Origin of the sequence: Microbacterium meiriae (genome assembly GCF_040686935.1) — a bacterium.
Classification (GTDB): Bacteria; Actinomycetota; Actinomycetes; order Actinomycetales; family Microbacteriaceae; genus Microbacterium; species Microbacterium meiriae.
The window spans coordinates 107,586-162,838 of record NZ_JBFBMF010000003.1; the positions used below are offsets into that span (position 1 = coordinate 107,586).

The following is a 55,253-nucleotide window of genomic DNA, read 5'->3' on the forward strand; positions in this document are numbered from 1 at the left end:
GCGCTCCTGGATCAGATGCAGGGCATGGCCGGGTGCTGACGACGAGCAGCGGCCGCCGTTCCCGCACATGCACGTCGCACGCTCACGCACCTCGAGGGGCGGACGGCGGTGCAGCGGCGTGGACACGGGGACTCCTTCGGATCGGCGTCCGGCCAGAGTACGTCGACCGGGTCGGGATCCCGCAGCGCCCCCGACACGCGACGAAACAAACGGGTGTAGGCTCGCCGGGTGCTGTCGTCGATGAGCGCCCTCGGGGCGCGGAGCGGAGCTGCAGGCGCGTTCAGCGCCGCAGGCAGAGGCTGAGGACCGGCCGGAGGCGGAATCCCGTCCCCGGTGCTGCGTCGTACCCCGGCACCGTCCGGGTGATCCTCCGATCCGTCTCGCCGTTCCGGCGATCACACCGAAAGCTCTTCCCCATGCGTCCCATCGACGAGCGCGCTCTGCGCGCCTCCTTCCGCAACGCCTCCCGCAAGGAGATCTCCGACATCACCCTGCCGCCCGGCTTCGCCGAGACGGACTTCGACCGGCTCGACTACCTCGGCTGGGTCGACCCGAAGCTGCCTCGTCGCTCCTACGTCGTCACGTGGATCGACGACGAGCCGGTCGGTGTCGTGCTGCAGCGCGCCGAGCAGCGCGTGCTCGCCCGCGCGCAGTGCTCCTGGTGCGAGGACGTGACGCTCCGCAACGACGTGCAGCTGTACGTCGCCCGCCGCGCCGGGGCCGCCGGTCGCAAGGGCGACACCGTCGGCGTGCTCGCATGCGCGGAGTTCGGGTGCAATGTCGCGGTGCGCAGGCTCCCGCCGCTGGCCTATCCGGGGTACGACCGCGAGCTCGCGCGCGAGATGCGGATCCTGCGGCTGCAGGAGCACGTGACCGGGTTCGTCCGCGAGGTCGCCGGTCTGACCCTCTAGGCCGTCACGGCGCGCACGTGGGCGAAGGCGGGTGCCTCCCACGCCGCCGACAGCCGGGCGAACGCCTCGAAGCTGCGTCCGCCCGGCCAGTCGGCCGGCAGCATTGCCGGGGGCAGCCCGGGATCCGTGTAGGGCAGCACCCGCCACCGGTCGATGAGGTGCACGTAGGCCGGGAACGGCGCGTCGGGCAGGGCCGGGAGCGACGCCTGGAAGGACTCGTGCTCGGCGCGCAGCCCGTCCAGGTCCCACCACGTGGCGGCGGCCTCGGCCAGCGTGCCGGCCGGGGCGGGGGCCGACGCGTCGAACAGCGTCGCCCAGCGGCGGGCACCGAGTTCGTCGAGGATCTGCTCCGCCTCCGCCCTGAGGTGCCCGGGACAGATCCACAGGGCGGGGGAGACGACGCCGGCGCCGATCCAGTGCAGTCGGCGGCGCAGTTGATGGCGCACGCTGCGCGCGCTCTCCGGGATCGAGAACGACACCAGGCACCACGGATCGTCGTCGGCCATCTCCTGCATCCGGAAGATCCGGCGGTCGCCGCGCTCCAGCATCGGCACGGCCGCCGGGCTCAGCCGGTAGCCGACGGCGTCGCGGCGCTCCGGCAGGAGCAGGCCCTTCTGCTTGAGACGGGCGATGCCCGTCCGGGCGGGAGCGGCGGGGATGCCGAGGTCGGCGGACAGAGCCACGAGATCGGCGGCCGAGATCCAGCCTCCGAGCGGGCGCAGATACAGGCCGAGCAGGGTGCGCAGGAGCGAGGCGGTGCTGCCGGGGCGCGCGTCGATGTCATCGAGCACGACCGGCGCCGCGGGGTCAGGAGACACCGGACTCCAACGCATCCCTGACCGCGAGCACCCCGGCGACGGTCTCGGCGTGCGAGGTGCTCAGCGGCGACAGCCCGAGCCGGATCCCGTCCGGGAAGCGGAAGTCGGGGATGACGCCGTCGGCCCAGAGCCTCCGGGTGACCTCCCGGAAGTCGGGGTGGCCGATCGTGATGTGTCCGCCGCGTCGCGCCGGGTCGCGAGGGCTCAGCAGGCGCACGTCCAGGGGCGCGAGCAGCTCGTCGTACGCTCGGACCGCGAGCGCGGTGAGCGACTCCGACTTCGCGCGCACGCCGTCGATGCCCGACTGCTCGATGAGGTCGATCATGCCCTGCATCGCGAGCATCGAGGTCACCGGCGGCGTGCCGCTGAGGAGCTGACGGATGCCGTCGGCGGGGACGTACTCCGGGCCCATGGCGAAGATGTCGGCCGCGCTCCACCACCCCTGGATCGGCTGCCGCAGCAGGCCCTGCAGGTCGTGGCGGAGGTAGGCGAAGGCGGGCGATCCCGGGCCGCCGTTGAGGTACTTGTAGGTGCAGCCGACGGCCATGTCGACGCCCCAGTCGTCGAGCTGCATCGGCACGACGCCCGCCGAGTGGCAGAGGTCCCACATCATCAGGGCCCCGGCCTCGTGCACGACGGCGGTGATGCCGGGCATGTCGGCGAGGGCGCCGGAGCGGTAGTCGACGTGGCTGAGCGAGACGAGCGCCGTCCGCTCGGAGACCACCGCCGCGACGTCGTCGATCGTGACGCCGTGTACCGGATCGGGCGTGATCCAGCGCAGCGTGGCCCCCATCTCCGCCGCGACGCCCTCGGCGAGGAACCGGTCGGTGGGGAAGTTCCCCTCCTCGATCACGAGCTCCGTCCGCCCCGCGGGTCCCTGAGCCGCACCCGTGGGCCCCTGAGCCGCACCCGTGGGTCCCTGAGCCTGTCGAAGGGCACCCCGCATGAGCTTGTAGATGAGGACGCTCGTGGAGTCGGAGACGACCGTCTGTCCCGGACCCGCCCCGAGGGTGACGGCGCCGATGCGGTCGCCGAGTTCCATCGGCAGGGCCATCCACTGCTCGTCCCAGGAGCGGATGAGACGGGTGCCCCAGTCCTCGCGCACGAACGCGGCGAGCTTCTCCGGCACTTCGCGCAGCGGGCGGCCGAGCGAGTTGCCGTCGAGATAGGCCGTGACGCCCGGGGCCTCGACGAAGGCGTCGAGGTGGGCCGCGAGGGGGTCGGACGCGTCCAGGGCGCGGGCGGCATCGAGGAGGGAGGTGTCGGCGGAGCGGTCGGTCATGTCACACCTTCAGGTCGGCGGGGGTGAGGGGGCGGGCGGCCAGAGGATCGGCGGATCCGGGTGGCAGCAGGAGGAGGAGAGAGCGGGGATCGAGCGGGTCGACGGGCGCGAGGGCGCGGAGGAGGGCGTCGTCGTCGAGGCCGGCGGTGCGGAGGGCGGCGACCTCAGCCGGGTTCAGGTCGACGGGGGTCGGGCCGTTGCCCATGTCGGTGCCGTAGCGGACGATGCCGCCGGCGGCGTGGAAGCGGGCGACGTTGTCGATCACGATGGCCCGCGCGTGGGAGTCGTGGATGGCGAGGGTGCTGATCCAGGAGGTGCGGGCGGCCTGCTCCGCGATCTCCTCGTCGTCCAGGCGCTCGGAGAACGGGGCGTGGGCCAGCTGCGTCGCTCCGAGGCGGACGACGCGCTGCGCTTCGCCGGAGCCCTCCGCATGGGCGATCACCGGGAGGCCTCGGGCTGCGGCGAGGTCGGCGATCGTGCGGAAGAGGGCGTCGGAGAAGACCGGGCCGGCGGTGCTGTTGCTCGCGACCTTGACGCAGGAGACACCGGCCGCTGCCATCTCCTCGACCGCGGTCGCCGCTGCCGCGGTGTCGGCGATCTCCCGCACCGAACCCGCCGGCGCCCAGGCGCGGTCCGAGGGGTATCCACCGGGAGGCGTGAGGAACGCGCCGGCGAAGTCGACGGTTCGCAACTCAGGAGAATCCGGCCCGGGCGCACCCGGAACCGCCTCGGAAGCGCGTCCGCCGATCGAAACTCCTGAGTTGTGAACGGCGATCCGCGCCACCGTGGACGGGTCGCCGCCGAGGTCGACCACTCGTCCGAGGCGGGACGAGGCCAGGAGCGCGTGGTCGACGAGCTGCAGGTGCACGTGGTGGTCCGTGAAGCCCCCGACGATGCGGCCGGAGAGGAACGGACCCCCCGGCGCGGGCGTCTCCTCACGGAGCCGGGGGCGCCCGTCCTCGCCGAGTCCGACGACGCCGTCCCGCCAGCGCTCGCCGTCGAAGAACGTCGCCGTGAGCATCAGGAACCGATCTCGGTGCGGACGGTGTAGAGCTCGGGGAAGAAGGTCAGGTCGAGGGCGCGCTGCAGGAAGCCGACGCCGCTCGACCCGCCGGTGCCGACCTTCATCCCGATGGTGCGGGACACGGTCTTGAGGTGACGGAAGCGCCAGAACTGGAAGTTGTCCTCGAGATCGACGAGGTCCTCGCAGGCCTCGTAGAGGTCCCAGTGGGTGCGCGGGTCCTGGTAGATCGCACGGATGGCAGGTACGAGGTCCGGGGTCTCGCGGTAGGGCTCCCGCACGTCGCGGTCCAGGATCTCGCGGGGGATCGGGAGGCCGCGGCGAGAGGCGTAGCGGAGGAACTCGTCGTACAGCGTGGGCTTCTCCCACTCGGCCGTGAGGAGCGCGAGGTTCGCCGGGTGGTCGCGGAAGACGCTCAGCATCTTCTCGTTCTTGTTTCCCAGCGCGAACTCGACGGCCCGGTACTGCACCGACTGGAAGCCGGACGAGTTGCCGAGGGCGCCGCGGAACTGGGCGTACTCCGTCGGGGTCAGCGTCGCGAGCACCGACCACTGCTGCGTCATCACGTCCTGGATCCGCTTGACCCTGGCGATGCGCTTGAGGGCTTCGCGCAGGTCGTCCGCCGCGAGCAGCTCCCGCGCCGAGCTGAGCTCATGCAGCAGCTGCTTCAGCCAGAGCTCCGTCGTCTGGTGCTGGATGATGAACAGCATCTCGTCGTGGTGCTGCGGGTCGCTCACCGGATGCTGTGCCGTGAGGAGCTGGTCGAGCGCGAGGTACGAGCCGTAGGTCATACGCCCGGAGAGATCCGTGACGATCCCCGACTCGAGTGCGCGTTCGTTCTCCGTGTGCATCCCGTGAACATATCACTTCCGTGCCGATCGTCACAGGGATGTTATGTCCAGATCCCGCCCCGCTTGCACGACCCGGCGCCAGCGGCACGGGTATCTCCCGGATTCGGTCGTGCACCCGTGCCCGGGTCGTGCACCCGTGCCCGGGTCGTGCACCCGTGCCGAGGTCCGCCTGCACGACCGGGGAACGGATGAACAGACGTCCGGCCGAACGAGTCGTGCCGTCGTGTCGGGATCGTGCAACCGTGGCAGCCCGCCGGACGAAAGCGGCCGGGTCAGCGGGTGTGCGCGTCGAGGAAGGCGATGGTGTCTGCCAGAGCCTTCCGAGCCTCGGGCAGATCGAGGTGGAACTGGTACTCGTGCGGGAGGGCGGGCTCGTGCAGCGCGGGCCAGAACACCGGCGTCACATCGACGCCGAGCTCCTGCAGCCGCTTCGCCATCGGGATCGACTGGAGCCAGGTGAGTCCGTCACCGTTGCCGCCCGAGATGTACGTCGCGGGGAAGTCGGAGGTGACCCAGTCCACGGTCGACATCGTGGCGCCGGTCGAGTCCTCCGCCCAGGTCTTCGTCCCGGAGTACGCCCACATCGCCGACTTGAAGCCCCACCCCGGGACTCCGTCGAGCTCGGCCAGTGCGGCGAGGTCGTAGACGCCGCAGTTCAGCACGGTCGCAACGAGCTGGTCGGCGCGGATCGACGGGCGGATACCGAGGATCTCGGCGTAGTCCGGATTCGTGATGAGCGTGGCCATCTGGCTGGCGAGCTGAGCGCCCGCGGAGTCTCCCGCCAGCACGATGCGGCGCGGGTCGACGCCCAGTTCCGCCCCGTGCGCGTCGATGTAGGCGAGGGCCTCGTCGAGCTGGTGGACGGCGAGCGGGTACACGCCCTCGGGTCCGCGGGTGTAGTTCACGCCGATGGTCGTGTAGCCCTCCGCGGCGAGGATGCGGAGGTAGGGGTCGACGTCCTCCTTCGAGCCCGAGATCCAGGCACCTCCGTGGATCCACACGACAGTCGGCAACGGGCTGTCGGCGGAGGCGGGGCGGAAGACGTCCATCGTCGTGTCCGCGCCGGCATCCCCGTAGGCGATGTCCTTCCGTTCGTCGAGAGGCGTGTCCGGGACGTGCTTCGTCATCTCCGCTGCGGTCTCGTCGCCGCCCTTCGTGAACACCGAGCGGATGATCATCGCGGATGGCCACGGCGTGAGCGCCCCGATGATCGCGACGACGGCGGCGACCGCGGCGGGGACGCCCACGGCGATCTTCGTGCGACGCCAGCGCGACCGGCCGGTCTTGGCGGCCACGGTACCGGCGGTGCTGCGGGAGTCTTCCACGGCCTCAGTGTGCCAGTATCCGCCGTCGTGGACAGGGAATGGCCAGCGTCGTCAATCGGCGAGGCTCGCGATGAGGCGCCGGAGGCCGTAGTCGAATGCGCGGTCGACGTCACCGCCGAGTCGGAACGCCCCGGACAGCTCCATCTGCAGGAATCCTGTGGCCCAGGCGGTGAAGAGGCGTGCGGCGTCGAGGGCGTCCGCCTCGCCGACCGCGGTGGTGCAGGCGCGGATGACGGGGGCGGCGGAGCGTTCCAGGGTCTCGTGGGAGACCGCGGCGTTGAACATGAGGCGGAAGCCCTCCGGGTGCGCGTGGGCGAAGGTGCGATAGGTCCGGGCGAGGGCGGAGAGGTCGTCGCCCGCCGCCTCCAGCTGGGTCGCGAGGGCATCGACGGAGGCCGTGGCGACCGCGACACGCAAGGCTTCACGATCCCGCACGCGCTTGTAGAGGGAGGGGGCACGCACGCCCACACGCTCCGCGACCGCCTGCATCGTGAGTCCCGCAGGGCCGTTGGCCTCGAGGATCTCCTGGCCGGCCGCGACGATGGCATCGATCGATGTGCGTTCGGGGGTGGGCACGAATCCTCCTCGATGGCTATTGACAGTAGCCATGATAGCTACGTAACGTAGCCATCGCAACCGCCCGAGAGGATCATCATGAAGCTCGCCCCCCACCTCCACCGCCTCGGCAACGACATCGTCGCCTCGTATCTCATCGATCTGCCCGAGGGCATCACCCTCGTCGACGCCGGGTTGCCCGGGCACTGGAACGACCTTCAGCGAGAGCTCGCCGTGATCGGCCGACCGCTGTCCGACATCCGCGGACTCGTGCTGACCCACGGCGACAGCGACCACATCGGTTTCGCGGAACGGCTGCGCCGCGAGGCCGGCGTTCCGGTCTACATCCACGGCGCCGATGCTCACCGCGTGCGTACAGGGGAGAAGCCGAAGACCCCGATGGGCCCTGCACGGCCCGGTCCGATGCTCGGCTTCCTCGCCTACGGCCTCCGCAAGAGCGCCCTCCGCACGCGCCACGTCACCGAGGTCTCCGAGGTCGCCGACGGTGATGTGCTCGACCTCCCCGGGGCTCCGGTCGTCGTGGGGCTTCCGGGGCACTCGCCGGGGAGCATCGCGGTGCATGTCCCGGCGGTCGGCGCGGTATTCGTCGGCGATGCCCTGACCACGCGGCATGTGCTCACGGGGGAGGAGGGTGCGCAACCCGCCCCGTTCACCGACGAGCCCACGGAAGCCCTGGCTTCGCTCGACCGCCTCGCGGCACTTGACGCCGCGTGGGTCCTTCCCGGTCATGGTGCTCCCTGGCGCGGAACTCCCGCCGACATCGCCGCCGCGGTCCGCGCCCGCGCCTGACCCGCTGCCCCTGCCGAGCTCAAGAACGCTCCTCCCCGCTGCTGCCGAGGTGCGTTTTCCGTCCCGCGACGGACACTCCGCGCGGGATCGAAACCGTGCCCGATGAACCCTCGCGAGGAGTGGAATCCGTCCCGCTGGGAGGGCTCGCCGGCGTGCGGGGTCGAAAACGGGCGGGGAACGGTGTGCGGAGGTGCGATTTCCGTCCCGCACGGGCGGGGAGGGGGAGGGGAGAGGGTCAGGGGGAGAGGAGAGTGGCGGTGTCGGTCACGGTGATCTGCGGGGGATACAGGCTCATGACCTGCACGGCGGCGGCGTGGTTCTCGGCCGTGGAGCCGGCGCAGGCGTCGGCGGTGAGCGTCACCCGTGCTCCGGCATCGGCGGCGGCGAGAGCGGTGGACACGACGCAGCAGTCCGTCGACACCCCCGCCAGCACGATACGGCCACCGTGCCCGACGATCGCCTCGAGCTCCGGGTCCCATTTGCCGAACGTGGGCAGGTCGACGGTCGGATGAGGAGACAGGCCTTCCGCCTCGGGGACCAGTGCATAGAGCGGGTCGTCGGCGGACCGGTCGGCGAACGGCCACGCCGCGAAGTACTCGCCCCAGGAGGTGGAGCGGTCGGCCGTCGGAAGCCACCGGGTCACGAGCACGCGCTCGCCGAAGGCCTCTGCGAGCCGACGGATGTTCGCCATCGCCTCGGAGAAGAACGGCGAGCCCCAGGCGGAGTCGGGCGACGCGAAGATCACCTGCGGATCGATCACCACGAGCCAGCTCTCGGTCCCTGAGCCTGCCGCCTCCTGGGTCCCTGAGCCTGCCGCCTCCTGGGTCCCTGAGCCTGCCGCCTCCTGGGTTCCTGAGCCTGTCGAAGGGCTCACGACTCCTGCCGCCGGATCTTCCCCGCCCGGGCGAACCAGGTCACGAGGAACGACAGCACCAGCGCCACGAACACCCCGAGGTTCGCGTACGCCCAGTCCCCGTCCGTCCCGCCGACGAGGAACAGGAGGTACCCCTGCCAGTTGTTCCACGGCGCGGCGTCCGCGAAGCCGTTGAGGACGAGACCCCAGCCGATCACGCTCGCGACGACCATGGTGCCGATCGACGTCCAGTCCCAGGCACCGTAGCGTCCGCGGCTGTCGAAGAGGGCCTCGTCGTCATAGTCCTTGCGACGGCGCAGGATGTCGGCGATGAGGATGCCGGCCCAGGAGGCCAGCGGCACGCCGAGGGTGATGAGGAAGCTCTGGAACGGGCCGAGGAAGTCGGTCGCGAAGAACACCACGAAGATGGTGCCCGCCGTGAGGATCGCGCCGTCGATCGCCGCCGCCGACGGCCGCGGGATGCGGATGCCGAGGCTGAGCAGGGTCAGGCCGGAGGAGTAGATGCCGAGCACCGCGCCGGAGACGAGCGCGAGCACGGCCGTGAACAGGAACGGCACGAGGACCCACACCGGCAGGATGCTCGCCAGCGCGCCGATCGGGTCCGCGGCGATCGCGTCCATGAGCTCGGCGTCCGATCCCGCGAGGAGCAGACCGAAGACGACGAGGATGACCGGTGCCACCGAGCCGCCGATCGTGTTCCAGGCGACGATCGCCTTGTCGGACGCGGTGCGCTTCTGGTAGCGCGACCAGTCCGCGGCGATGTTGATCCACCCCAAGCCGAACCCGGTCATCACCATCACGAGCGCGCCGACGACCTGGCCGATGCCGCCGTCGGGACGGGCCATCACCGCAGCGAGGTCGATACTCGGCGCCGCGAGGATGATGTACACCACCGTCACGACGCCCGTGATCCAGGTCAGCACCGACTGGAGCCGCATGATCGTGTGGTAGCCGAGCACCGAGGCGGCGACGATGAGTGCCGCGACGATCACGGTCGCGAGGATCTTCAGCCAGAGGCTGTCCCCGTCGCCGCCGAGCTGCGTGATGACCGTCGCCGTCGCCAGCACCGCCATGATCGCGAGGAAGGTCTCCCAGCCGATCGACGTGAGCCAGGACACGATCCCGGGGACCTTCTGCCCCTGGACGCCGAACGCGGCCCGGGAGAGCACCATCGTCGGAGCCGACCCTCGCTTGCCCGCGATCGCGATGAGTCCGCACAGCAGGAACGACACGACGATGCCGACGACCGAGACCACCGTTGCCTGCCAGAAGGAGATGCCGAAGCCGAGCACGAACGAGCCGTAGGACATCCCGAACACCGAGACGTTCGCCGCGAACCACGGCCAGAACAGGTCGCGGGGCTGGGCGGTCCGCTCGGACTCGGGGATGATCTCGATGCCTGCGCGCTCGATGAGAGCCGGCCTGATGTCGGTCATCCTCACATCCTGGCACTCCGCGAGCGCGCTCGTGACGCGGATCAAGACACCGCGGCGGGCGCCCGGCTCAGCCGGCGAAGAAAGCCCCAGCCACGCGGGTCAGGTCGTGCAGGTCCGAGACCCCGGCGAGCTCGCGCGCGGAGTGCATCGAGAGGATGGGGATGCCCACGTCGACCGTGCGGATGCCGAGCCGTGTCGCGGTGATCGGTCCGATGGTCGAGCCGCACGGCACGCTGTTGTTCGAGACGAACTCCTGCGTCATCACCCCGGCCCGATCGCACCAGTTCCGCCAGGACGCGGCGCCGACCGCATCGGTCGCGTAGCGCTGGTTGGCGTTGAGCTTGAGGATGGGCCCGGAGCCGAGCACGGGCTGCACGACGGGGTCGTGTCGGCCGACGTAGTTCGGGTGCACGGAGTGCCCGACGTCGCTGGACAGGCACCACGACGACGCGTACGCCTGGCGGCGGGCGGAGCCGTCGGCCCCGAGCCCTGCGTAGAGCCGCTCCAGCACATCCTCGAGGAAGGGGCCCGCGGCGCCGGAGCGCGACTCGGAGCCGAGCTCTTCGTGGTCGAACGCGGCGAGGATCGCGACGGGGGCTCCCGCCTCGGGTTCATGGGCCGCGAGGGCCACCACGCCCGCGTGCACGGAGGCGAGGTCGTCGAGCCGGCCGGAGGCGAAGAACGCGTCGTCCTTGCCGAACACCGCGCCCCGCGCGGCATCGGCGACGACGACGTCGTAGCCGCGGATCTCTGCGGCGTCCACGGCGGCGGATGCCGCGAGCTCGGCCAGCACGTCGGCCTCGGTCGGGTCGCCGAGACCCCACACCGGCTGCGTCTCGGTCTGCTTGTCGAGCGCGAGGCCGTTGTTGACCCCCCGATCGAGGTGGATGGCGAGCTGGGGGAGGCGCAGCAGGGCTCCGGTGTCGGCGAGGACGACCCGGCCGTCGGCGAGGGCCAGCCTGCCGGCGAGGCGCAGCTCCCGGTCGAGCCAGGAGTTCAGCAGCGGACCGCCGTACACCTCGACGGCGGCCTGCAGCCAGCCGCGGGCTCCGGTGGTCGGCTGCGGCTTGAGCTTGAAGCCGGGGGAGTCGGTGTGCGCCCCGAACACCTGCACGGGCGTCGTGGCGGTCGCCCCCTCAGGCACCACCCACGCGATCGTCGCGCCGTCGCGGACCACGAGGTACCGGCCGCCTGGCTGCGCGGGCCAGGCGTCCTCCTCCTGCAGCCGCGTGAAGCCGGCCTCCTCCAGGCGGCGGGCCGTCTCGGCGGCTGCGTGATAGCTCGACGGGGAGGCGGCGACGAAGTCGGCGAGGTCCTCGGCGTGGGCGAGGGCGTCCGGGGTGACGGGCATGGCATGACCTTCCTGCGCGGGGTGTCCTTCGAGCGTAGTCGCGCCCCGTCACGCACCCCGTCTCGCGGCCTTCCCGGTCGGGGATAGGGTGGTGGCGATAGCGCCTAGGGTTCCGGGGTCTGTGCCCGTCTGGTCCGAGCGGCGCCACGGTCCTCCTCCGCAGGAGGACCGTCATCTGACAGGACAAAAGCCCGGAGGACCCGATTCGTCGCGCCCGCGGCGGAGGGAAGGGTCTGCCGTGTCCGCCGTCGCTCTCGTCCTCGTCCTCGCCGCCGCGATCGCCCACGCCTCCTGGAACGTCATCGCGCACGGCATCAGCCGCGCCGGCTCGCCGTTCCTGTGGTGGGGTGCCGTCGCCAGCACGGTCGTCTGGATCGGGGCCGTGCCGTTCACGGGCGGGCTCGGTGCGGCCGACCTCACCTCGTTCGCGCTCGGGGTCTCGGTATCCGCGGTCCTGCACGTCGCCTACATGGCCGTGCTGCAGCGCGGCTATCGGGAGGGCAGTCTGTCGACGGTCTACGCGACGGCGCGGGGCACCGGGCCTTTCCTCTCGGTCATCGTCGCCGTGCTCCTGCTCGGGGAACGCCCCTCGGCCCTGGCGCTCGTCGGCGTCGCCGCGGTGATCGTCGGGGTCGTCGCGATCGGGTTCGTCGACCGCCGGCCGGCAGGGAGCGGGCGCCGCATCGACCCCGGTCTGCTGTTCGGCGCCCTCACCGGCGTGGCGATCGCGGTCTACACGATCTGGGACGCCCACGCGGTGCGCGAGTGGGAGCTGTCACCCGTGGCGTTCATGGTCGGCACCACGCTGCTGCAGGTGCCGTTCTACTCCGTGGCGGTTCGTGGACGATGGGGTGCGGTCGTGGCGCTGGGGCGCACGCAGTGGCGCCGCATCCTGGCCTTCGGCATCCTGTCGCCGCTGTCCTACATCCTCGTGCTGACCGCCATCCAGATCGCTCCCGTGGCCCTCGTCGCACCGCTGCGGGAGGTCAGCGTCGTGCTCGTGAGCCTGTTCGGCGCCTTCGTCCTGCGCGAGTCCCGGCCGGGATGGCGGATCGGTGCCTCGCTGATCGTCCTCGTCGGGATCGTGCTGCTCGCACTCTGAGGCCGCGGCTCAGCGGAAGGTGACGAGTCCGGCGTGGGCGGCCGTGACGAGGATCTGCACGCGGTCGCGCAGGTGCCACTTCGACATCATGCGGCCGAGGTGGGCCTTTACCGTCCCCTCCGAGACGATGAGCGCCTTCGCGATCTCGGCATTGGACATGCCCTTCGCGAGGCACTGGAGCACCTCCTCCTCGCGCTCGGTGAGCGGTTCGAGGGTCTCCGCCGCCGCAGCGGGCGTGGAGGCGCGCACGTGGCGGATCAACATCGACGCGATGCGGGGCGACAGCGAGCTCGCTCCGGCGAACACTTCCCGCACACCCGTGACGATCTCCTCCGCGCTGGAATCCTTCAGCAGGTAGCCGGAGGCGCCGGCGCTCAGCATGGGCAGCACGGTGTCGCTGCCGTCGAGCGTGGTGACGGCGAGGATGCGGACGTCCGGCCATCGTTCGGCGATCGCCGCGGTCGCCTCGATGCCGTTCATCTCCGGCATCTGGACGTCCATCATCACGACGTCCGGCTTCTCGCGCTCGACCGTCGTGAGGGCCTCCAGGCCGTCCTCCGCCTGCGCCACGACCGTGATCTCGGGCGCGCGCGACACGAAGTGCGACAGCGCGGAGCGGACCAGAGGATCGTCATCGACGATCACGACGCGGATTTCCTGCATGGAGGAAGCCTAACGGCGTGAAGCGGGCGCTCTGAGGATGTAGACCTTTGGCTATCGAGGTCTGGACGAAGGCCAGATGTGCGCTCCGCGCGCCGCCGAGAAGATGAATACAGACATCGACAAACGGCACTAGAACGGAGGTGAATGTAATGACTTTCTGGCAGCAGGTTGGCAAGCTTTTCGGTTTCACTCGCTAGGATAGCTGGCGAATAGGAGACAGTGCACCATGGCCTTAGACCAGTCAAAACGGGCGGTGCCTGATATTTTCCGACTCGCACGCGGCGAACGCCTCACACGCGTGGAGAGCATCGTCATCCTCGCGATCATCAGCGTGATGGTTGCGATCGACGTCTTCACTCTTTTCACGGACCCCACCGTGAATCCCCTCGCCTCCGCGGTGAGCATCGCCTCGACTCTCGCTACCGCTCTGTTCCTCTGGTCGCCTCTGATCGCCACCTGTGCGATCGGCATCGTTCTGGTGGCCTCGTTCTTCACGGGGACCGAATCGCAGGTCCTCATCACCGCCGCCCTGGCGTCTGCGCTGGTCATGCGCCTGGGGTGGACCCCTCTTGTCCTCTCCTACACGGGAGTCTTTCTCGTCGCTGCGTCCGTCATGGCGTACGGCGACTCGGACGTCCCGGTCAACGTCGGCATCTACCTGATCGCGGCCACCGTCGCCGGGGCCATCGGCCTCGGACTCCGGCTGGCCTTCGACCGCGGACGTCGCCTCGAGCACGAGCTGGAGGCTGCGGCTGAGCAGGAACGGGAAGCCGTCCTCGCCGAGCGACGATGGATCGCCGGCGAGCTCCACGACAGCATCGCGCACCACCTCACCGTGGTGTCGCTCCACGTGCAGATGCTCGAAGACCCCGAAGCCAGCGATGGCTCCCGGGAGGCGATCCGTGTCGCCGCCCGCAAGGCCATGACAGACCTCCGTTTCGTGATCGACCTCGCCGACGACGGCCCGCGCGCTGCGGGCATGCCGACCGGTGACCTCGTCGCCGCGGTCGAGGAAGCGCGGACCGAATTCGAAGCGGCCGGGCACGACGTCATCCTTGACGGCGACCCCGGCGACGAACGCATTCCCCGCGCGGTCGAGATCGTGCTCGCGCGCATCGTGCGCGAGTCGGCCACGAACGTCCTGAAGTATGCCGGCCCCGGAACCGTCGAGATCCGTCTCGCGGTGGACGACGACAAGGCGCACCTCTCACTGCGCAGCCCGCTCCCCACGACGCCGCGTCGGGAGCTCTCCTCCAGTCGGACCGGCCTGGGGCGGATGGCCGAACGCGTGATGGGCGCCAGCGGCGAGTTCAGCGCCGGGGAGGTGGACGGACACTGGCTCGTGTCCGCCGTGTTGCCGGTGGTCTGAGCCCCGCGTATCCTGAGACGACGCCCGTGATTCCGCCCCCGAGGCCGTAGACGAAAGTCTACGAGTGTCTCGACATTCGGCACTTCAGAGGCTTCGCGGCGCCGACATATCCTGAAGGCTCCCCAGATAAAGCGTCCCCAGCGCTGCGATCGCGGGCGCGATCTTTCTGGCTTCTTACACCCCCGCGCCCGCGGTCGCGAATCTGTCTCCGGCCTCAGCCGCCCACTGCTCTCATGTAGTGTCCGTCCGTCGATATCCCGGACGCCGCCACCGTGAAGCGCACCACCTCGCTGAGGTAGCGATCCTCCGATGCCTCGAAGATGCGCCCCTCGGCGTCCCGTGACGTGCGCGTCAGCCGCAGGATGGGCGTTCCTCGCGGCACGCGGAGAAGCGCGGCGTCCTGATCGTCGGCGGCGACCGCGTCGATGACGTGCTGCAGTGCGACGATCGGATGCCCGACCGACGCGAGGTACTCGGTGATCGACACCGCGTCGAGGTCGATCTCGAACAGCCGACGGCCGACGTCCTCGGTGTACGCGAGGCGCTCCAGCATCGTGGGACGGCCGTCGAGCAGCCGCAGGCGCACCACGCTCACGATGGTGTCGTCGCGTCCGACACCCAGCGCCGGGCCGAGATCGCCCGCGCGCCGCAGACTCAGCTCCTGCGTCTGCGCGCCAGGGGTGACGCCGAGGTCGCGCGCCCATCGGGTGAACGGGACGGAGACGTCCACGGCCTGATTCGCCTTGCGCGCCACCACGCGCGCCGGCCGGCCGCGGGTCGTCTCGATGAGGCCTTCCGCGCGAAGGGCCGCCAGCGCGTTGCGGATCGGACCGCGCGACGTGCGCCAGTGCTCCGCGAGCTCGGCTTCCGTGGGCACGTCATCGCCGGGGCGGAGCGTGCCGTCCGCGATCCGCGAACGGAGGTCGTCGGCGATCTGGGTGTACACAGCTTCGGCCACATAGGTACATTACTTCGTTCGGCGTCACGAAGGGCGGTGTGTTGCGAGGGTGTTCACCCAGGCGAATGGCGGGTGAACGCCGCCTGAACTCTTCTGAGATAGGTATACATCTCAGCGAGGCTGCTGGGAGAGTCGTCCGTGGATCACTCCTCCCACCCTGAAAGGTCCTCATGAAGCTCCGCGCTCTCCCCGCCCTCGCCGGCGCTGCGATCCTCGCGTTCGGCCTCGCCGCCTGCTCCGGATCGGCCGATGCCACCGACGCCCCCGGCGACGCACAGTCGGCCGGTGGATTCGCCGTCGACGAGAACACCCTCGTCTTCGGCGTCGTCCCCGACTCGGTGGACACCGAGACGAACTACCAGCCGCTCATGGACTACATCGCCGAGGTCACCGGCAAGACCGTCGAGTACCACGAGTCCACCGACTACGCCGCGCTCATCGAGGCCGCCGTCGCCGGGAAGGTCGACGTCGCCTCGTTCTCCGGATTCACCTACGTCACCGCGACCAACAACGGCGCGAAGCTCACCCCGATCTCGTCCATCGTCACCGAGGAGGGCCAGGAGCCCGGCTACTACTCGCAGGCGATCGTCCCGGCGGACAGCGACATCTCCAGCCTCGAGGACTTCGCGGGCAAGAAGGTGTGCTTCGTGGACCCCTCGTCCACCTCCGGCTACCTCTTCCCGTCGTACAACCTCATCGAGGCGGGCGTGGACCCGAAGTCCGACATCACGCCCGTGTTCGCGGGCAAGCACGATGTGAGCGTGCAGAAGGTCGGCGAGGGCGTCGAGTGCGAGGCCGGTTTCGCCGAGGACTCCGAGGTCGAGAAGTCCGACAAGGTGAAGGTCATCGCCGAGACCATGGTCCCGGGTGCTCCGCTCGTCTACTCCTCGTCCCTGCCGGATGACGTGGCGAAGCAGCTCGTCGACGCCCTCGGCGAGGTCACGATCGACGACATCATCGCGGCGGGCATCGACAGCGCGGACTCCGACGCGTTCCGCAGCGTGTTCTTCGCCACCAAGCCGGTGGACGACGCCTACTACGACCTCATCCGCGACATCTGCGCCGAGACCGAAGCCGAGCAGTGCCAGGGCTGACGCCCCGCGCCTGACGACAGGAGAAGCCATGACCGCGGCATCCGACACCCTCATCCGCCTCGCCGGCGTCACCAAGACCTTCGGCAGCACCACCGCCCTGAAGGACGTCACGCTCGAGGTGGCGCGGGGAGAGATCGTCGTGCTGCTCGGGCTCTCCGGTTCCGGCAAGTCCACGCTGCTGCGCCATCTCGACGGCCTGGAGCTCCCCAGCTCCGGGTCGGTCGAGGTGCTCGGCGCATCCGTTCCCTCGACGAAAGGTCGGGCGCTGCGACAGCTCCGCAGCAGCGTGGGCTTCATCTTCCAGCAGTTCGAGCTCGTGCCCTCCCTGACCGTTCTGGAGAACGTGCTGACCGGATCGCTGTCGCGGATGCGCGGCCCGCGGCTCGGGCTGTGGAGCTACCCCCGCGCCGCGAAGCTGACCGCGCTGGAGCACCTCGACCGCGTCGGCCTCCTCGACCGTGCCTATCAGCGCAGCGACACCCTGTCCGGGGGTCAGCAGCAGCGGGTGGCGATCGCCCGGGCGCTCATGCAGAAGCCGGCGATCCTCCTCGCCGACGAGCCCGTCGCCTCGCTCGATCCGGAGTCGAGCGAGCAGGTGATGGCCCTCATCCGCGAGATCGCCGCCGACGAGGGACTCACCGTCGTGTGCAGCCTCCACCAGGTCGACCTCGCGATCAGCTGGGCCGACCGGATCGTCGGTCTCCGACACGGCGAGGTCGTCCTGGACACCCCGACGGACGGACTCTCCAAAGCCGAGGTGATGGAGATCTACGGCCGCGTCGCGACGACGACGGCGGAGATCCGTGCCGTGCAGGTGGAGCTCGTCGACGCCGTGACCGCGGTGGGGGCGTCATGACGGCGGTGGGGGCGTCGACACGGGGCGCTTCGACAGGCTCAGCGACCCAGGGCGGCGGCTCGGCGACCCAGGGCGGCGGCTCAGCGACCCGGGGTGGCGGGAGCGTCGCGGAGCGGGCGCCGAAGCGGCCGCTGTCCGCGGAGCGCATCGCAGCGGGACTCACTCTCCTCGTCCTCGTCGTGCTCGGCATCCTGGCGGTACGCGACGTCGGCATCTCGATCCCCGCGATGGTGCAGAGCTGGGGCAACGCGGAGAACTTCCTCGCCCGGGTCGGCGGACTCTCCTTTCCCGCGCCGGCCGACCTCGCCTGGCTCATCGCGCTGACCGTCGGCCTCGTGCTCGTCGGCACGCTGCTCGCGGCCGTGCTCTCCGTGCCCATCGCCTACCTCGCCGCCGCCAACACCACCCCGGGCGCGGGCTGGCGCGCGGCCGCCCGCTTCATCGGCGTCCTCACCCGCGCGCTGCCGGACGTGGTGCTGGCCATGGCGTTCGTGCTCATGTTCTCGCTCGGCACGCTGCCCGGCATCCTCGCCATCGGCATCCACTCGATCGGCATGATCTCCAAGATGTTCGCGGACGCCATCGAGCAGATCGACGAAGGGCCGCGCCTCGCGATCCGCGCTGCCGGGGGCTCGAAGCTGCAGGAGTTCACGGCGGGCATCCTCCCGCAGGTGCTGCCGAGCTGGGTGGCCACAGTGCTGCACCGCAACGACATCAATCTGCGCGGGAGCGTCGTGCTCGGCTACGTGGGCGTCGCCGGCCTCGGGCTCGAGATGTCCTACGCCTTCAAGTCGCTGAACTACGGCAAGGGCCTCGGGATCGCGCTCGTGATCTTCGTGCTCTGCATCGTGATGGAGATCGTCTCGAGCACGGTGCGCGGCGCGATGCTCGGCGAGCAGAAGCAGACGCGGTCCTGGATGGACCGGATCGTGCATCCGCGCATGCGCCGGCGGTCGTCCGCCTCCGCCGCCGATCGCCCCGCGTGGGCGGAGAGCCCGCAGACCGCGGTGCGCCGTCCGTGGACCGCGCAGCGGGTGCGTCACACGGCCGCCGGGATCGTCGCGGTCCTCGTCGTGGTCGGCAGCGTCGTCGTGAGCCAGATCACCTGGTCCGACCTGTTCACCTTCTGGGCGAAGCTGCCCGACGTCGCCGCCCGGTTCTGGCCGCCGTCGTTCGGCAGCTACGACACGGTCGCGATGCTGGAGGCCATGCGGGAGACCGTCGCGATCGCGCTCGCGGCCACCGTCCTCACCCTCCTGCCCTCGCTGCTTCTCGGATCGTTCGCCGCGCGCAACGTGGCGCCGCATGCCGCAGGGCGCGGCACCGCCCGTCTGCTCCTCGTGGGCATCCGCGGCATCCCCGAGCTCATCCTCGCCATCGTCCTCGTCGTCATCACGGGTCTCGGCGCGCAGGCCGGCGTCATCGCGCTCGCGATCGGCGGGATCGGACTGCTCGGCAAGCTCATCGCCGACTCCTTCGAGGAGGTCGACCGCGGGCCCGAGCGCGCTCTGCGGGCGGTGGGCGCCACCCGGATGCAGACGTACACGTCGGCCACGCTGACGCAGGGCACCCGCGCGCTCATCGGGCACAGCTTCTACATGCTCGACACCAACATCCGCGCAGCCACGATCCTCGGCATCGTCGGCGGCGGCGGGGTCGGCTACTACCTGCTGAACGCCAGCCAGGGCTCGCGCTACGAGACGGTGACCGCGATCGTGCTGATGATCCTCGTGACCGTGCTCGCCGTCGAGGGGCTCGCGATGTGGATGAGGAAGGTGTTCCGATGAACGGGGCGAAGCAGAACCCCGACGTCGTCGTCGTCGGTGCAGGCATCGTCGGCCTCGGGGCCGCGTATGCGGCCGTGCGCCGGGGGCTCCGCGTCGTCGTGGTCGACCGCAGCGCGGCCCCGACCGGCGCCACGATCCGGAACTTCGGCCACCTCTGCATCGGCGCGCAGGGCGGGCAGGCACGGCGATACGCGGATGCCTCGCGCGATCTCTGGCTGCAGCTCGCCAGGGACGCGGGCTTCTGGATCCGCGAGTCGGGCACGCTCGTGGCGGCCCGGCATGAGGACGAGCTCGCCGTGATGACCGCGGCGGCGCAGGACGGCGGCATCCGGATGCTGGAGGCCGATGAGCTCCTCCGCCGCGCCCCGCTGCGTCGGCACGGCCTCGTCGGCGGCGCCCTCATCGAGGCCGACCTGCAGACGGACCCGCGGACCACGGCGACGGCCATCGTGCGGCATCTGACGGCCCGGGGCGTCGAGTTCCGCTTCCGCACCGGGGTGACGGCGCTCGGCGCAGGGCGGGTGCAGACCACGCGCGGTGCGATCGACGCCGGGGCCGTCGTGGTGGCGGTCAACCACGACATCGATCAGCTCCTGCCCGAGGTCGCCGAACGCCACAGCGTGATGCGCTGTGCGCTCGACATGATGCGGGCGGCGGTCTCGTTCCCGCGACCGCTGACCGCGCCCCTGCTGACCGGCTGGTCCCTCATCCGGTACGGGCGGTTCGCCGATGGACCGGAGGCCCGAGTCCTGCGCGAGCGTCTGCACGCCGAGCGCCCCGACCTCGCGGCCCTCGACCTCAACCAGATGTACACGCAGCTTCCCGACGGCACGCTCATCCTGGGTGACTCGCATGCCACCGCCGCCGCCCCCTCGCCGTTCCAGCCCGAGGCCGCGTTCACCGCGTTCCTCGGCGAGGCCGAGGCCCTGTTCGAGTGGGGTGCACCGCGGGTCATCGAGCGGTGGCAGGGCGTGTACGCGAAAGCCCCCGGCGAGTTCCTCGTCGACCGCGGAGACGACGGTGCGCTCGTGCTCGCCGCCACCACCGGCATCGGCATGACCTGCGGCCTCGGGCTCGCCGACCTGCACCTCACCGCCGCCCTCGGCGGCACCCCTGCTCTGGAAGGAACCCCATGACCACTCCCATCGAACTCGTCGTCCTCGACATGGCCGGCACCACCGTCGTGGACGACGGCGTGGTGGAGCAGGCGTTCCAGCGCGCCGCCGAACGCACCGGCGTCGCCGCACGGCTGCCCTGGGACGATGCCCTCGGCTATGTCAGGAAGACCATGGGACAGTCCAAGCTCGATGTCTTCCTGCACCTGGCCGCCGGCGATGCGGTCGCTGCACGGCAGGCCACCGCGGCGTTCGAGGCCGCGTACGCCGAGATCGTCGCCGAAGACGGCGTCGCGGAGATCCCCGGGGCGGCGGACGCGATCCAGGGCTTGAAGGACGCCGGGCTCACCGTCGCACTGACCACCGGGTTCGCGCCGGTCACCCGACAGGCGATCCTCGACGGCCTGGGGTGGGGAGGGCTTATCGACCTCGCGCTCTCCCCGGTCGACGCCGGCCGCGGACGCCCCGCGCCCGACCTCGTCCTCACCGCCCTTCTGCGCACGGGAGCGTCCGCGGTGCAGGCTGTGGCCGTCGCCGGCGACACCGTGAGCGACGTCGAGTCGGGCCGCCGCGCGGGTGCCGGTTTCGTCGCGGGAGTGCTCACCGGCGCCCACGATCGCGCGGCTCTGAGCGGAGCGGGCGCCCACGCCGTGCTCTCCGACGTCACGGCGCTGCGGGGAGCTCTGGCCCAGCGAGAGCTCCTTCCCGCTGCCGTCGCCTCCGTCTGAGAGTCGAGTCATGGGAACGCTGCTGATCCGCCCGCCCGGACACCGGAGGGACGTCGCGCTGCGCCCCGCGGCCACCGCGATGGTCTGGGTCGGCGAAGGGCACCCGCACGAGACGATCGCGGTCCCGGGGGTCGCGCTCGGCGATCAGGACGCGCTCGTCGCCGTGGAGATGTCCACGATCTGCGGGTCGGACGTGCACACCGTGCAGGGGCGCCGGTCCGCGCCGGCGCCGCTCGTCCTCGGGCACGAGAGCGTCGGACGCGTCATCGCGATGGGCGACGACGGTGCGGACGCGGTGGACGGCACGCCGCTGCGGATCGGTGACCGTGTGGTGTGGTCGGTGACGGTGTCCTGTGGCACCTGCGACCGTTGTCGGCGCGGCCTCACGCAGAAGTGCCGAGACCTCGGCAAGTACGGCCATGACCGCGTCGGCGCCCACGGCGACCTGACCGGGGCGTTCGCCAGCCACGTGCAGCTGCGGGCCGGCACCGCGATCGTGCGCGTGCCGGAGGCGCTGCCCGCTGCGGTGCTGGCGCCGGCCGCCTGCGCGACAGCCACCGCGTGGGCCGCGGTGGCGCGTGCCGCCCGTGACATCGACCTCGACGGCGCCGCGGTGCGCATCCACGGCGCGGGTCTCGTGGGGATCAGTGCCGCCGCGATCGCCGCCGAGCACGGCGCCGTCGTCGAGGTCCGGGACCCGGATGACGATCGCCGGGCCTTCGCCTCGCGCTTCGGGGCCACCACGCTCGACCGTGACCCGGACGTGGTGATCGAAGCCTCCGGGCATGCCGTGGGGGAGGCGCTCGCCGACGTCGCCGTCGGCGGGACGGTCGTCCTCGTCGGGAGCGTCTTCCCTGCGGCGCCGATCCCGCTGGACGCGGAGGATCTCGTCCGCCGACTCATCACGGTCGCGGGGGTGCACAACTACGGAGCGGACGACCTCGCGGCGGCGGCGTCGTTCCTCGCGGGTCGCGGGCGCGCGTATCCGTTCAGCGAGGCCGTGGGTGCGGTGCGATCGCTCCTCGACATCGACGCCGCCCTCACCGAGGCGACTGCGCCGGGAGCCCCGCTGCGGGTCGGCCTCGTGCCGGGGCGCTGAGACCTCAGTCGGACCCGGTGCGCCGGGGCCCCGCAGGGTGCAGCCCCTCGGCGTGGAAGGCGAGCAGTCGCACTGCGGCGTCGACGCTCGCCGACAGGATCTCGTCCGGATCGCCGGTCAGGGCCAGCCTCCGGTGCCCCGCATCGTCGGCGGTCGCCCAGCCCAGGTAGACCGTGCCCGCGGGGTGACCGCCCTCCGGACCCGGCCCGCCCACGCCGGTGGTGGAGACGCAGATGTCGGCGTCGAAGAGCTCCCGCGCTCCCGTGGCGAGCTGCTCGGCGCAGGCCGCGGAGGTGGGGTCCGTCCCCGGGGTCAGCCCCAGCACCCGCTCCTTCACCTCCGTGAAGTACGCGACGATGCCGCCGGCGAACCAGCCGGAGGCCCCCTCGCCGGCGCCGATCGTGTTCGCGAGGCGTCCGGACGTGAGTGACTCCGCAACGCTCACGCGCAGGCCTCGGCTGCGGGCGAGCTCGCCGAGGCGTTCGAGGTCGGGGGTCTCGTTCGGTGCGGTCATCGGGCGCTCCTCTCATCGGTTCCGCCAGGCTACGGGTGCCGCGGAGCCCTGATGGAGGGGATTGACAACCGTGTCCGCGTCAAGCCCCTGGAGGGCACTCATCCTGCGCGTCATCGTCGGACCGTGGTCACACCGACGAAGGAGGCGGACATGGTAGAGGATGCGCGCGACACCGCGGGAATGCGGGCGGTCTTCTGGATCTGGGCGGGGATCATCGGCGTCGGGCTCGCCGTGATGATCGGCCTGCCGCTGGGAGGGCGATGACGATGCGCTCGCGGATCAAGGACCACGCCCTCAGCCTCTTCTTCCTCGCGCTGTTCGCGCTCGCGCTCGCGGGCCAGGCGCTCGCGGGCTACCTCCGCAACAACGAGGAGCTCCTCGACCACGGGCAGCGGGCGATCGGCTTCGGGGACTTCCTCTGGTCGTCCGACTTCGCCGTCGACGTCGCTGAGAACTGGCAGTCGGAGTTCCTGCAGTTCTTCCTCTTCATCGCTGCGACGATCTGGTTCGTGCAGAAGGGGTCACCGGAGTCGAAGAAGCCCGGCGATGAGGGGCCGGGCAGCGATGCGGATCAGCTCGTCGGCCCGCACGCCCGCCCGGACTCTCCGCGGTGGGCCCGGGCGGGCGGATGGCGAGCCGCCGTGTTCGGCAACTCGCTGCTGATCGTGATGGGGGCGGTGTTCGTGCTGTCTTGGTTCGCGCAGTCGCTCGCCGGCACGGTCGTCATGAACGAGGAGAACGCGATGCACGGCGTCGCCGCGATCACCTGGGTCGACTACGTGACCAGCTCGGACTTCTGGGACCGCACGCTGCAGAACTGGCAGTCCGAGTTCCTCGCAGTCGGGACGATGGTCGCGTTCGCGATCTACCTCCGGCAGCGGGGGTCAGCGGAGTCCAAGCCCGTCGGCACCCCGCACCATCAGTCGGCCTTGGAGTCCGACTGAGAGAGCTCGTCGTTGACGTCGGCCTGCGAGAGCCGCTCGTCGTCGGCGTCGTAGCCCGGACGCGCCTCCTGCAGCGGCTGGTCGGAGAACTCACCGCCGAGGCGTCCGCCGAAGGGCCGGCCGTGGTCGGCGAACTCCTCGCGGGCGAAGACCAGCTCCCACGGGCCCACCGTGAAGCGGGATCCGGTGCGCAGCGTCTCGGTGCGCTCGCCGGGGTGGGTCGCGTCGGAGTCGGGGTTGGAGTTCATCTCGCCGTCGGCGTGCAGGGTCACCACGTATTCGTCACGGTCGTCGTGCACGACCGTCGCATGCACGGGCTCGGTGTCGGCGAGGCGCAGCTCATTCCCGGCGGCGGAACCGATGCGCACCTCCTCCATGTCGAGCGCGAACTCCGTGCGCTCGTCGTCGCGCCGCACGCGCAGTCGCGGGTTGCCCGCGCCGCGCTCGGCGTGGGTGGTGCCAGGCGTGTAGCCCTCCTCGGGACGGTCGTCGATGTGGCGGTCAGTCATGGCGGTGCCCTCCTCGGGTGTCGATGATTCGAGGCTAACCCCCGCGTGGATCGTGCGCAGGGCCTTGACTTCGACGCCTGCGTCGCCCTCCGAGGCCGATTTGCCGCGCGCCCCGTCCGAGGGCTTACCCTCTACCCATAGGCCGATCCCGGCAGTGTCCGCCGGGCTGAGGACCACCCGACCGAGGAGCATCACCCGATGGGCAAGTTCATCTACGAAGGCAGCGTGAAGACCGAGATCGAGGATCGGGCGCTCACGCACCTGCAGCTCGTGATCACGGCCAAGCTGCGCCGCGGCGAGCCGTTCCCGTTCAGCTGGCGTGAGGACGCCAGCGTGGGCGGCGGCCGGACCACCGTCTGGATCCAGCCGGGCAGCTCGCTCGTCTTCAAGTACTTCGGCAGTCGGCAGCCCGCCGTCAACCGGGCCTGGATCGAGGCGCTCGCCTTCACCGCCAACGCTCCCACCGGGCTCTACCTCGTTCCCGAGCCCGCCGAGAACGCCGAGCCCCCGCACGGCGACGCCCCATCCGCCGGCTGAGGCGGGTTTCCCGGAGACCGCCCGGGGCTGTCAACCCCCTGCCGTCCGCCCTCCGAAGCCGCGAGGCTCGATCACGACCTGATCGTCAGCCCCATGACAGGAGGAGCGGAAATGACCGACACCACCCGCGACGGCGGCCTCACCGACCCCCGACACGCGCACCACGAGGACGGGTTCCCGGCGCAGAGCCAGGACCAGCCGGGCCTCACCGAGAAGACCACCCCGGAGCCCGACCACGGCGAGCAGTCCTACGTCGGCCACGGGCGGCTCGAGGGGCGGCGTGCCCTCATCACCGGCGGCGACTCGGGGATCGGGCGTGCCGTCGCGATCGCCTTCGCCCGCGAGGGCGCAGACGTGGCCATCGTGCACATGCCCGAGGAGCAGGAGGATGCGGAGGAGACGCTCGCGCTCGTCCGTGAGGCCGGTCGCACCGGCGTCAGCATCCCCGGCGACGTCCGCGAGGAGGCCTTCGCGACCGACGCCGTGCACCGCGCGCGCCGCGAACTCGGCGGACTCGACGTGCTCGTCCTCAACGCGGCCTACCAGCACGACATCGACGGCTTCGAGAACCTCGACACCGAGAAGATGCGTCGAGTGTTCGACACGAACCTCGCCGGTCTCGTCTTCTCGGCACGTGCCGCCTTCCCTGACCTCGAGCCCGGATCCAGCATCATCGTGACCTCGTCGGTGCAGTCGGCGCAGCCGTCACCGGGTCTCATCGACTACGCCATGACGAAGGCAGCACAGGTCGCGTTCGTCAAGGCGCTCGCAGAGGAGGCAGGGCCGCGCGGCGTGCGCGTCAACGCCGTCGCGCCCGGTCCGATCTGGACGCCGCTGATCCCCGCGACCGGATGGGGGCCGGAGCGCCTGGAGACGTTCGGGCAGGACACGCCGCTGGGGCGCGCCGGCCAGCCCGCGGAACTCGCCGGAGCCTACGTGTACCTCGCCTCGGCGGAGTCGTCGTACGTGTCCGGAGCAGTCCTCGCGGTGACGGGCGGCAAGCCGCTCTGATCCGCGTGAGGAGGGCGCAGGCGGCGGGGAGGCAGGACCCCGCCGCCTAAGCTTGTCTGGTGCAGAGACCCGCGACATCCGGACCCCTCGTGGGCGTCGCCCTCGTCATCGGATCCTGCCTCTCCCTGCCGTTCGGCGCCGCCGTCGCCGCGCAGCTCTTCCCCGTCCTCGGGCCGTGGGGCGTGACGTCGCTCCGCGTCGCGATCGCCGCCCTGCTGCTGGTCGTCATCGTGCGACCGCGGCCCCGCGCCTGGACCCGGACGCAGTGGCTCGCCGCCGTGCTGTTCGGGGTGTCGCTCGCGGCGATGAACGGCTTCTTCTACGCGGCCATCGACCGCATCCCCCTGGGGCCGGCCGTGGCGATCGAGTTCCTCGGGCCGCTCGTGCTCGCCGCCGTGCTGACCCGTCGTCTCCGGGATGCGGTGTGGGTGGGTGTGGCCCTGCTCGGCATGGCGCTGCTCGGCGTGGACGGCCTCGTCGGCGCCGAGCCCCTCGACCCGCTCGGCGTGGTCTTCATCCTCATCGCGGCCGGATTCTGGGTCATGTACATCCGGATGAGCGCGCGCGTCGGCGCCCTCATCCCCGGCAGCAGTGGGCTCGCGATGGGACTCGTCGTCGCGGCCGCGCTCCTCATCCCCGTGGGTGTGCCCGCGGCGGCGACCGTGGCACCGGACCCGCAGCTCCTCCTGCTCGCGGCGGTCACCGCGGTGCTCTCGTCCGTCATCCCGTACAGCTTCGAGCTCGCGGCGCTCCGTCGGCTCCCGCAGCGGGTGTTCGGGGTGCTGCTGAGCCTCGAGCCGGCGTTCGCGACCCTCGCCGGGTGGCTCATCCTCGGACAGGACGCCACGCCGCTGCGGCTGCTCGCGGTGGCGCTCGTGATCGCGGCGAGCGTCGGGACCACTCTCGGCGTGCGCCGCGACCGGAGGGGCGACGGTGCCGCGGGACCGTTCACCGCTCCGATCCCGCTTCCGGACTGACCCCTCCGGCCGAGCGGCTCTCACGCGCGGACGACGGCCGGCTGCGGCAGCGGGTAGCGGCGGCGCAGGATCACCCGCTGCACGAGGGTCCACACCACCGTGACCGTGAGATAGAGCGCGGCGGCCAGGGGGACGAAGGCCGCGAACACCGCGGTGAGATAGTGCAGCGCCGACATCATCCGCAGCATGCCGGGGGAGCTCAGCGGGGAGTCGTCGCTTTCGACGGGGACCGGCCGGAACACCCGCCGGGTGACCTCGGCGACGGCGATCATCACGGCCAGCAGCACGCCGAAGACCGCGAACGTCGCCGGGGTCGCTGTGCCGCCGAACAGGGCCGACACCAGGCTCGTGCCGAGCGGGGCACCGAAGAGGTCGTGGGTGAGCAACTCGTTCGAATGTCCGGCGATCTCCGGTCGCAGGAACAGGGTGTACAACAGCCCGACGACGGGTGCCTGCGCCAGCACGGGCAGCATCCCCGCGAAGGGCGAGGTGTTCTCGGCCCGGTAGAGCGCCATCATCTCCTGCTGCAGGCGCTCCGGGTTCTTCCGGTGGCGCTGCTGCAGCGCGCGCAGTTTCGGGGCGAGGCGGGCTCTGGTCTGCTCGGCTCGGGCCTGGGAGATGCCGACAGGGATGAGGAGGGCGCGCACGAGGAGGGTCACCAGGACCACAGCGAGGGCGGCGGCGGAGGGGCCGGCGAGGGGTTCGAGAAGGGTGGAGAGGCCGTTCAGGGCACCGTAGGCGGTGTCCAGGAGCGCGGCGAGGGGAGGGAAGGCGAAGATGTCCACGGGAAGGTCCGTTCGATGAGGTCGGGAAGGGTCGGCGAAGGCCGCGCGGTCCCGGTCGGACGGACTACGCGGCGGTCGCGACTCCCGGCGCTCGCGGACGAGGGTGCCCGGCGGCATCCGGATCGCTCTGCGGGAGGAGCGTTCCGACATCGATCGCCCGCAGCGGGTGCGGGGCATCGGCGGAGGCCTGGTGGCGCACGCTCAGCACGAGCGCGAGCGTGAGGACGGTGACGGCGAGCAGCGCGATCGCGAGCCCGAGCGCGGCGGCATCCGGCATCGTCACAAGGCCGATCGCGGCCGCGACGAAGCCGAGCATCTGCCCGAACCACTCGCTCATGCCGCGAGCTTACCCCGTTCGAATCGCCTGAATCGCTGTATCCGGGCCGCCGATGGAGCCATTCAGGCGATTCGAAGGCGTACCGTCGGGGTATGGCGACAGAAGAACTTCTGGGAGTGGAGAATCCGATCGTGCTGGGGGCGTTCGGGGGGACCTCGTCGGTGGAGCTGACGGCGGCGGTGAGCGCGGCCGGCGGGCTGGGGTCGTACGGGCTGTACGGCTACGACGGGGACCGGATCCGGGAGGTCGGGGCCGAGCTGCACCGCGCCACCGACCGCCCCTTCGCGCTGAACATCTGGCTGCCCCTGGGTGACGAGGCCGTGCCGAACCCGCAGCACACGGTCTTCGCGCAGGCGCTGGAGCCGTTCTACGAGGCCGTCGGGGTTCCGGTGCCGGCACGCCCCGAGCGCTACATGCCCGACCTCGACGAGCAGCTCGACGCGGTCTGGGAGGTCGCCCCCGCCGTGCTGAGCGTGGTGTTCGGGGTGCCGTCGCCCGCCGTCGTCGCCGAGGCCCGCGACCGCGGCATCCGGGTCGTCGGCACCGCCACCACGGTCGCCGAAGCGGTCGCGCTCGCCGAAGCCGGAGTCGATGCCGTCGTCGCGTGCGGAGCTGAGGCGGCCGGGCACCGCGTGTCGTTCCTGCGCCCCGCGACCGAGTCGCTCGTCGGCACCATCGCGCTCGTGCCCCAGGTCGTGGACGCGGTCGACGTGCCCGTCATCGCCGCCGGCGGGATCGCCGACCGCCGCGGGGTCGCGGCGGCCTTCGCCCTCGGTGCCTCCGGCGTGCAAGTGGGGACGGCGTTCCTCGCGACCGCCGAATCCGCCGCGACCGCAGCGCACCGCGACGCCATCCGGACCACTGCCGCCGACGAGACCGTGCTGACGAAGGCGATGAGCGGACGCCTCGCCCGCGGAGCCCGCAATCGCGCGGTGCGGGCGATCGAGGCGAGCGGCACGATCGCCCCGTTCCCGATGCAGAACTGGCTCACCGGACGCTTCCGCGCGGCGGCAGGAGAGCAGAACCTGGGCGAGCTGCAGTCGCTGTGGATGGGGCAGGCCGCCCCGCTCGCGCGTGGGACGACCGCCGCCGAGGTCTTCGCAGAGCTCGCCGCCGGAGTCCCCGGCCGTTGAGAACGCCGACCGCTGAGCGGCGGAGCGCTACAGGATGACGGTCGAGCGGCCGTGCACGATCACCCGGTCCTCGGCGTGCCACTGCACAGCCCGGGCCAGGACGAGACGCTCGACGTCGGCGCCCCGGCTCTGCAGCTCGGCCGCGGACTCGGAGTGCGTGACCCGCGTGACGTCCTGCTCGATGATCGGCCCCTCGTCGAGGTCGGCCGTGGCGTAGTGCGCCGTGGCACCGATCAGCTTCACGCCGCGCTCCTTCGCCCTGGCGTAGGGGTTCGCGCCGATGAAGGCGGGCAGGAACGAGTGGTGGATGTTGATGACCGGGGCCTCGAGGCGCGTGATGAAGTCGTCGCTGAGGATCTGCATGTACCGGGCGAGCACGACGAGATCGACGTTGCCGCGGAGGAGGTCGAGCTGACGCTCCTCCATCGCCTGCTTGTCCGTCGAGGGGATGTGCACGAACGGCACGCCGAAGGAGCGGACCGCCTCGGCGAGGTCGGGGTGGTTCGAGACGACCATGGTGATGTCGATGTCGAGCTGCCCCCGCTGCGTGCGCCAGAGCAGCTCCATGAGGCAGTGGTCGTACTTCGAGACGAAGATCGCCACGCGCTTGCGCCGGGCGACGTCGTGCAGCGACCACTCCATGCCGAAGCGCTCCGCGACCGCCGCGATGTCGGCCTCCAGGGCGGGGCGCGCGGCGGACAGACCGTCGAGGTGGATGACCGTCCGCTGGAAGAATCGGCCACCCTCGGAGTCGGTCGAGTGCTGGTCGAGCGAGATGATGTTCGCCCCGTGCCGGGCGAGCACGCCGGCGACCGCGGCGACGATGCCGGGCTGGTCGTCGCAGGCGATCAGCAGTCGGGCGGTATCGGGCTGGGTCATGGCTGCTCCTCGGGGTGTGCATCGATTCTGCCGTGTCGCGCCGGCGGGGAGCGAATCGCCCGCGGCATCGCTACCCTGAGACCGTGGATGCGAGCGACGTCGGACTGGTGCTGATCCCGCTGCTGGCGGTGGCCGCACCGCTTCTCGCACGCGGCGTCCGTCCGCTCGTCCGGGTGCCGATCGTCGTGTTCGAGCTCGTCCTCGGCATCCTCGTCGGTCCTGCCGTGCTCGGCTGGGTGGAGCCAGGGCCCCTCCTGGAGAAGCTCAGCGACTTCGGCCTGGCCGTGCTGTTCTTCGTCGCCGGCTCCGAGATCGACTTCCGCCAAGTGGCCGGGAAGCCCCTGGCCCGGGCGTCGCTGGGCTGGCTGCTCAGCGTGCTGCTGGGCATCGGGCTCGGATTCTTCTTCGCCCCGGGCGAGGGCATGGTCGTCATCGGGATCGCGTTGAGCTCGACCGCCCTCGGCACGCTGATGCCGATCCTGCGCGATGCGAAGGAGCTGGACACCCCGTTCGGCCGTGCCATCAGCACCATCGGCGCCGTGGGGGAGTTCCTGCCGCTCATCGCGATCTCGATCTTCCTGAGCACCCGGACGACACCCCTGGCCACGGCGGTGCTGCTGACTTTCGTCGTGCTCGCGGGACTCGCCGTCCTCGTCGCGCACCGGGTGCCGCACGGGCGCCTGCACGGCATCGTGCGTGCGACCCTCCACACCTCCGACCAGTTCGGGGTGCGCTTCGTGATCCTCCTCATCGCGGCCCTCGTCGGCCTCAGCGTGATGCTCGACCTGGACATGCTCCTCGGCGCCTTCGTCGCGGGGGCCATCTGGCGCATCATCATGGCGCGGGCACCCGAGAAGGACGCGGCCGAGGTCGAGAGCAAGATCGAGGGGCTCGCGTTCGGCTTCCTCGTGCCGGTGTTCTTCCTCTACACGGGCGTGACCTTCGACCTGCAGGCGCTGCTGACGTCTCCCTCGGCGATGTCCCTGGTGCCGGTGTTCCTGCTGGCGCTCCTGGTGATCCGCGGGTCGGCCGCCCAGCTCTCCGCCCCGGGGGGCGCCAGCGGGCGTGACCGCGCCGCCCTCGGCCTGCTCGCGGCCACCGGGCTGCCGATCATCGTCGCGGTCACCGCGATCGGCGTGGACCAGGACATGCTCGACTCCGGGACCGCGGCCGCGCTGGTCGGGGCGGGCATGCTGTCGGTGCTCCTGTACCCGCTGATCGGGATGACGCTGCGGGGCGATCGTGCGCAGGTCGCGGGCCCGCGTCTCGCAGGCCAGACCACGCTGGGGGAGCTGTGACCACCGCCTCCGCCCTGCTGACCCAGGCTGTGCAGGATCTCGCCGGCGCACCCCGCGAGGGCCTCGGCGAGGAGAAGGACTCGCGCTGGCGCGGGCGGCGGATCGTCCGTGTCGGCGAGGCCTGGCACCTGGGCGTGATCCTGCTCACCGACACGCATGCCCTGGCGACGGCGGAGGTGCTCCGCGCCGCGGACCCGGGGCGTCGGGGATACAGCGCCGAGTCGGCGCGGGCACGGGCCGAGCGCCGGGCCCTCGCCCTCCGCGGCGGCTTCCATGAGGGGGATGTCGTGCACGTCGGCTGGAGCGTGATCGACGTCGACGCGGTCGACGCCGGAGGCTCCTCCGGTCCGCTTGCGCTCATCGACGGCGTGCCGTCGGTGCGCTGGAGTCAGGCGGGCGGTTTCATGCCGCTGGACGCCTACCTGCGCGAGCGCATCCCGCTGCTCCGCGGTGATGCCCCGGCCTGATCTCAGCCGAACATCTCGGCGTCGACCGTCGCCTCGTCTGTAAGAGCGAGCACATGCGCTCCGACCCACCGCAAGGTGTCAGATCTCTATGCGAGTGGCCCTGTCCGTCAGGCGCCATGGCACCGGAAAATCCGCAATCTTCATGCCATTCGAGGACATGTGACTGACCTCATCGGCATAGGAATCCGCGTCTTCGCGGTTGTCGAAGACGCCGTAGATGCCAGCGTCATCCTCGTCGTCGAACACGATCCATACAGACTTCATCCCTGCATTCTGCCGTCGACGCCACCTCCACGCGCCGGGTATCGCTCAGCCGAACAGCTCGGCGAAGCGGCGGAGCAGGGCGGCGCCCTCGGTGACCGAGGCCGCGAGGACCTCCTGCTGCACCGCGTCGAACTGCGCCGGATCGAAGTACCCCGTCGTGCGGTAGAACGTCATCCGATCGGCGAAGTCGCGCGGCGTCGGCTCGGGATGGAACTGCGCGGCGTACAGGTGCGTCCCCACCCGGTAGGCCTGCACAGGGCAGGCCGCGTTGGTGGCGAGCAGCACGGCCCCCGGCGGAGTCGTCGCGGCGCTCTCCTTATGCGCGGTGAAGACGGTGAGTGCCGGACCGGACGGGCCGAACACGGGATCGACGGCGCCCTCCGGCGTCGTCTCGATGACCGTCGCGCTCGCCGCCTCCGGCATGGTCGTCACGACCTCGCCGCCGAGGAGGCGGGTGAGCACCCCGATGCTGAAGCACGTGAAGAAGGCGGCGATCCGCTGTTCCCGTGCGGCGTGGGCGAGCGTCTCCAGGTCGGCCTCCACGCGTCGCTGCACCGCAGTCTTCTCGGCGTCGGTGACATTGAACGGCGAACCGCCGATGACGACGCCGCGGTACCGGTCGAGATGGGCCGGAGTCAGCGGCTCGTGCAGCAGATCGAGACGATCGACCACGTCGACTCCCAGGGCCCGCCGGAACGAGGCGTGCTCGGCATCAGCCGCCCCGGTCTCGGGTCGCACGCAGACGTAGAGAAGCGAGGCCATCAGGCGATTCTAACGAGGGGGAACGTCCGGTCCTGACGGCTCAGCGGGACGAGTTCGCCGTGCGTCCTCGGACGATCCCGACGAACGTCTCGACGTCGGGTGTGGTCCGGTCGCGCGGCCAGGCGAGGGCCACGGTCGACACCGGGCCGTCGGCGAGGACCCGGTAGTCGGCGTCCTTCCGGTGGTGCAGTCGGGCCAGTGACATCGGCACGAGGACGATCCCGACACCCGTCGCCGCCGTGGCGATCGCGTCGGCGGTCGACAGGGGTCCGACGCGTGCGGGGATGGTGCCCGGCACCTCCACCGGCCCGAGCACGTCGTCGGACAGGGAGTGCAGCACTTCGCCGTCGAGGTCGGCGGTCGTCAGCTCGTCCGCCGCGAGCAGGTGCGAATCGGTCGAGGTCACCACCACCGGTACCTCGTCGTACAGCGGGATCACGTGCAGGGCGTCGTCGTCCAGCGGGAGGCGCACGACGGCGGCGTCGAGATCGTCGAGCGCCTCTCGCTGCCCGGCGACCTCGATCGCGACGAGCTCGAGGGCCACGTGGGGCAGGCGCCGCTTCCACGTGTCGATCCACTTGCCCGGCGTCGCTCCGGGCACGGCGCCGAGGCGGAACGTCCGCGGCTCCTCGGGTGCGGCGGTCGGAGCGTCGAACACGACCTTCTCGGCGCGGGGTGAGCGGCGCGGAGCCGGCTTCCCCTGGCGTGAGCCGCCGCCCGCGGCACGGCCCCGGTGGGCGGGTGAGCCCTTGCCGGAGCCTTTCGCGGGTCGTCGTCCCTGGTGCGCCATGGGATCCAGGCTACTCGGGGTCGTCCGACTCCTCGGTGGGGGACTTCCGCTGAGCCCGGCGGACCAGTCCGGCGACACCGCCCACGAGGAACAGGGCCCCCGCGGTGAGGAGCACGATCGTGAGCAGGGTGGCCGGGGTCATCGTCCCCACGCCGTCGGCCAGCGCGGCACGGCGATCCGGGTCTGTGAGGAACCACAGCGACCCCGCGGCGATCGCGGCGAAGGTCGTGCCCCAGATGATGGATGCCCAACGCACCCGCGGTGCGGTGATGGTCTCGGTGCTCATTCCTGGCCCTCCTCGGGCTCCTGCAGGGTCACGACGATGAGGCCGCTGGCCTGGTCGATGGTCACGGGCTGGATCGTTGAGGGACTGCCCTCCTCGGCGGAGATGTTCGCGGAGATGACGTTCTCGTCGCCCCGCGGCGTCGCGGAGATGACGCCGGAGTCCATGACCATCGGATCGTCCGGGTCGACGCGGAGCCAGCTCACCTCCACGCCGTCGCCGACGGTGCCGCGCAACTGCAGCTGGACCCCGGCGTCGACGAAGATCTCGGTCCGCCCCGAGCCCTTCTCGATCTCGATGGGGCGGGGGCCGCCGTCGTGCCGGTGGAGCTGCAGGTACAGGTCGCCGAACGGCTGTCGGACGTGCGCCTCCTGGTTGTTCGTGAGCGAGGCGTACCCGAGGGTGAGACCGGGCATCGTGGACAGGAAGCCCGTGAGGAGACCCGCGGCCAGCGTCAGCACGGTGAGGAAGGCCAGGGCGCCACTGCGGCGACGAAGGGCTCCGGCCGTGATCATCGCCAGGGCCAGGACCAGTGCGCCGGACAACAGCCCCAGCGCGCCGCCGAGGGCTTCACCGACGGCGAGTCCCACGCCGGCGCCGACGACGATCGCGAGTCCGAGGGCGGTCATGACGAAGGCGAAGCCGGCGCGCGGATTCGACGCGCGGCGGACACGTCGGCGCTCCGCGGCTGCGGCGGCGAACACGGCCGCCTCAACCTGACGCTCCCGGCGGAGCTGGTCGCGTGCGGCGCGCTCCGCATCCTGCTGCTGGCGGCGCCAGGCCTGATCCTGCTCCTTCCAGGCGGCGTGCTGGGCGCGCCAGGCCTCCAATGCGGCGGGGTCCTGGGTCCCCGGAGGCAGGGGGGCCGGAGGGGCGGGGATGGCGAGGACGTCGCGCCCGACGGCGTCGGCGAGCGGTAGCGAGACCGGCGTGTCCGTCGCCTGGGAAGGAATGGCGTCCGCCCCCGTGGCGGGACCCGAACCCGCGTCGGGGGCGGACGCGGCCGGGGCCGCCGGATCTGCGGAAGCCCCTGCCGGATCCGGCGCGGAAGCGCCCGGAGTGCGGCGCGCGGCACGCACGATGAGGAAGAGCAAGGCGGCAGCGAGCACGAGCCCGACCACCCAGGCGACCGTCGACAGTGCCGACCAGCCGTCGTAGCCCAGTCCGAACAGGCGTCCGTCGAGCGGAGCCGTCGGGAAGAGGCCGATCACGGCGAGGGCGAGGATGCCGAGCTGCACGGGGGCGTACCGGCGCTGCAGCAGATCACGCAGATGCACGCGGCCGTCGACGTCCGGCAGCACGGCCCAGGCGAGGGCGTACAGGAACAGGGCCGGAAGACCGAAGAGGGCCGCGACGACGAGGACTCCGCGCACGATCAGCGGATCGATGCGGAGTCGGATCGCGATGCCGGCGGCCACGCCACCCAGCCAGCCGTCCGTGCGCACCACGCCGAGGCCGGCGACCCACAGCAGGAACCGGTCGGCGCCGCGCGGTCGGCGGGGGGCATCCGGTGCCGACGCCTCGTGGTCGGCGGGCGGTGGCGGAGCGGTCGGAATCGTCATGAGTCGATCCTCGCGGTCGGCGGCGCCGTGGGGCCATGGGGGGATCCCCTGAGCACACCCTGATTCCGCGCCGGGGAGGTCCCGGAGAGGGGAGGCGGATGATTGGATGACGGTATGCCCTCCGCCGTCTCCACGCTCCCCGGCCCCGCGCCGGCGACTGTGCGTCCGGCCCTGACCCGCGACCGCGACGCTCTCGTGGCCGGAGTGAGCGCCGGGCTCGCGCGGCACCTCGGAGTGCACGCGGGCCTGGTGCGGGCGCTGTTCGTCGCCCTGACGCTCTGCGGGGGTGCGGGCGTGCTCCTGTACGCCTGGTGCTGGACCTTCATGCCGTGGACGGAGGGGACGACGGCGCCGACGCGTCGCCTCCCGGTCGCCTGGCTCCTGCTGGTCCCCGCGGCCGTCGGCGCCCTCGTCGTCGTGGTGTGGCGCGGGGGCAGCGACTGGCTGAACGGCTCGATCCCTCCGGGGACGGCGGCCGTGGTGGTCGGCGGGACCACGCTGTGCGCGACCGCCTCCGGGCTGTGGGCGACGCTCATCGATCGAACCGACACGGCCCGCGGTCCTCGGCACACCACCACCGTCCGCATCCTCGCGGTGCTCATCCTCGGCCTCGTGGTCCTCCTGCTCCTCTCGTGGCCGATCGCGCGCTCGGGTGTCGTGCTCGTGCTGCTCCCGCTGGCCGGGCTGGTGGCGGTGGTGGCCTCGGCCCTCATCCCGCGCTGGCGGGAGCTGGCGGGGGAGCGCGTGCGTCGCATCCGGGAGGAGCAGCGCAGCGTCATGGCCGCCCACCTGCACGACTCGGTGCTGCAGACGCTCGCCCTCATCCAGAACCGGGCCGGAGCGTCGAGCGAGGCGGCACGGTTGGCCCGTGCACAGGAGCGGGAGCTGCGCGCGTGGCTGTACGACGGCGACGCCCCGGCCGACAGCGACCTGCCGACCGACCTGCGGGACTACGCCGGAGCGCTCGAGATCGACCACCCGGTCCGGATCGAGGTGGTCTCCGCCGGGCTGTCGGCGGAGCGGGCGAGCGGGGAACTGGCAGCCGCAGCACGGGAGGCGATGCTGAACGCCGCCCGGCACGCGGGCGGCGAGATCTCCGTGTACATCGAGGGTCGGGTCGACGGCGTCGACGTGTTCGTCCGAGACCGCGGTCCCGGATTCCGGCTCGACGAGGTGCCGGGCGACCGTCTGGGCGTGCGGGAGTCGATCATCGGGCGCCTGCGTCGCGCGGGTGGCACGGGTTCGGTGCGCAGCGACGACGCCGGTACCGAGGTGCATCTGCGCCTGCCCACCGTCTCGTCCCCGGAGCGGGGCGCCGGCCGACAGGAGCCCCGTGGCTGACCGCCTCCGCGTCGTGATCGTCGACGACCACTCCATCTTCCGCTCAGGCCTGCGGGCCGACCTCGATGCGAGCGTCGAGGTCGTGGGGGAGGCCGCAGACGTGCCCACGGCGATCGCCGTGATCGCGGAGACGGCGCCCGACGTGGTGCTCCTCGATGTGCACCTTCCGGGCGGCGAGGGTGACGACGCGACCGGCGGGGAAGCCGTGATCCGAGGGACGGGACCGACGACGACGCGATTCCTCGCGCTGAGCGTCTCCGATGCGGCGGCCGACGTCGTGCGGGTGATCCGGGCCGGTGCACGCGGCTACATCACGAAGGGCTCCTCGGGCCGCGAGGTGAGCGCCGCCGTGCATGCCGTCGCCGAGGGGGACGCGGTGTTCTCCCCGCGGCTCGCGGGATTCGTGCTCGACGCGTTCGGCGCCGTGGCCGGCGAGACCGCCACCGCGACGGACGAACTCGACCGCCTCTCCTCGCGCGAGCAGGAGGTGATGCGGCTGATCGCCCGCGGCTATGCCTACAAGGAGGTCGCCGCAGCCCTCTTCATCTCGATCAAGACCGTCGAGACGCACGTTTCGTCGGTGCTGCGCAAGCTGCAACTCTCCTCCCGCCACGAGCTCACCGCCTGGGCGTCGGAGCGGCGCCTGCTCTGAGAGCGGTCAGGCCGCCAGCCAGAGGCCCTTCTGATCGGTGGCGACGGTGAGTCCCGCCGCGACCGTCTCGTCGTCGCCGATGCGGGCGCCTCGCACGATGCGGGCCCCGGCGCCGATGTCGGTGCGGACGCCGACGTGCGCGTGATCGCCGATCGCTGCGCCCTGCCCGACGTGCGCGTGGGCGTCGATGTACGCGCCCTCGCCGATCACGGCGTCCTCGTCCACCCACGCACCGCGGGCGACGATGGCCCCCGCTCCGACGCGTGCTCCCGGTTCGATGTAGGCCCCCGCCTCGATGTGCGCCTTCGGATGCACCTTGGCGCCATGCGCGACGAGACCGCGACCGTTGGCGTGCTTGCGGTACCGCAGCGTCGCTCCGTGGTCGTTCTCGATGTCGACGTAGTTCTTGCCCACGATTCCTCCCGTGCTCCGGAGTTCTCCGGATATATCAACAACCACGAGAGGGGGAGATTCATTCCCGCGGATGGATACCGCTCAGCGCTGGCACCGGGGGCACCAGAACGTGATCCGCTCTCGGGTGGGATCCGCCCCCAGCTCGCCGCGACGGATGAGCGTTCCGCAGCGTCGGCAGGGGCGTCCGGCGCGTCCGTAGACCCACGTGGACTGCCCCGGGCGGTCGATGCCGGTGAAGGTGCGGTTGCGGCGGTCGCGGTTCGCGCGGATGGTCCGCACGCCCAGGTCGAGGAGGGCGGCCACGTCGACCTCGGGACTCGGCGTGGTCGGCAGGATTCCGCGGAGGAACAGGAGTTCTGCCGCGTACTCGTTGCCGAACCCCGCGACGTTGCGCTGATCGAGCAGGGCGACGTGGATGGCCCGGGTGTCGGCGCCGAGCCGCCGTGCGGCCTCGATCGGGTCCCAGTCGGCCGCGAGCGGGTCGGGGCCGAGGTAGCCGACGAGGTCGTCCTCGTCGCGGGTGGGGACGACCTCGACTTCGGCGATGTCCACGCCCACGGCCTCGCGTTCGGCCGTGCCGACGATCGCCCGCACCTTGAACGCGGGATGCCGCCACTTCTCACCGGGCCGGTACACGAACCACGCACCGTCCATGCGCAGATGCGAATGGAGCGTGCTCTCGCCGATCCGCAGCAGCAGGTGCTTCCCGCGGGGGACGGCGCCCTGCACCCGCTGGCCGGTCAGATCGAGGGTCGCGAAGCGCGGAACGCGGAGGTCGAAGCGCGTGACCTCCCCGCCGGCGAGGGCCTCGTCCAGGCGGCGTGCGGTACGGAAGACGGTATCGCCCTCGGGCATCAGGCGATCCCGGGTGTGCGGTCGTGCGGCACGGCCGCCGGCGCCGTCGGCTGGGCGGCGGCGAGTGGGGTGCGGGCCTGCATGTCTCGCGCCAGCATCGTGCTCCCCGCGACCGCGGCCGGCATCACGGCGACGGCGCCCCCGGGGATCAGGAAGCACAGCTGGGTCGCGACGCCGAAGCCGAGCACGCGGGCGCGACTGCCGGAGAACAGCGCGGCGCGCGCGGCGGGGCTGAGGTCACGGGCGTCGAAGGCGCGACCGGTCAGCTCCCGCGCCAGCAGGCGGCCCGTGAGGACGACACCGGAGACCGCTCCGAGGACACCGCCGACGCCGGGCACCAGACCGATGAGGAGCACGAGGAGCGCGATCAGGATGCCGAGCACGACGAGCCGGAGGCCCTCGCCGACGGTCGTCCAGAAGCTGCCGCCATCCGCAGGAGGCGGGTCGCCGAGGTCCTTCTCGACGGCGTGCCAGATGCGCTGGTAGAACGGGTCGCCGATCGTGAGGGTGAGAGCGCTGAACACGGAGCTGGCCAGAGCGAGTGCGGCGGCGACCACGACGAGGCCGACCGCGGTCCGCAGGACGCCGCGCCAGGGCTCCACCCAGCCGTCGGCGAACGGGGTGAGCCAGGCTGCCAGCGAGGGCATCGACAGGATCAGCGGCACGAGGACGGCGGCGAGGAGGACGAGCGCGATGATCGCGGGGACGAGCCCGAGCGCCATCAGCCCCGGACGGGTGCGCCACACGCCGAACCCGCGGAACAGGGTGCGGACGCCGGCGGCGAACTCTCGGATCATGGCTCCAGGGTAGGGGTGGGTCGGTGGTGGTCGTGGTCAGGCCGGGTTAGACGGCCTTGCGGAGGGTGAAGCCGCGCGGTGTCTGCACGAAGCCCGCCTCCTGCAGAGCCCGCCCGAGGATCGTGCCGTACACCCCCTCGCCGTTCACCTTCTCGACGGTCAGGGTGTCGAGGCGGCGGTCCCTGGCTGTCGTCGCGAGGTCGGCGGCGGCGGCCTGCAGCACCTCCTCGTCGTCCGTGAAGCACAGCACGGTCCGTCCGCCGCGCTCGAGCGACAGAACGAGCGCGCCGTCGACGAGCACCACGAGCCCGCCGGCCTTGCGCCCCGGGCGATGCGAGACGCCCTCGAGTTTCGGCCACCCGAGCGCCGCGCCGTAGGGGTTCGCGGGGTCGGTGGCCGCCAGGGTGACGGCCTTCCGCGGCGGCGGATCGGCGAGACCGGCGTAGGTCCGCAGACGGTCGACCGTGGCCGATGCCGCGAACTGTGCGGCGCCGAGCTTCTCGATCACGTAACCGCGGCGGCAGTGCCCCGCCTCCTCGAACCCGGCCAGCACACGGTACGCCTGCGCGAAACCGCCAGGCACGCCCTCCGACTGCACGGCCCCGCGGGTGACGACGCCATACCGGTCGAGGAGCAGGCCGGCGGTGACGGTCGCGCGGCGCGCCGGGTCGGTCTCGACCTCGGGGAGCAACGACCAGCGTCCGCCGACCGATGTCGGTCGAGGAGCCGTGCGCGTGAGGGACATGCCGCGGTAGGTGCGCGCACGCGGAGCACGGCGCTTGACCTTATGGGCCTGGGAGCCGCCGGTCAGCAGCGAGCGGATCGGCGCGAACGTGTCGTTCGTCACATGCCCCGACCAGGTCAGAGACCACAGCGCCTCCAGCACGGACTGCTCGTTCTCGGCGCCGGTCATCTCCTTGAGCTGCGCCGCGAAGTAGGCGCCGCCCGCCGCGAGGGCCGCGAGGAGGCGCGCTTCCAGCGACTCCGCGGCGATCTCCGCGTCCGGATCGGGCAGCGTGAACGGGGCGAGATCGGCGGGGTGGAGCGAGACCCATCCGTCGCGCCCGGGGAGCGTGCCGTGTCCGGACCAGATCACCTCGCCCGCGGCCGTGAGCTCGTCGAGCATCGCCGGGGTGTAGTCGCGCACCCGCGATGGCAGGACGAGCGACTCCCAGGCGCTGGCCGGGATCGGGACGCCGGCGAACTGCTCGATCACCGTGAGCACGCCGTCGATGCCCTCCAGGGGGCGACCGAGATGCTGCCAGTCCGGAAGGAATCGCGCGTACGCCTCGGGCGAGACGGGTTCGACGGATCCGCGGATCGCCGCGAGCGACCGCATGCGCAGCCGCCGCAGGACCTCGGTGTCGCACCACTCGATGTCGTCGCCGCTGCCGGCCGCGGTGGGGAGGAAGTACCCGCTCGTGAGGCGGCCGTTCGTCTCCAGGCGCTGCAGAGTGTGTCGGGCGACGGCGGCGCCGAGGCCGAACCGCTCGGCGACGGCCGTGGTCGTGAAGGGGCCGTGGGTGCGGGCATGACGGGCCACGAGGTCGCCGAGAGGATCCGCCAGGGGCTCGAGGAATGCGACGGGGATGCCGGTCGGCAGGGCCGCCCCGAGCGCATCGCGCAGGCGCCCCGCGTCTTCGATCGCGGCGACCCTGGACACCCCGGCGATCGTGACCGGGATGGCCCGTCGCGCGGTCACGAGGTCGTCGAGCAGTGCCGCCGCGGTCGTCCCGTCGGTGGAGTCGGGATCGAGGCGCGCGGCGACCTCGTCAGCGTCGAGCGGGCCGAGCAGCCGGAGGAGGTCGGCGACGCCCTCCAGGCCGCGCGCCCGGCGTTCCGGATCGAGCCGCTGGGCCTCGCGCTCGAACTGGGCGATGACGTCGGGGTCGAGGAGCTCGCGCAGCTCGACCGTGCCCAGCAGCTCGCCCAGCAGCGCCGGGTCGACGGAGAGAGCGGCGGCGCGGCGTTCCGCGAGCGGTGAGTCGCCCTCGTACATGAACGCCCCGACGTAGCCGAAGAGGAGGTCGCGCGCGAAGGGCGACGGCTGCCCCGGCTGCGTCTCGACGAGGCGGATGCGGCGGTCGGCGATGCTCGTCGCGAGCTTGCGCAGCGACGGCAGATCGTAGACGTCCTGCAGCACCTCGCGCAGGGTCTCCAGGATGACGGGGAAGGTGGGATGGCGTCGCGCGACCTCGAGGAGTTGCGCCGAGCGCTGGCGCTGTTGCCACAGCGGCGTCCGGCGGTTGGGGTTCGTGCGCGGCATGAGCAGGGCCCGCGCGGCGCACTCGCGGAACCGGGAGGCGAAGAGCGCCGAGCCGCCGACCTCCTGCGTGACGAGCTGTTCGAGCTCATCCGGATCGAAGACGAACAGCTCCGCGCCGGGCGGTTCCGACTCGGCGTCGGGGATGCGGACGATGATGCCGTCGTCGCTCGCCACCGCGGAGCCCTCGACGCCGAGGCGCTCTCGCACCCGTGCGTTGATCGCCAGCGCCCACGGCGCATGCACCTTCATGCCGTACGGGGAATGGAGGATGACGCGCCAGTCGCCGACCTCGTCGTGTCCGCGCTCGACGGTCAGCGTGCGGTCCGTCGGCAGGGTGCCCGTGGCCTCCCGCTGCTCGGAGAGGTGGGCGAGGAGGTTCGCGCGCGCCTGTTCGTCGAGTCCGGCGGCGATGAGGCGCTGCTCCGCCTTCTCCGGCTTCGCCGCGGACACCTCGCGGGAGAACGCCCCCAGTGCCTCGCCCAGCTCGAACGGACGCCCGATGCCGTCGCCGTGCCAGAACGGGACCTTTCCCGGCTGGCCGTAGGCGGGGATGACGTTGACCCGGTCGTGGGTGATCTCGGCGATGCGCCAGCTCGTGGTCCCCAGGGTGAACACGTCGCCGACGCGGGACTCGTAGACCATCTCCTCGTCGAGCTCGCCCACTCGGGCGCCCGTGGACTCGCCCGCCACGAAGACGCCGAAGAGCCCGCGGTCGGGGATGGTGCCGCCGCTGGTGACCGCGATCCGCTGTGCGCCCGGGCGGCCGGTGAGCGTGCCGGCATCGCGATCCCAGACGAGTCGCGGCCGCAGCTCGGCGAACTCGTCGGAGGGGAAACGGCCGGCCAGCAGGTCGAGCGTGGCCTCGTAGGCGGAACGGGGGAGTGACTGGAAGGGGGCGGAACGACGGACGGTCTCGAACCACTCCTCGACGCTGATGGCGCCGAGGGCGCTGGCCGCGACGGTCTGCTGGGCGAGGATGTCGAGCGGATTCCGCGGCACCTGGATCGCCTCGATCTTCCCCGCCAGCATCCGCTCTGTCACGATCGCGGTGTGCAGCACGTCGCCGCGGTGCTTGGGGAACAGGGCCGCGCGGCTGATCTCGCCGACCTGATGCCCGGCGCGACCCACGCGCTGGAGTCCGGAGGCCGCGGACGGCGGCGCCTCCACCTGGATCACGAGGTCGACGGCGCCCATGTCGATGCCGAGCTCCAGGCTGCTCGTGGCGACGACGCACCGGAGCACGCCCGACTTCAGCTCCTCCTCGACCTGCGCACGCTGCTCTTTCGACACCGAGCCGTGGTGGGCCTTGGCGAGCACGGGATCGGCACCCGCGGTGGACCCGGCCTGCGCCATCATCGCAGCGGGCACGGTCGGCTCCGGAAGCGCGACGCCGATCCGCTCCGCGTAGATCTCGTTCAACCGTCCGGTCAGCCGTTCGGCGAGGCGGCGGGAGTTCGCGAAGACGATGGTCGAGTTGTTCTGGAGGATGCGGTCGACGATCGCCTCCTCGACGTGCGGCCACACCGACCCGGTGACCTCGGTGTACTCCGCGTCGATGCCCGGCGCCTCCGGCGGGGCCCCGGGGGGCGGCGGCGGGTTGGTCATGTCGTCCATCGGCACGACGACGCCGAGTTCGAAGGTCTTCGATGCCGGCGGGGCGACGATCTCGACTGGATCACCGCCGCCGAGGAAGCGCGCCACTTCGTCGATGGGGCGCACGGTGGCGGACAGGCCGATCCGCTGCGCTGCGGTCTCCGCGCCGTGGGAGCGACGGAGGGCGTCGAGGCGCTCCAGGCTCACCGCGAGGTGCGCGCCGCGCTTGGTGGCGGCGACGGCGTGCACCTCGTCGATGATGACGGTGTGCACGTCGCGCAGCGTCTCGCCCGCCCTGCTCGTGAGCATCAGGTACAGCGACTCGGGCGTGGTGATGAGGATGTCGGGCGGATCGGACACGAGCTTGCGCCGATCGCTCGATGTCGTGTCGCCCGAGCGCACGCCCACCGTGATGCCGGGGGCGGTGAGGCCGAGCCGCCGGGCGGACTGCCCGATGCCGATGAGCGGCGAACGCAGGTTGCGCTCCACGTCCACGCCGAGGGCCTTGAGCGGGGAGATGTAGAGGATCCGCGTCCGGGACCCGTCCTTCTTCGGCTCCTCCGGCGCGTCGGCGCGCTCGCGGAACACGCTGTCGATGGCCCAGAGGAACGCCGACAGCGTCTTGCCGGATCCTGTCGGCGCCACGACGAGGGCATGCTTGCCGGCGGAGATCGCCTCCCACGCGCCCGCCTGGGCCGGTGTGGGTGCGGTGAAGGCACCCCGGAACCAGTCCTGTGTGGCCGGGGTGAAGCGGTCGAGCACGTCGCTCATGCCTCCATCATTCCCGACCCCACAGACATCCGGCTCGGACCTTGACAGCACCCTCTCCCGCCCGCACGACCCTGTCCCGCCCGCACGACCGAACCGTGGTTCCGGTCGTACGGGCGGACAAGGGTCGTGCAGACGGAATGGGTGACGAGGTCACACGACCTCCTGCAGCACGCCGTCCGCGTCGATCTCGAGCGTGAGGTCGAGGTCGAGTCGGGCGAGGAAGGCGTCGTCGTGACTCACCACGAGCACCGCGCCTCGGTAGGCCCGCAGCGCCTCGACGAGCTGGTCGACCGTGACGAGGTCGAGGTTGTTCGTCGGCTCGTCGAGGACGACGAGGTGCGGAGCCGGATCCGTGAGGAGCAGCCGGGCCAGAGCGACCCGGAACCTCTCCCCGCCGGACAGCGCGGACACCGGACGGTCGGCCGTCCCGCCCCGGATGAGGAACCGCGCGAGCCGGTTGCGGAGCTCCTTCTCCGGGACCTGCGGTGCCGCGGCGGCGACGTTCGCGAAGACGGAGAGGCCCTCGTCGAGACCGTCGACGCGCTGCGGGAGATAGCCGATCCGGTCAGTGAGCGCCTCCGCCCGGAGCTCCGGCCGTTCACAACTCAGGAGATCGCGCCCGATCTCCGCCTCCGGCGTCGGATTCGGACGTTCCGGCGCCTCTTCTCCTGAGTTGTGCACGGCCCCGTCCACCAGCCGCTCCAGCAGGGTCGTCTTGCCGGCGCCGTTGCGTCCGACGAGGGCCACGCGCTCCGGACCCTGGATCACCCACGACCGCTCGGGCCCGCTCAGCTCGGCGATCCGCCGACTCCGCGACACGTCGGGGTCCGGAAGCTCGATCTTCATCGATGCGTCGGACCGCACCCGCCGTCCCGCCGCATCGTGTGCCGCACGTGCCGCGTCCTCCTTCGCGCCGACCTCGGTGCGCAGCTTCCCTGCGGACACCTCGGCGGCCATCTTCCGACCGTGCGCGATGATCTTCGGAACGCGCTTCTCGACCTCGGCCTTCTTGGCGGTGCGGGCCCGGTGAGCGAGCTTGACCTCGGCCTCGATCCGCTGCCGCTTCTCCTTGCGGAGCACCTGGGCGGCGGCGACCTCGGCCTGCTTCACCGCGTCCTGTTCCGCATCCAGCCACGCGCGCCATTCGGAGTACGGCCCGCCGAACACCGAGAGGTTCCGTCCGTAGAGCTCGGCGGTGTCGTCCATGAGCTCGAGCAGTGCGAGGTCGTGGCTCACGACGATGAGCGTGCCCTTCCACGACTGCACCATCGCGGCGAGGGTGGCCCTGGCGTCGCGATCGAGGTTGTTCGTCGGTTCGTCGAGGAGCGTGATGGGTGCCCGCCGCAGCCGGATCCCGGCGATCGCGACGAGCACGGCCTCCCCGCCGGACAATTCGCCGACCGTGCGGTCGAGGAACGCGGGGACGAGCCCGGCCTCCGCGAGGGAGGCCTCCGCCCGTGCCTCGATGTCCCAGTCGTCGCCGACCGCGTCGAAGTGCGCCGGGTCGACGTCGCCCGCCGTGATGGCGCGCACGGCGTCGAGGGCCGCCGTCACTCCGAGGAGGTCGGACACCCGGCGGTCCACGTCGAGCGTGAGCTGCTGGGGGAGGAAGGCGACCTCGCCCGAGGTGTTGAGGGATCCGGAAGTGGGCTCGAGTTCCCCGGCGATAAGTCGGAGCAGGGTGGACTTGCCGGCGCCGTTGCGGCCGACGAGGCCCGTGCGCCCGGCACCGAAGGCTCCGGAGACGCCGTCGAGCGCGACCGTGCCGTCCGGCCAGGTGAAGGAGAGTCGGTCGAGGACGACCGAAGCGTGCGAGGAAGAGGGGTGTGACATGGGGTGTCTCCTGTCGAGTGCGAGGGTGCACTGACACCGAGCCCCTGCCGGGCCGTGGAGTCACGGAAGCGGAGGAGGGCGTCTGCCGGGGAGTCGGCGATCGTCGGGTCAGCGCGCGAGAAGAGGGGCGCGGAGGCGACGATTCAGATCAAAGGACTTCCAGACACGGCGGACAGGACGCCACGACGATACCCGGGCGTGTCGCGTCGTGCAACTCCCGGGCGTGTCGCGGGTCCGTCGCGCGGGGGATGCGGGGGCGCTCGCGGGCTTCTACCGTGGAGGCATGGCAGACGATCGGAACCCCAGCCCGGAGGAGATGCGCGCCAGGACCGGCCTCGGCATCGGTCTCGCGGTCGGCATGGCCATCGGTGTCTCCATGGGCGTCGCGTTGCAGAACTGGGCGCTCGGCCTCGTCTTCGGCGTCGCCATCGGCATCGCGCTGTCCGTGGCCTTCCGCGGATCGGGAGGCAGCGTCGAGAAAGGGTCGGACGGCGCCGACGCCGTCGACGACCCGGACTCCGGCGACGACACTCAGGACGGCCGAGGCCCCTCCGCCTGATCCGCGTCGATCCCCGCGACCCAGGTCGTGAGGAAGCGGTGGACGTCGCCGAGCTCCTCCTCGGAGATGCTGTGGGTGAGACCGCTGTAGACGCGACCGGAGAGAGTCGAGTGCGCGGGGAGCCATTGCGCCGTGTGGGCGATCAGCGGTGCGGGGATGACGTCGTCGTGCGTGCCGCGGCCCCAGAACACCGGTGGGCGGACCTCAGCGAGGCGCTCGTCCTGGGGAAGGGCGTCCGGGCTCGCGTATCCGCTCAGCGCGACGACCGCACCGAACCGCTCGGGCGCGAGCCGCAGGGCCTGCAAGGACACCGCGGCACCCTGGGAGAACCCGAGCAGCGCCACCGACGGCGCGTCCGCCGCGGCCTCGTCGAGCCAGCGCAGGAACGCCTCGGCCGCGAGGGTGACGGCGGCGGAGCTGCGTCCGTCGAGCCCCTCGATCGGGTACCAGGAGCGACCGGGGGTCGGCCATGGCGGGGCGAGCGGAGCGGCGACCGAGGCCACGGCGATGCCGGAGGGCAGATACGGGACGAGGCCGAAGAGGTCGTGCTCGTCGGCGCCGTACCCGTGCAGCAGGACGAGCAGCGGGAGCCCGGCGGGGTCAGGGGGCGACCAGCGCGTCGCGGCAGCGTCGATCGTCAGGTTCTCGGTCACACCGTCATCCTGCCAGGGCTCGCGCCGGTGCTCCCCATCGACGAGGACGGCTGGTAGAAAGGAGGCATGGCGGTGCGCACACCCGATCCGGAGCCGGAGCCCGAAGATGAGGGCCTCGGTTCGTTCCGCGACGCGAACCCGCCGAGCCCGGACGCGAACCCCGGCTGGCTGAGCGACGTCGAGCTGGAGGAGGCGCGGCGCCACCTGCCGATGCTCTACGTCGAGGCGATCCCCGTGCGCACGGACGGCTCCGGTCAGGTCACCGAGATCGGTGTGCTGCTGCGTTCCACCCCGCTCGGCGAGATCACGCGCACGATCGTGTCGGGCCGCGTGCGCTTCGGCGAGACGATCCGCGACGCGCTGTTCCGTCATGTCGAGAACGACCTCGGTCCCATGGCCTTCCCGCTGCTGCCGCCGCAGCCGCTGCCGTTCACGGTGGCCGAGTACTTCCCGATCCCGGGGGTGAGCGCGTACCACGACGACCGTCAGCACGCCGTCTCCCTCGCCTTCGTGGTGCCTGTGACCGGCACGTGCGAGCCGCGTCAGGACGCGCTGGAGGTGACGTGGTTCTCCCCGGAGGCCGCGGCCTCCGATGCCGTCGCCGCCGAGATGGAGGGCGGCCGCGGCACCCTCATCCGGCACGCGCTCGCCAGCCTCGGTCTCCTCCGCTGACGCTCTTCGCGCCCTCCCCGCCGAGACCCCGGCTTCGCGTCGAGACCCCGGGCTCGACCCGCGCGGAACGCGGGGTTTCGACGGCGGCGCGGGGTCTCGGCGAAAGGGGCAGGAATCCGAGCTTGTCCTCGGAGCGCGGGAGCGGTATTCATGACGAAGGTGATCTGTTCAGAACGCCCTGATCCGCGCGGTCGTCGACCGCGTCCGTCCCGAAGGATGCTCATGGCGTTCGCCGCTCCTCTCCGCACCCTCCGCGCGCTGGCCGTCACGGTCGCCGCCGCGCTCCTCGCCTCCGGGCTCGTCTTCGTCGCGGCCCCCGCCGGCGCGGCGGTTGCGCCCGACCCGGCCTTCCCCGGGGTCGCCGAAGCGCTTCCCACGGCAGTGGAATCGGCCGCGGAGGTCGCCGCCGCTCCCGGTGAGACGGATCCGGACGGCACCGCCGTCGTCTCCGGACAGGTCACGTTCCCGGACGGCACTGATCTGAGCACGGGACGGACCTTCGTCGCGGCCTATGCACCCGGGGCGGATGCCGGTTCCCCGCTCGCGGCCGTCGCCGTGACAGACGGGTCGTACGCCCTGCGCGTCCCGCAGGGCGACGTCGTCCTCGGTGTGGTGTCGGAGGGACGCGCCGTCTTCGATCAGGGTGGCCCGCAGGCCGGCGAGGTCGTGTCCGTGGGGCCCGACGGGTTCGTGCGCGACGTGGTGCGCGAGCGCTCCGCCCTCGTCTCCGGGCGCGTCACCGCGCCGACCGGCGTGGACATCACCGGGCAGCGGGTCGTCGTCGCCGTCTACCCGGCGGCCGGAGCCGGCGCCGCGGTCGCCGCCGCCAACGTCGTGACGGACGCCGGTACGTTCGCCGTCGGAGGGTTGCCGGCGGGCGAGTATCGCGTCGCCTTCGTATCGTCGGTCGCGGGCGCGGTCTCGGAGTGGTGGCAGGACGCACCTCGATTCGAGAAGGCGCGACCGCTCGTGCTGGCTGCAGGGGAGGCGCGGCCGGGGATCGATGCCGCACTCGAGGCGCTGCACCGCATGGAGACCTCGGTACCCACGATCAGCGGTACGCCCGTCGTCGGACAGACCCTTCGAGCGCTTCCGGGGGCCTGGACCGCGGGTGCCGCGCTCAGCTACCAGTGGTACGCGAACGGAAAGGCGATCGCCAAGGCGACGGCCTCCTCCCTCGCGCTGACGACGGCGCACGCGGGGACGCGCATCACCGTCAGGGTGACCGGGAAGAAGGCCGCCTTCGCGTCGGCGACGGTCGCCTCGGCCGCGACGGCCGCCGTGCTCCGCCCGCTCGTCGCCCCGACACCGTCGATCACCGGCACGCCCACCGTCGGGCAGACCCTCAAGGTCAGGACCGGAACTTGGACGGCGGGAACACGGCTGACGTATCAGTGGTACATCAACGGTGCCGCTGTCGCACGAGCCACCGCGGCCTCGTTCACGCTTCCGTCGTCGGCGGCCGTGAAGACGGTGACCGTCGTCGTCTCCGGGACCAAAGCCGGGTACGCCGCCGCATCACGGCGCTCGAAGCCGACGGCCGCGGTGAAGGGGATCCTGTCCGCACCGACGCCCCGGATCACCGGATCCGCGATCGTGGGCTCCCGCCTCACGGCCGTCCCGTACACCTGGACGAGCGGCACCCGGCTGAGCTACCAGTGGTACATGAACGGGCGGGCGATCTCCCGTGCGACCGGCTCGACGCTCGTCGTCACCCCGGCGATGGTGAAGGCGAGGATCACGGTCCGGGTCACCGGCACGAAGAGCGGCTACATCTCCGCCGCGCGCACATCGGCTCGGACGGCCGCCGTCGTCTATCCGGGGCGCACCACGCCGATCTCGACCTGGAACTGCCCCGGGTGGGCTCCCATCAAGGGCAACGCGCAGTCGATGATCTATCACGTGCGGAGCGGGGCGTACTACGCGAAGACGAAGCCGGAGGCGTGCTTCTCCACGGAGAGCGCCGCCGTCAAGGCCGGCTACCGCAAGTCGAAGCGCTAGGCGACCTTCTCCCGCCGAGACCCAGGTTTCGCGCCCACACCCCGGCGTAGACGCGCGAGCACCCCGGGGTCTCGACGCGAACCCGGGGTGTCAGGGGCGCGTGAGGCGGGCGAGGGCGTCGACGAAGGCGTCCACGTCGGACTCCTCGGTGTCGAACCCGCACATCCAGCGCACCTCGCGGCGCGCGGCGTCCCAGTCGTAGAAGCGGAACACGTCGCGGAGCTGATCGGCGACGCCCTCCGGCAGAGTCGCGAACACGCCGTTCGCCTGCGTCGGCTGCGTGAACTCCACTCCGACGATCGACCCGTCGGTGAGACCGTCCTCGATCCGCCCGCGGAGCCGGGCCGCCATGGCGTTGGCGTGCCGGGCGTTGCGCAGCCACAGGTCGCCGTCGAGCAGGGCGATGAGCTGCGCCGAGACGAACCGCATCTTCGACGAGAGCTGCATGTTGAACTTGCGCGCGTAGTTGAGGCCGACGGCGGCCTCCGGGTTCAGCACGACGATGGCCTCGCCGAGCATCGCGCCGTTCTTCGTGCCGCCGAAGGTCAGCACGTCCACCCCGGCGTCGGTCGTGAACGCCCGCAGCGGGAGGTCGAGGGCGGCGGCCGCGTTCGACAGGCGCGCGCCGTCGACGTGGAGCTTCATGCCGCGCGCATGGACGTGATCGGCGATCGTGCGGATCTCCTCCGCCGTGTACAGCGTGCCGAGCTCGGTGGACTGCGTGATCGAGACCACCAGCGGCTGCGCGCGGTGCTCGTCGCCCCAGCCCCAGGCCTCGCGGTCGATGAGGTCGGGGGTGAGCTTGCCGTCGTCGGTGGGGACGGTGAGGAGCTTGAAGCCGCCGATCTTCTCGGGCGCTCCGCCTTCGTCGACGTTGATGTGGGCGGTCGAGGCCGCGATCACAGCACCCCAGCGCGGCAGCATCGACTGCAGGCCGGTGACGTTCGCCCCGGTGCCGTTGAACACGGGGTACGCCGCGGCGGTGTCGCCGAAGTGCGCCTGGAACACCTCCTGTAGGCGGGCGGTGTAGGCGTCCTCGCCGTAGGCCACCTGGTGGCCCCCGTTCGCGGCCGCGAGGGCCGCCAGGACCTCGGGGTGGATGCCGGAGTAGTTGTCACTGGCGAAGCCCCGGATGGCGGGGTCGTGCGGGATGCTCACCGGACAAGCCTAATCGCCTTCCCCTACCGGATGTCGGAAGCCCGCTCTACCCTCGAACCCATGGAGCGCAGCGCGGCGAAGACCGCTTTCGCGAACGTCCTCGTCAACACGTTGATCGCCAACGTCACGACGAGCTTCCTGTGGTTCGCCCTCACGTTCTGGGTCTACATCGAGACCCGGTCCGTGCTGGCCACGGGCATCATCGGTGGTGCGTACATGCTGTTCGTCGCGTTCTTCGCGATGATGTTCGGCACCATCGTCGACCGGCACCGCAAGCACCGCGTCATGCTGCTGTCGAGCGTCATCTCCGCGGCGGCGTTCCTCGTCGCGGGCGTGCTCTACCTCTGGCAGCCCGAGGCCTCCCTGCTCGACCTCGGCGGACCGTGGTTCTGGCTCTTCTCCGGCGTCATCCTGTTCGGCGGGGTGATCGAGCAGCTCCGCAACATCGCGCTGTCCACGACGGTGACGCTGCTGGTGCCGGAGGAGAAACGGGCCAACGCCAACGGTCTCGTCGGCACCGTGCAGGGGATCGCGTTCCTCGTCACGAGCGTCTTCTCCGGCCTGTCGATCGGCTTCCTCGGCATGGGGTGGACGCTGGGAATCGCGATCGTGGCGATGGCCCTCACGTTCGCGCACCTGCTGTTCATCCGGATCCCGGAGGCGGAGCCCGAGGTCGATCCGGAGGCGAAGAGCGCCGTGGACTTCCGCGGCAGCGTCCAGGCGATCCGCCAGGCGCCCGGACTGTTCGCGCTCATCGTCTTCTCGACCTTCAACAACCTCATCGGCGGCGTCTACATGGCGCTCATGGATCCGTACGGACTCACGCTGTTCGACGCGCAGATGTGGGGGTTCGCCCTGGCCTTCGCCTCGACCGGTTTCCTCATCGGTGGGGGACTGGTGGCCAAGTTCGGCCTCGGAAGGAAGCCCGTCCGCACGATGCTCCTCGTCGTGATCGCGATGGGGCTCCTCGGCGCGATCTTCATGCTGCGCGAGTGGTGGCCGCTGTACGTCCTCGGCATGTGGGTGTACATGGCGCTCGTGCCTCCCGTCGAGGCCGCGGAGCAGACCGTCATCCAGAAGGTCGTGCCGTTCGCGCGCCAGGGGCGGGTCTTCGGCACGGCGGCCGCGATGGAGGCGGCGGCGGCTCCGATCACCGCCTTCCTCATCGCCCCGATCGCCGAGTTCCTCGTGATCCCGTACATGGACAGCGCGCAGGGGCAGCGGCAGTGGGGGTGGCTCCTCGGCGAGGGCGAGGCGCGGGGCATCGCACTGATCTGCCTCTTCGCGGGGCTGATCATGGTGGTCGCCGCGAGCCTGGCCTTCTTCACCCGGTCGTACCGCACCCTCACCGAGCTGTACGCCACCGCCCCGGATCCGGCACCGGAGGAGGCGCAGGCTCAGGATTCCGCCGTCGACGACGCGGAAGGGGCGAAGGACAGGCCGGACACGCATCGCGACGCCCCGCCGATCGTCCCCGGGATACCGCCCGAGTCCCGGTGACGACGCGCACCGGGACTCAGCCCAGGTCGAGCACGCGGTCGTTGAGGTCGGCGGCGTCGGTGTCCCAGAGCCCGACGAGACGCGCGGCGAGGGCATCGGGATCGAGCGCTTTGGCGCGGAACACGACGGCAGCGGCACGCAGCGGTTCGTCGGCCTCGCGGGCCGTCTTGGCGTACCCCTGGGCGACGGCACGGGTCCAGGCCTCGCTCGCCGCCTTGACCGCCGCGTAGTTCGCTCCGCCGGCGAGGGGCCGTGCGACGGCGGTGGACGACACGATCGTGAACCGTCCGGCGGTCGACGCGCGGAGACGGCCGTCGAAGGCCCGGCTCGTCGCCCGCACCGCCTCCAGCGCCGGGAGCAGCGCCGCGAAGTCGTCGTCGGTCTGCCCGGCGAGGCCGCCGCCGCCGCGCCAGCCGCCCACGAGGGGCACGACCGCATCGACCGTCTCGAGCCGCCCGGCGAGCGCCGTCATGTCGGCGAGGGAGGTCGCGTCGGCGACCGCCGTCTCGGCGCCCGCCTCGGCCAGGGCGCGTAGTCGCTCGGACGTACGGCCGGTGGCGACCACCCGGGCGCCGGCATCGCGCAAGGCCCTCGTCGCCGCCAGTCCCGCTGCGCTCGTGGCCCCCGCCAGCACGACCACGCGGCCCTGCGCTTCCCGGCTCGTCGGCGTCGTCATGCGGTGTCCTCTCGGTCGGAGATGCCTCTGCGGCCGGACCCGGGATCCGGGTCTCCGGCCGCAGAGGTGGTGCGCCCCAGCGTCACAAACGGAGCGGTGCGGATCAGTTGTCCGTGCCGCGGATGCCGACCGTCGACTCGATGACCGGCTTCATCTTCTTGTCGAGCGTCTCGAAGAACATCGACAGCGGGAACTCGTCGTCCAGAACCGCGTCCGTGTAGCCCTTCGGTGCCCCGGCGAGGATCTCGTCCGACAGTCCGCGGGCCCACTGCGACGCGGGGTGCGGCGTCAGCGTGCTGCGGACCAGCTCGTAGGCGGCGAGCCAGTGCGCGACCTTGGGGCGGTCGATCGAGTGCCAGTACAGGTCGTCGATCGCGTCACCGAGCGCCACGACGGCGTCCGGCACGTTCTCCCAGTCGAAGGCGAGCGCCGTGTCGGTCCAGTGCAGCACGCCGCGCTGGTGCAGCCACGCGAACAGGAGTTGGCCGCCCACCGCGTCGTAGTTGCGCACGCGCGTGCCGGTGATGGCGAAGCGGAAGATGCGGTCGAAGATCACGGCGTACTGCACGAGGTGCGCGTACTCGTGCATCTCCCGCTCGGTCTCCGTGAGCTCTTCGCCCGCGGCGACCCGGGCATCCAGCGCCCGCTCGATCTTCACCGACTCACGGAACGCCGTCATGTCGCAGCGCATCTCTTCCAGCGAGTAGAGGAAGAACGGCATCCGCTGCTTGATCATGAACGGATCGAACGGCAGGTCTCCGCGCATGTGGGTGCGGTCGTGGATGATGTCCCACATCACGAAGGTCTTCTCGGCGACCTCCTGATCCTCCAGCATCGCCGCCGCGCGCTCGGGGAGGTCGAGGTTGGTGATCCCCGAGGCCGCACGGACCACGCGGCGGTAGCGGGCGGCCTCGCGGTCCTGGAAGATCGCGCCCCAGGTGAACGTCGGGATCTCGCGCATGGCGACGGTCTCCGGGAAGAGCACGGCGGAGTTCGTGTCGTAGCCGGGCGTGAAGTCCACGAGCCGAAGCGAGACGAAGAGCTTGTTGCCGTAATCGCCGGCCTCGAGCGCGGCGATGAACTCCGGCCAGATGGTCTCGACGATGAGCGCCTCGACCAGGCGGTCGCTCGAACCGTTCTGGGTGTACATCGGGAAGACCACGAGGTGGCGGATGCCGTCGACGCGATGCTGCTGCGGCTGGAACGCCACGAGCGAGTCGAGGAAGTCCGGCACGCCGAAGCCCTCGGCCGCCCAGCGCTCGAAGTCGGCGATGGAGGCGGAGAGGTACTCCGCGTCGTGGGGGAAGGCGGGGGCGAGGGCCCGGATCGCGGCGGTGATCTTTCCGACGAGCGCGGTCGCCTCGTCCAGGGTCGCCGAGCTTGTCGAAGCGCCAGGGATCGAGCCGTCCTTGATCTGCAGCTCGCGGATGGCGATCGCCGCCTGCTTGAGCTGCGCCCAGGCGGCGGAGTTCTCGACGATCGACGCATCCTCGACGACCTCGGGTTCGCCGACGATGGCCGGAACAGCGGAACTGTTGGCGGAAACGAGGGACATCGGAACCTCCGATCGCAGTGAAAAACGGAAAGATTCCGGTGATAGCGGAATCCTGACGATAATCTTACAGCTATGGATGATTCTGTCGACCGTGCGATCCTGGCGACCATCTCCCGTGACGGGAGGGCGACGCTGTCCCAGCTCTCCGAGGCCGTCGGGCTGTCCGTGTCGGCGGTGCAGTCCCGGTTGCGGCGCCTCGAGACCCGCGGCGTCATCACCGGCTACCGGGCGATCCTGGACCCGGAGCAGGCGGGGACTCCGCTGTCCGCCTTCATCGAGATCACGCCGCTCGATCCGGCCCAGCCCGACAACGCCCCCGAGCTCCTGGAGCACCTCGACGCGATCGAGGCGTGTCACTCCATCGCCGGGGACGCGAGCTACATGCTGTTCGTCCGCGTACCGACGCCGCGCGACCTGGAACAGCTCGTCCGCGATGTCCGGCTCGCGGCGAACGTGAGCACCCGCACGACCGTGGTCCTGCAGACCTACTACGAGCACCGGCCCATCATCCCGGTCGCGTCCGCCGAGTAGACCGGGCGACGTGGGATCATCATCCAGACGTTCCTCGACGGGGACGGAGAGCGGAGAGAACCATGTCCTTCCAGGCGTACCTCGACAAGGTCGAGACCCAGACCGGCCTCACGCCGCGACAGTTCATCTACCTCGCCCACGAGCAGGGGTTCGACGAGAACACGAAGTCCACCGTCGTCCTCAACTGGCTCAAGCAGGAGTACGGCCTCGGTCACGGCCACGCGCAGGCCATGGTCCACGTCATCCTCAAGGGGCCGAAGATCAGCGACAAGCACGTCGGCACGACCGGGGCGCACGCCGACAAGACCGACGAGCTCTGGCTCGACGGCAAGGACAGCAACCCGCACCGCTGAGCTCGCCGCCTCGCCG

General features: G+C 71.4%; 56 protein-coding genes (1 of these 56 only partly in view). 25 read left to right on the forward strand and 31 right to left on the reverse strand.

Features of this window, described 5'->3' with window-relative positions; all coding sequences use genetic code 11:
• Window positions 1–126 carry the beginning of a hypothetical protein gene (locus AB0P08_RS10430; RefSeq protein WP_363589821.1) on the reverse strand. Its footprint begins 222 nt before the window's first position, so only the first 126 of its 348 coding nucleotides appear in the window; its start codon is at window positions 124–126; its stop codon lies beyond the left edge, outside the window.
• A gap of 290 nt (window positions 127–416) precedes the next feature.
• On the opposite strand from AB0P08_RS10430, the gene AB0P08_RS10435 reads away from it, so the two are divergent.
• Window positions 417–911 (forward strand): FBP domain-containing protein, encoded by a 495-nt coding sequence (locus AB0P08_RS10435; RefSeq protein ID WP_187662349.1) that lies wholly within the window; start codon window positions 417–419, stop codon window positions 909–911.
• Here AB0P08_RS10435 and AB0P08_RS10440 read toward each other — a convergent pair.
• From AB0P08_RS10440 to AB0P08_RS10465, 6 genes are all read right to left on the reverse strand, one after another.
• On the reverse strand, window positions 908–1,729 hold the full coding sequence (locus AB0P08_RS10440; protein WP_363589822.1) for a PaaX family transcriptional regulator: 822 nt from the start codon (window positions 1,727–1,729) through the stop codon (window positions 908–910). The genes AB0P08_RS10435 and AB0P08_RS10440 overlap by 4 nt on opposite strands.
• On the reverse strand, window positions 1,719–3,011 hold the full coding sequence (locus AB0P08_RS10445) for a kynureninase (RefSeq protein WP_363589823.1): 1,293 nt from the start codon (window positions 3,009–3,011) through the stop codon (window positions 1,719–1,721). Before AB0P08_RS10445 ends, AB0P08_RS10440 begins: the two co-directional genes overlap by 11 nt.
• A gap of 1 nt (window position 3,012) precedes the next feature.
• Window positions 3,013–4,032, reverse strand: coding sequence for a hydrolase (locus AB0P08_RS10450; RefSeq protein ID WP_363589824.1), 1,020 nt, complete (start codon window positions 4,030–4,032; stop codon window positions 3,013–3,015).
• Complete coding sequence (locus AB0P08_RS10455; RefSeq protein ID WP_187662345.1) at window positions 4,032–4,883, reverse strand: tryptophan 2,3-dioxygenase; 852 nt, start codon at window positions 4,881–4,883, stop codon at window positions 4,032–4,034. The genes AB0P08_RS10450 and AB0P08_RS10455 overlap by 1 nt, the downstream gene beginning before the upstream one ends.
• Window positions 4,884–5,155: 272 nt before the next feature.
• Window positions 5,156–6,208 (reverse strand): alpha/beta hydrolase, encoded by a 1,053-nt coding sequence (locus AB0P08_RS10460; RefSeq protein ID WP_363589825.1) that lies wholly within the window; start codon window positions 6,206–6,208, stop codon window positions 5,156–5,158.
• A gap of 51 nt (window positions 6,209–6,259) precedes the next feature.
• On the reverse strand, window positions 6,260–6,784 hold the full coding sequence (locus tag AB0P08_RS10465; RefSeq protein ID WP_363589826.1) for a TetR/AcrR family transcriptional regulator: 525 nt from the start codon (window positions 6,782–6,784) through the stop codon (window positions 6,260–6,262).
• Window positions 6,785–6,862: 78 nt separating this feature from the next.
• Between AB0P08_RS10465 and AB0P08_RS10470 the strand changes: the two genes are divergently transcribed.
• Window positions 6,863–7,573, forward strand: a complete 711-nt coding sequence (locus AB0P08_RS10470) for an MBL fold metallo-hydrolase (protein WP_363589827.1) — start codon at window positions 6,863–6,865, stop codon at window positions 7,571–7,573.
• A gap of 235 nt (window positions 7,574–7,808) precedes the next feature.
• Here AB0P08_RS10470 and AB0P08_RS10475 read toward each other — a convergent pair whose 3' ends face one another.
• The 3 genes from AB0P08_RS10475 to AB0P08_RS10485 form a co-directional block, all read right to left on the reverse strand.
• Window positions 7,809–8,336 carry a cysteine hydrolase family protein gene (locus AB0P08_RS10475; RefSeq protein ID WP_363590146.1) on the reverse strand — a complete coding sequence of 176 codons (528 nt, stop codon included), beginning with the start codon at window positions 8,334–8,336 and terminating at the stop codon, window positions 7,809–7,811.
• A 107-nt stretch (window positions 8,337–8,443) separates the two neighbouring features.
• Complete coding sequence (locus AB0P08_RS10480; protein WP_363589828.1) at window positions 8,444–9,883, reverse strand: purine-cytosine permease family protein; 1,440 nt, start codon at window positions 9,881–9,883, stop codon at window positions 8,444–8,446.
• A 67-nt stretch (window positions 9,884–9,950) separates the two neighbouring features.
• Entirely contained in the window at window positions 9,951–11,234 is a 1,284-nt protein-coding gene (locus tag AB0P08_RS10485) for a M18 family aminopeptidase (RefSeq protein ID WP_363589829.1), read from the reverse strand.
• Between the two features lie 238 nt (window positions 11,235–11,472).
• Here AB0P08_RS10485 and AB0P08_RS10490 point away from each other — a divergent pair, with 238 nt between their 5' ends.
• Window positions 11,473–12,336, forward strand: a complete 864-nt coding sequence (locus AB0P08_RS10490; protein ID WP_363589830.1) for an EamA family transporter — start codon at window positions 11,473–11,475, stop codon at window positions 12,334–12,336.
• A 9-nt stretch (window positions 12,337–12,345) separates the two neighbouring features.
• Here the strand turns inward: AB0P08_RS10490 and AB0P08_RS10495 are convergent, their stop codons facing one another.
• Window positions 12,346–12,999, reverse strand: coding sequence for a response regulator (locus AB0P08_RS10495; RefSeq protein WP_268776631.1), 654 nt, complete (start codon window positions 12,997–12,999; stop codon window positions 12,346–12,348).
• A 298-nt stretch (window positions 13,000–13,297) separates the two neighbouring features.
• Here AB0P08_RS10495 and AB0P08_RS10500 point away from each other — a divergent pair, with 298 nt between their 5' ends.
• Window positions 13,298–14,368: a sensor histidine kinase gene (locus AB0P08_RS10500; protein ID WP_363589831.1), complete on the forward strand. Its 1,071-nt coding sequence runs from the start codon at window positions 13,298–13,300 to the stop codon at window positions 14,366–14,368.
• 214 nt (window positions 14,369–14,582) lie between these two features.
• Here AB0P08_RS10500 and AB0P08_RS10505 read toward each other — a convergent pair whose 3' ends face one another.
• Entirely contained in the window at window positions 14,583–15,326 is a 744-nt protein-coding gene (locus AB0P08_RS10505; RefSeq protein WP_232089093.1) for a GntR family transcriptional regulator, read from the reverse strand.
• A 170-nt stretch (window positions 15,327–15,496) separates the two neighbouring features.
• Here AB0P08_RS10505 and AB0P08_RS10510 point away from each other — a divergent pair, with 170 nt between their 5' ends.
• From AB0P08_RS10510 to AB0P08_RS10535, 6 genes are read left to right on the forward strand one after another with little or no spacing between them, the layout of a single operon-like run.
• A complete protein-coding gene (locus AB0P08_RS10510) occupies window positions 15,497–16,420 on the forward strand; it encodes a phosphate/phosphite/phosphonate ABC transporter substrate-binding protein (protein WP_187662337.1) in 924 nt (307 codons plus the stop codon).
• Between the two features lie 28 nt (window positions 16,421–16,448).
• Complete coding sequence (gene phnC / locus AB0P08_RS10515) at window positions 16,449–17,276, forward strand: phosphonate ABC transporter ATP-binding protein (protein ID WP_363589832.1); 828 nt, start codon at window positions 16,449–16,451, stop codon at window positions 17,274–17,276.
• Window positions 17,273–19,063: a phosphonate ABC transporter, permease protein PhnE gene (phnE, locus tag AB0P08_RS10520; RefSeq protein WP_363589833.1), complete on the forward strand. Its 1,791-nt coding sequence runs from the start codon at window positions 17,273–17,275 to the stop codon at window positions 19,061–19,063. Before phnC ends, phnE begins: the two co-directional genes overlap by 4 nt.
• Complete coding sequence (locus AB0P08_RS10525) at window positions 19,060–20,199, forward strand: TIGR03364 family FAD-dependent oxidoreductase (protein WP_363589834.1); 1,140 nt, start codon at window positions 19,060–19,062, stop codon at window positions 20,197–20,199. The genes phnE and AB0P08_RS10525 overlap by 4 nt, the downstream gene beginning before the upstream one ends.
• Entirely contained in the window at window positions 20,196–20,906 is a 711-nt protein-coding gene (locus AB0P08_RS10530) for an HAD family hydrolase (RefSeq protein WP_363589835.1), read from the forward strand. Before AB0P08_RS10525 ends, AB0P08_RS10530 begins: the two co-directional genes overlap by 4 nt.
• 10 nt (window positions 20,907–20,916) lie before the next feature.
• A complete protein-coding gene (locus AB0P08_RS10535) occupies window positions 20,917–22,005 on the forward strand; it encodes an alcohol dehydrogenase catalytic domain-containing protein (RefSeq protein ID WP_363589836.1) in 1,089 nt (362 codons plus the stop codon).
• Window positions 22,006–22,009: 4 nt separating this feature from the next.
• Here AB0P08_RS10535 and AB0P08_RS10540 read toward each other — a convergent pair whose 3' ends face one another.
• A complete protein-coding gene (locus AB0P08_RS10540) occupies window positions 22,010–22,519 on the reverse strand; it encodes a CinA family protein (RefSeq protein ID WP_363589837.1) in 510 nt (169 codons plus the stop codon).
• A 266-nt stretch (window positions 22,520–22,785) separates the two neighbouring features.
• On the opposite strand from AB0P08_RS10540, the gene AB0P08_RS10545 reads away from it, so the two are divergent.
• The gene (locus AB0P08_RS10545; RefSeq protein ID WP_363590147.1) at window positions 22,786–23,463 is read left to right on the forward strand and encodes a DUF6766 family protein; all 678 of its coding nucleotides are present in this window, start codon (window positions 22,786–22,788) and stop codon (window positions 23,461–23,463) included.
• Here AB0P08_RS10545 and AB0P08_RS10550 read toward each other — a convergent pair.
• Window positions 23,439–23,972: an FHA domain-containing protein gene (locus AB0P08_RS10550; protein ID WP_363589838.1), complete on the reverse strand. Its 534-nt coding sequence runs from the start codon at window positions 23,970–23,972 to the stop codon at window positions 23,439–23,441. The genes AB0P08_RS10545 and AB0P08_RS10550 overlap by 25 nt on opposite strands.
• 198 nt (window positions 23,973–24,170) lie before the next feature.
• On the opposite strand from AB0P08_RS10550, the gene AB0P08_RS10555 reads away from it, so the two are divergent.
• The 3 genes from AB0P08_RS10555 to AB0P08_RS10565 all read left to right on the forward strand — a co-directional run bounded on the left by AB0P08_RS10555 (window position 24,171) and on the right by AB0P08_RS10565 (window position 26,497).
• Entirely contained in the window at window positions 24,171–24,509 is a 339-nt protein-coding gene (locus tag AB0P08_RS10555; protein ID WP_187662330.1) for a DUF7882 family protein, read from the forward strand.
• Between the two features lie 111 nt (window positions 24,510–24,620).
• Entirely contained in the window at window positions 24,621–25,520 is a 900-nt protein-coding gene (locus AB0P08_RS10560) for an SDR family oxidoreductase (protein ID WP_259954306.1), read from the forward strand.
• A 59-nt stretch (window positions 25,521–25,579) separates the two neighbouring features.
• The gene (locus tag AB0P08_RS10565) at window positions 25,580–26,497 is read left to right on the forward strand and encodes an EamA family transporter (protein WP_363589839.1); all 918 of its coding nucleotides are present in this window, start codon (window positions 25,580–25,582) and stop codon (window positions 26,495–26,497) included.
• A gap of 20 nt (window positions 26,498–26,517) precedes the next feature.
• Here AB0P08_RS10565 and AB0P08_RS10570 read toward each other — a convergent pair whose 3' ends face one another.
• Both AB0P08_RS10570 and AB0P08_RS10575 read right to left on the reverse strand, forming a co-directional pair.
• On the reverse strand, window positions 26,518–27,282 hold the full coding sequence (locus AB0P08_RS10570; protein ID WP_363589840.1) for a YidC/Oxa1 family membrane protein insertase: 765 nt from the start codon (window positions 27,280–27,282) through the stop codon (window positions 26,518–26,520).
• A gap of 64 nt (window positions 27,283–27,346) precedes the next feature.
• The gene (locus tag AB0P08_RS10575; RefSeq protein WP_085606466.1) at window positions 27,347–27,619 is read right to left on the reverse strand and encodes a DUF6412 domain-containing protein; all 273 of its coding nucleotides are present in this window, start codon (window positions 27,617–27,619) and stop codon (window positions 27,347–27,349) included.
• 92 nt (window positions 27,620–27,711) lie between these two features.
• On the opposite strand from AB0P08_RS10575, the gene AB0P08_RS10580 reads away from it, so the two are divergent.
• Window positions 27,712–28,752, forward strand: coding sequence for an NAD(P)H-dependent flavin oxidoreductase (locus AB0P08_RS10580; protein ID WP_363589841.1), 1,041 nt, complete (start codon window positions 27,712–27,714; stop codon window positions 28,750–28,752).
• Window positions 28,753–28,779: 27 nt separating this feature from the next.
• Here AB0P08_RS10580 and purU read toward each other — a convergent pair whose 3' ends face one another.
• Window positions 28,780–29,631, reverse strand: a complete 852-nt coding sequence (gene purU, locus AB0P08_RS10585) for a formyltetrahydrofolate deformylase (RefSeq protein WP_187662325.1) — start codon at window positions 29,629–29,631, stop codon at window positions 28,780–28,782.
• A gap of 83 nt (window positions 29,632–29,714) precedes the next feature.
• Here purU and AB0P08_RS10590 point away from each other — a divergent pair, with 83 nt between their 5' ends.
• Both AB0P08_RS10590 and AB0P08_RS10595 read left to right on the forward strand, forming a co-directional pair.
• On the forward strand, window positions 29,715–30,929 hold the full coding sequence (locus AB0P08_RS10590; RefSeq protein WP_363589842.1) for a cation:proton antiporter: 1,215 nt from the start codon (window positions 29,715–29,717) through the stop codon (window positions 30,927–30,929).
• The gene (locus AB0P08_RS10595; protein ID WP_363589843.1) at window positions 30,926–31,396 is read left to right on the forward strand and encodes a glutaminase; all 471 of its coding nucleotides are present in this window, start codon (window positions 30,926–30,928) and stop codon (window positions 31,394–31,396) included. The genes AB0P08_RS10590 and AB0P08_RS10595 overlap by 4 nt, the downstream gene beginning before the upstream one ends.
• A 78-nt stretch (window positions 31,397–31,474) precedes the next feature.
• Here the strand turns inward: AB0P08_RS10595 and AB0P08_RS10600 are convergent, their stop codons facing one another.
• From AB0P08_RS10600 to AB0P08_RS10620, 5 genes are read right to left on the reverse strand one after another with little or no spacing between them, the layout of a single operon-like run.
• Complete coding sequence (locus tag AB0P08_RS10600; RefSeq protein WP_363589844.1) at window positions 31,475–31,660, reverse strand: hypothetical protein; 186 nt, start codon at window positions 31,658–31,660, stop codon at window positions 31,475–31,477.
• Between the two features lie 45 nt (window positions 31,661–31,705).
• Window positions 31,706–32,422: a glutamine amidotransferase-related protein gene (locus tag AB0P08_RS10605; protein ID WP_363589845.1), complete on the reverse strand. Its 717-nt coding sequence runs from the start codon at window positions 32,420–32,422 to the stop codon at window positions 31,706–31,708.
• Between the two features lie 40 nt (window positions 32,423–32,462).
• Window positions 32,463–33,212 carry a substrate-binding domain-containing protein gene (locus AB0P08_RS10610; protein WP_363589846.1) on the reverse strand — a complete coding sequence of 250 codons (750 nt, stop codon included), beginning with the start codon at window positions 33,210–33,212 and terminating at the stop codon, window positions 32,463–32,465.
• A 10-nt stretch (window positions 33,213–33,222) separates the two neighbouring features.
• Window positions 33,223–33,498: a hypothetical protein gene (locus AB0P08_RS10615; RefSeq protein WP_363589847.1), complete on the reverse strand. Its 276-nt coding sequence runs from the start codon at window positions 33,496–33,498 to the stop codon at window positions 33,223–33,225.
• Complete coding sequence (locus AB0P08_RS10620; RefSeq protein WP_363589848.1) at window positions 33,495–35,057, reverse strand: PspC domain-containing protein; 1,563 nt, start codon at window positions 35,055–35,057, stop codon at window positions 33,495–33,497. Before AB0P08_RS10620 ends, AB0P08_RS10615 begins: the two co-directional genes overlap by 4 nt.
• Before the next feature lie 114 nt (window positions 35,058–35,171).
• Here AB0P08_RS10620 and AB0P08_RS10625 point away from each other — a divergent pair, with 114 nt between their 5' ends.
• Entirely contained in the window at window positions 35,172–36,398 is a 1,227-nt protein-coding gene (locus AB0P08_RS10625) for an ATP-binding protein (protein ID WP_363589849.1), read from the forward strand.
• Window positions 36,391–37,050 carry a LuxR C-terminal-related transcriptional regulator gene (locus AB0P08_RS10630; RefSeq protein WP_363589850.1) on the forward strand — a complete coding sequence of 220 codons (660 nt, stop codon included), beginning with the start codon at window positions 36,391–36,393 and terminating at the stop codon, window positions 37,048–37,050. The genes AB0P08_RS10625 and AB0P08_RS10630 overlap by 8 nt, the downstream gene beginning before the upstream one ends.
• A 6-nt stretch (window positions 37,051–37,056) precedes the next feature.
• Here the strand turns inward: AB0P08_RS10630 and AB0P08_RS10635 are convergent, their stop codons facing one another.
• The 5 genes from AB0P08_RS10635 to AB0P08_RS10655 form a co-directional block, all read right to left on the reverse strand.
• Window positions 37,057–37,464: a DapH/DapD/GlmU-related protein gene (locus tag AB0P08_RS10635; RefSeq protein WP_363589851.1), complete on the reverse strand. Its 408-nt coding sequence runs from the start codon at window positions 37,462–37,464 to the stop codon at window positions 37,057–37,059.
• An 81-nt stretch (window positions 37,465–37,545) separates the two neighbouring features.
• A complete protein-coding gene (locus tag AB0P08_RS10640) occupies window positions 37,546–38,319 on the reverse strand; it encodes a DNA-formamidopyrimidine glycosylase family protein (RefSeq protein ID WP_363589852.1) in 774 nt (257 codons plus the stop codon).
• The gene (locus AB0P08_RS10645; protein ID WP_363589853.1) at window positions 38,319–39,116 is read right to left on the reverse strand and encodes an EI24 domain-containing protein; all 798 of its coding nucleotides are present in this window, start codon (window positions 39,114–39,116) and stop codon (window positions 38,319–38,321) included. Before AB0P08_RS10645 ends, AB0P08_RS10640 begins: the two co-directional genes overlap by 1 nt.
• Window positions 39,117–39,162: 46 nt before the next feature.
• The gene (locus AB0P08_RS10650) at window positions 39,163–43,746 is read right to left on the reverse strand and encodes an ATP-dependent helicase (RefSeq protein WP_363589854.1); all 4,584 of its coding nucleotides are present in this window, start codon (window positions 43,744–43,746) and stop codon (window positions 39,163–39,165) included.
• Between the two features lie 150 nt (window positions 43,747–43,896).
• Window positions 43,897–45,579, reverse strand: coding sequence for an ABC-F family ATP-binding cassette domain-containing protein (locus tag AB0P08_RS10655; RefSeq protein ID WP_363589855.1), 1,683 nt, complete (start codon window positions 45,577–45,579; stop codon window positions 43,897–43,899).
• A 283-nt stretch (window positions 45,580–45,862) separates the two neighbouring features.
• On the opposite strand from AB0P08_RS10655, the gene AB0P08_RS10660 reads away from it, so the two are divergent.
• Entirely contained in the window at window positions 45,863–46,138 is a 276-nt protein-coding gene (locus tag AB0P08_RS10660) for a hypothetical protein (protein WP_363589856.1), read from the forward strand.
• On the opposite strand, the gene AB0P08_RS10665 is transcribed toward AB0P08_RS10660, so the two are convergent.
• Window positions 46,111–46,791, reverse strand: coding sequence for an alpha/beta hydrolase (locus AB0P08_RS10665; protein ID WP_363589857.1), 681 nt, complete (start codon window positions 46,789–46,791; stop codon window positions 46,111–46,113). The genes AB0P08_RS10660 and AB0P08_RS10665 overlap by 28 nt on opposite strands.
• Before the next feature lie 66 nt (window positions 46,792–46,857).
• On the opposite strand from AB0P08_RS10665, the gene AB0P08_RS10670 reads away from it, so the two are divergent.
• Window positions 46,858–47,463, forward strand: coding sequence for a DUF4916 domain-containing protein (locus AB0P08_RS10670; protein WP_259954327.1), 606 nt, complete (start codon window positions 46,858–46,860; stop codon window positions 47,461–47,463).
• 222 nt (window positions 47,464–47,685) lie between these two features.
• Complete coding sequence (locus AB0P08_RS10675) at window positions 47,686–49,464, forward strand: sunset domain-containing protein (protein ID WP_363589858.1); 1,779 nt, start codon at window positions 47,686–47,688, stop codon at window positions 49,462–49,464.
• A 90-nt stretch (window positions 49,465–49,554) separates the two neighbouring features.
• Here the strand turns inward: AB0P08_RS10675 and AB0P08_RS10680 are convergent, their stop codons facing one another.
• Window positions 49,555–50,622, reverse strand: coding sequence for a threonine aldolase family protein (locus AB0P08_RS10680; RefSeq protein WP_363589859.1), 1,068 nt, complete (start codon window positions 50,620–50,622; stop codon window positions 49,555–49,557).
• A gap of 60 nt (window positions 50,623–50,682) precedes the next feature.
• Here AB0P08_RS10680 and AB0P08_RS10685 point away from each other — a divergent pair, with 60 nt between their 5' ends.
• Window positions 50,683–52,122 (forward strand): MFS transporter, encoded by a 1,440-nt coding sequence (locus tag AB0P08_RS10685; protein ID WP_363589860.1) that lies wholly within the window; start codon window positions 50,683–50,685, stop codon window positions 52,120–52,122.
• Between the two features lie 16 nt (window positions 52,123–52,138).
• Here AB0P08_RS10685 and AB0P08_RS10690 read toward each other — a convergent pair whose 3' ends face one another.
• Both AB0P08_RS10690 and AB0P08_RS10695 read right to left on the reverse strand, forming a co-directional pair.
• Window positions 52,139–52,798 (reverse strand): SDR family NAD(P)-dependent oxidoreductase, encoded by a 660-nt coding sequence (locus tag AB0P08_RS10690; protein WP_363589861.1) that lies wholly within the window; start codon window positions 52,796–52,798, stop codon window positions 52,139–52,141.
• 103 nt (window positions 52,799–52,901) lie between these two features.
• On the reverse strand, window positions 52,902–54,353 hold the full coding sequence (locus AB0P08_RS10695; RefSeq protein WP_363589862.1) for a DUF6421 family protein: 1,452 nt from the start codon (window positions 54,351–54,353) through the stop codon (window positions 52,902–52,904).
• Window positions 54,354–54,425: 72 nt separating this feature from the next.
• On the opposite strand from AB0P08_RS10695, the gene AB0P08_RS10700 reads away from it, so the two are divergent.
• A complete protein-coding gene (locus tag AB0P08_RS10700; protein ID WP_187662305.1) occupies window positions 54,426–54,884 on the forward strand; it encodes an Lrp/AsnC family transcriptional regulator in 459 nt (152 codons plus the stop codon).
• A 62-nt stretch (window positions 54,885–54,946) separates the two neighbouring features.
• Window positions 54,947–55,237, forward strand: coding sequence for a DUF4287 domain-containing protein (locus tag AB0P08_RS10705; protein ID WP_363589863.1), 291 nt, complete (start codon window positions 54,947–54,949; stop codon window positions 55,235–55,237).
• The last annotated feature ends 16 nt before the right edge of the window (window positions 55,238–55,253 follow it).

Coding starts and splice junctions, on each gene's coding strand:
- AB0P08_RS10435 (WP_187662349.1), top strand. CDS start 417: ATGCGTCCCATCGACGAGCGCGCTCTGCGCGCCTCCTTCCGCAACGCC.
- AB0P08_RS10445 (WP_363589823.1), bottom strand. CDS start 3,011: ATGACCGACCGCTCCGCCGACACCTCCCTCCTCGATGCCGCCCGCGCC.
- AB0P08_RS10450 (WP_363589824.1), bottom strand. CDS start 4,032: ATGCTCACGGCGACGTTCTTCGACGGCGAGCGCTGGCGGGACGGCGTC.
- AB0P08_RS10455 (WP_187662345.1), bottom strand. CDS start 4,883: ATGCACACGGAGAACGAACGCGCACTCGAGTCGGGGATCGTCACGGAT.
- AB0P08_RS10470 (WP_363589827.1), top strand. CDS start 6,863: ATGAAGCTCGCCCCCCACCTCCACCGCCTCGGCAACGACATCGTCGCC.
- AB0P08_RS10480 (WP_363589828.1), bottom strand. CDS start 9,883: ATGACCGACATCAGGCCGGCTCTCATCGAGCGCGCAGGCATCGAGATC.
- AB0P08_RS10485 (WP_363589829.1), bottom strand. CDS start 11,234: ATGCCCGTCACCCCGGACGCCCTCGCCCACGCCGAGGACCTCGCCGAC.
- AB0P08_RS10495 (WP_268776631.1), bottom strand. CDS start 12,999: ATGCAGGAAATCCGCGTCGTGATCGTCGATGACGATCCTCTGGTCCGC.
- AB0P08_RS10510 (WP_187662337.1), top strand. CDS start 15,497: ATGAAGCTCCGCGCTCTCCCCGCCCTCGCCGGCGCTGCGATCCTCGCG.
- phnC (WP_363589832.1), top strand. CDS start 16,449: ATGACCGCGGCATCCGACACCCTCATCCGCCTCGCCGGCGTCACCAAG.
- phnE (WP_363589833.1), top strand. CDS start 17,273: ATGACGGCGGTGGGGGCGTCGACACGGGGCGCTTCGACAGGCTCAGCG.
- AB0P08_RS10525 (WP_363589834.1), top strand. CDS start 19,060: ATGAACGGGGCGAAGCAGAACCCCGACGTCGTCGTCGTCGGTGCAGGC.
- AB0P08_RS10530 (WP_363589835.1), top strand. CDS start 20,196: ATGACCACTCCCATCGAACTCGTCGTCCTCGACATGGCCGGCACCACC.
- AB0P08_RS10535 (WP_363589836.1), top strand. CDS start 20,917: ATGGGAACGCTGCTGATCCGCCCGCCCGGACACCGGAGGGACGTCGCG.
- AB0P08_RS10540 (WP_363589837.1), bottom strand. CDS start 22,519: ATGACCGCACCGAACGAGACCCCCGACCTCGAACGCCTCGGCGAGCTC.
- AB0P08_RS10545 (WP_363590147.1), top strand. CDS start 22,786: ATGCGCTCGCGGATCAAGGACCACGCCCTCAGCCTCTTCTTCCTCGCG.
- AB0P08_RS10550 (WP_363589838.1), bottom strand. CDS start 23,972: ATGACTGACCGCCACATCGACGACCGTCCCGAGGAGGGCTACACGCCT.
- AB0P08_RS10555 (WP_187662330.1), top strand. CDS start 24,171: ATGGGCAAGTTCATCTACGAAGGCAGCGTGAAGACCGAGATCGAGGAT.
- AB0P08_RS10560 (WP_259954306.1), top strand. CDS start 24,621: ATGACCGACACCACCCGCGACGGCGGCCTCACCGACCCCCGACACGCG.
- AB0P08_RS10575 (WP_085606466.1), bottom strand. CDS start 27,619: ATGAGCGAGTGGTTCGGGCAGATGCTCGGCTTCGTCGCGGCCGCGATC.
- AB0P08_RS10580 (WP_363589841.1), top strand. CDS start 27,712: ATGGCGACAGAAGAACTTCTGGGAGTGGAGAATCCGATCGTGCTGGGG.
- purU (WP_187662325.1), bottom strand. CDS start 29,631: ATGACCCAGCCCGATACCGCCCGACTGCTGATCGCCTGCGACGACCAG.
- AB0P08_RS10600 (WP_363589844.1), bottom strand. CDS start 31,660: ATGAAGTCTGTATGGATCGTGTTCGACGACGAGGATGACGCTGGCATC.
- AB0P08_RS10605 (WP_363589845.1), bottom strand. CDS start 32,422: ATGGCCTCGCTTCTCTACGTCTGCGTGCGACCCGAGACCGGGGCGGCT.
- AB0P08_RS10610 (WP_363589846.1), bottom strand. CDS start 33,212: ATGGCGCACCAGGGACGACGACCCGCGAAAGGCTCCGGCAAGGGCTCA.
- AB0P08_RS10615 (WP_363589847.1), bottom strand. CDS start 33,498: ATGAGCACCGAGACCATCACCGCACCGCGGGTGCGTTGGGCATCCATC.
- AB0P08_RS10620 (WP_363589848.1), bottom strand. CDS start 35,057: ATGACGATTCCGACCGCTCCGCCACCGCCCGCCGACCACGAGGCGTCG.
- AB0P08_RS10625 (WP_363589849.1), top strand. CDS start 35,172: ATGCCCTCCGCCGTCTCCACGCTCCCCGGCCCCGCGCCGGCGACTGTG.
- AB0P08_RS10640 (WP_363589852.1), bottom strand. CDS start 38,319: ATGCCCGAGGGCGATACCGTCTTCCGTACCGCACGCCGCCTGGACGAG.
- AB0P08_RS10645 (WP_363589853.1), bottom strand. CDS start 39,116: ATGATCCGAGAGTTCGCCGCCGGCGTCCGCACCCTGTTCCGCGGGTTC.
- AB0P08_RS10650 (WP_363589854.1), bottom strand. CDS start 43,746: ATGAGCGACGTGCTCGACCGCTTCACCCCGGCCACACAGGACTGGTTC.
- AB0P08_RS10655 (WP_363589855.1), bottom strand. CDS start 45,579: ATGTCACACCCCTCTTCCTCGCACGCTTCGGTCGTCCTCGACCGACTC.
- AB0P08_RS10660 (WP_363589856.1), top strand. CDS start 45,863: ATGGCAGACGATCGGAACCCCAGCCCGGAGGAGATGCGCGCCAGGACC.
- AB0P08_RS10670 (WP_259954327.1), top strand. CDS start 46,858: ATGGCGGTGCGCACACCCGATCCGGAGCCGGAGCCCGAAGATGAGGGC.
- AB0P08_RS10675 (WP_363589858.1), top strand. CDS start 47,686: ATGGCGTTCGCCGCTCCTCTCCGCACCCTCCGCGCGCTGGCCGTCACG.
- AB0P08_RS10685 (WP_363589860.1), top strand. CDS start 50,683: ATGGAGCGCAGCGCGGCGAAGACCGCTTTCGCGAACGTCCTCGTCAAC.
- AB0P08_RS10690 (WP_363589861.1), bottom strand. CDS start 52,798: ATGACGACGCCGACGAGCCGGGAAGCGCAGGGCCGCGTGGTCGTGCTG.
- AB0P08_RS10695 (WP_363589862.1), bottom strand. CDS start 54,353: ATGTCCCTCGTTTCCGCCAACAGTTCCGCTGTTCCGGCCATCGTCGGC.
- AB0P08_RS10700 (WP_187662305.1), top strand. CDS start 54,426: ATGGATGATTCTGTCGACCGTGCGATCCTGGCGACCATCTCCCGTGAC.
- AB0P08_RS10705 (WP_363589863.1), top strand. CDS start 54,947: ATGTCCTTCCAGGCGTACCTCGACAAGGTCGAGACCCAGACCGGCCTC.